This window comes from Enterococcus casseliflavus (genome assembly GCF_029215545.1).
GTDB lineage: Bacteria > Bacillota > Bacilli > Lactobacillales > Enterococcaceae > Enterococcus_D > Enterococcus_D casseliflavus.
The window spans coordinates 2535784-2593454 of the sequence record NZ_CP119393.1 but is presented as its reverse complement, the minus strand read 5'-3'; the positions used below and the strand labels follow the sequence as shown (position 1 = coordinate 2593454).

Below are 57671 nucleotides of genomic sequence, written 5' to 3'. Positions count from 1 at the left end.
CCTGCCCCATTTTGAGAGACTCTCTATAAATAAAGGGAAGGTTACATCTGTAAAATGACTGACCAAGAGATAACAAGCTTGACCTGAAACTTTATGAAAGACCTCAATTTCTTTGTATTGATTCACGAAGGCTTCAAAAGCTGTATAGCGATTTGAATCCATAAAAAACCGGATGTATTGCGTACTTGGGTAGTTTACTACAATACTAAATCGCTGAATGATTCCCTCATCTTGCAATTTCAAGATCCGATTGCCCACGGCTTGTCCCGTCAGGTGGACCATTTCGCCGATTTCTTTGTTCGATAATTTGCTGTTGTGTTTCAGGATAGCTAGGATTTGTTCATCGATGATGTCCATAAGGGTTCCTCCTTTCATAATGAAAGTGAATTGACTTTATCTTTTTCAAGAGACGCTTTGTTGTAAGGTCATATGTATTTATACTGGATTATAACAAATAAGAAAAGAAATGGTGATTCTATGAAAAAAGCTTTAGTAATTATTGATGTCCAAAATGACTATTTTAAAGAAGGAAGAATGGCCCTTCATTCCCCTGAACAGGCGCTTGCAAACATAAATAAACTAGAAGCGTCTTTTATCGAAAAGCAACTCCCGATCATCTATATCCAACACATCAACGATCAAGAAGCAGCTGATTTTTTTGAACGAGGAACCAAAGGTGTACTGCTGCATGAACAGTTAAAAACAACGCATTCTTCTATTATTATCGAAAAGCACTTTCCTAACTCCTTCATTGAAACAAATTTAAAAGAGACGTTAGACTCTTTAGGTGTTCAACAAGTTATCATCACTGGGATGATGACGCATATGTGCATCGACTCAACCACAAGAGCTAGTAAAGAACTCGGTTATCAGCCCATACTGATTTCTGATGCTACGGCAACGAAAGCATTAACATTTGAAGCGCACGAAATTCCTGCGGAAGCTGCTCAACGAGCGTTTTTATCGGCGTTGGAAACCTTCTCCACAGTGATGAAAACCGATGACTATTTAAACGGATTGTAGAAAAATTGCGTATTTACTAACAAAGGCAAAGGTTCATTTGCATTGAGTGGTTCTTGATCACTCTTTGAGATAGGCAATCCTATCTCATTCCGCTTCAATGTTTCTAAAAAAAATGAATGCCCAGTTGCGTACCCACCAATGATACTGAGCTGATCCCTCAGAGGATGCATAAGAATCAACCCATACAAAAGCCAAAAACGTTCGAGGATTTCTCTCGAACGTTTTTTGGGCATCAAATTGGGCGAATCGGCGAAACTATGGTACAGTGCAACCAAACAAGGAGCGAGAGTCGCTCCTTTATGAGGCAAAGGGGCAATGGTGATGAAGCAAACAACGATGGCGTGGCTGTCAGAAATCTATAATTTGATCTTGCATCCTGGCACGAGACAGTGGGAACGAGAACAACTGGTGCAAGCAAAAAATACACTGGAAACCCAGCTGGCGACCAAACAAAAAGCAGGCAAACACGAAAAGGAATCGTCAAATAGCCTTGAAGACCAACAGACCAAGCGGGTTTTGGAAAAACTAGAAGCGTCGTTGCGTCCTTTGGCACTGAGAAACAATCTGACCCCGAATGTCGCAGAGTTTTATCAAACAATCAGCCAGTCAGCACCGAAAAAGGCAAGGAATGAAGAAACAAGCAAAGTCCAACCAGTAGAAGTTTCCGTGGAGCCGAACGAAACAGGTGAAAAAGCACAAGAAGTGGCTATTTTTGCTGGCGGCTGCTTTTGGTGTATGGTAGAGCCTTTTGAAGACCAGCCGGGCATTCTTTCCGTCTTGTCGGGGTATACCGGGGGAACAGTCCCGAATCCGACGTATGATCAAGTACTAAGCGGAACAACAGGGCATGTCGAAGCGGTAGAGATCGTTTTTGATCCCGAAATCATCACCTATCAGGACTTGTTGCAGTTGTATTGGCAAGTGACAGACCCGACAGATGCTTTCGGACAATTTCAAGATCGCGGCAATTTTTATCGCCCAATCATTTTCTATACGACTGCTGAACAGGAAGTGCTTGCGCAACGAGCCAAAAAGGAACTAGCCCAATCTGGTTATTATCAGCAACCCATCGTGACCGAGATCCGCAAGGCCACGCAGTTTTGGCCAGCGGAAAACTACCATCAAGCATTTTACAAGAAACAGCCAAAGCGCTACCAGCGGATCAAGCGAGCGCGCAAACAACTGATGCTTTTTTATCGGTTGAAACGCTGGACAAACCGAGGAAAAAAACGATCATAAACAGAAGATCACTAAAAAAAGCGGGGCTCCAAGAAAAGGGGAAAAGAATCAAATTAAGGCTCTTTTCTCCACAAGCCGCGCTTTTTTCTGCGCGTTTAGCCAATTGGATAAAAAACGTAGATTTATTTTAGAATAATGTCCAAAGAAAGCGTTAACAACAAGAATTATAATAGAGAAAGAAAAAGTGGCGAAAAAGGTCGAAAAAGCAGGTGTCTTTTGCTTGATTCCTTTCTTCGAGGAAAGAAGGTGGGAAACACCAGAGAAAAATCAGCGGAAAAATCAATCGGCAACACCCCATAGCAACACAACATTTATTATATGAAGGTTCATATAAGTTAGGAGAAATGTGATGAAAAAAAAGGGAACGTTCGTCTCACTGTTTATGGCTCTCATTCTTTTTATCTTTTCAGAAAGAACAGTGTTTGCGGCAGAAGCGATCAATGAGATCGTCGCACCAACAGGAGTCAAAGCATTTCTAGTACTGATTCCATTAGTGTTAGTGCTGGTTTTGCTCTTTAAAAAAGTAGATATGATCATTGCTGGCTTGATTGCTGGGATATTGGCGATGATTATTGGCGGGATCAGTTTAGCTGAAGCCAATTCGCAACTGTTGGAAGCTATTCCGACGATGTTGAGTATTACGGTGCCAATCATCAATTCCGCTGTAGCGATGGCGGTCTTCAAAGCGGGCAGTTATACGGCAGCCTTAACCTTAGCCAAAAGAGGAACCAAAGGAAAAGTGGAATATGTGGCTGGTTTTATTGTCATCTTATTGGCAGCAGCGACTTATATGTCTGGAATCGGCGGCGGGAGTGCGATGGTGATCGCACCGTTAGCATTTGCGGCAGTTGGGGTGGTACCCGAATTGATCGCAGCGATGTCGTTAGCGGCAGCGGTCTCCTTTACGACTTCTCCTGCCTCTTTGGAATCTAGTATCGTGTCTGAACTAGGCGGTTTTAGTGTCGCTTCTTATGTCGATCAAATGCGCCCATTTTGGTTGTTATTCGTTGGTTTGGCGATTTTATTGGCATTCTTCGGGACCAAGCGTCGTCATCTGGGCTTCAAAGAATCAGCCAACCAAGAGTACGAAAACAAAAGCAATGGCGAGTTATTCAAAACGACACTGCCTGCGATCTTCTTGCTTTTTGCGGTCATCTTTGGCCCGTTGATCAATGACCTGATCGGCTTTGTCCTCTTTACACCGCTAGTTTATATGGTGGTCACGTTAGCGTTGATTTTTGTTTGTACCGACTTTTCCATGAATCAATCGGTGGAAGCGATGGTGGACGGATCCACGTATATTTTGACCCGCTTGTTCCAAGTGGGGATCTTTTTAGCCTTCATCAACGTGATCGCTGAAACTGGGACGTTTGCTGTTATAGCAGGTGCGGCACAAAATGCCCCCGCAGCGATCGTCGTTCCCGTGGCGATCTTGACGGGTGTCTTGATTGGGATTCCCGCAGGTGCCTATGTCGGCTCCGTTTTAACATTAGTGCTACCAGTTGCCGTTTCATTAGGCTTCCCAGTCTTAGCTCTTGGCTTTGTAACGATGGGGGTTGGCCTCGGCAGTCAAATGAGTTTTGTCAACATTACGATGCAAGCTTTATCTTCTGGTTTCCAAATTCCGATTCTGGATGTAGTCAAAGGAAACGTGAAGTGGTTGAGTTTAGCAGCCGTATTATTATTAGTCATCGGCTTAGTGTTTGGCTGATGGATAGGAGGAAAACATGGATTTATTGATCAAGCAAGCACGTCTTGAAGACGATGCAAAATTAGTAGACATTGCAATTTCAGAAGGAAAAATCACCGCAGTTGCACCCAACATTGAAGAATCAGCAGCAACAACGATTGAGGCGAAAGGCAAAGTGGTGATCCCTGGATTGATCGAAAGCCATATCCACTTAGACAAAGCCTTGATCGCCGATCGTGAGCCCAATAATTCAGGAACATTGCAAGAAGCGATCCAAGTTACGGCAAAGCTGAAACCGACCTTTACCGAAGAAGACATTTATGATCGGGCGAAACGCGCATTAGAAATGCTGATCCTGCACGGCACGACTGCTGTGCGCACCCATGCCGAATTTGATCCAGCACAAGGCTTCACTGGGTTTGACACCATCATGCGCTTAAAAGAAGAATACCGCGACTTGATCGATATTCAGGTCGTTGCCTTTCCGCAAGAAGGGATTTTTAAAGCCCCAGGGACGGATAAAATGATGATCGAAGCGATGGAAAAAGGCGCCGATGTCGTTGGCGGCATTCCTTACAATGATGCGCCAGCCAATGAACACATCGACTTGATCTTTGAGATCGCCAAACAATTTGACAAAGACATTGACTTGCATCAGGATTTTGCTGACGAAGCAGACGATACATCGATCGTCTACCTGTGTGAAAAAACCATCGCAGAAGGCTACCAAGGTCGGGTATCTGTAGGACATTTGACTGCACTGCACGCCATGGAACCGGATCAGCTGGCAGAAGTTATCGATTTGATGGTCAAAGCCCAAATCAATGTGATGCCGTTGCCTGCGACCGACTTGCATTTAGGTGCTAGAAACGATGCCTACAACGTTCGTCGTGCCGTGACACCGATTCGCAAATTACGTGATGCCGGTGTGAATATTTGCTTAGGCAGCAACAATATCCGAAACGCCTTTACGCCCTATGGCAATGGGGATTTGATCCAAATCGCTATGCTGGCTGTGCCAGTGGCACACTTAGGCGGCGCCGATGACTTGCCGACAGTCTTGCCAATGATTACGACCAATACCGCAAAAGCATTAAATATCAAAGACTATGGGATCGCTGTTGGCAACCGCGCAGATTTGATTCTTTTAGATACCCAGAGAAAAGCCGATGTGCTGATTGACATTCCTGAACGTTTGGTGGTCATCAAAAATGGCCGCATCACTGTGGAAGTCAAAAAAGAAGTGACGATCCACCGCTAAGCGATTTTTCACCCCTATGGGTGGTGTCACATAAAAAGTGAATCACTGAAAGAACACATCCGTCAAAGGCAGTCTGACTGCTTTTTGACGGATGTGTTTTCGTATAGGAGCAACCAGGTCGAACGGTATACGCTTTGTTTTTCTGAAACCGACAGTAGGACGTTTTCGATTCAATGAACCCTCCTGATCTAGAAGTTGGGAATGCCCCCATGCAAGGATTTCCTTGACTGATGAATATCCTGATTTTTGATCTGTGGAGCTGTCCCTTATACTTAAAGAGACAATCAAGGAGTGTAGGTTTTTCTCGGTAGGAAAAGAGGAGTAGGCACTTGTTTTTCACTTCTAAAATCAGATTTTTCAAAAGCGTTTAGGTTGGGATCTCTGGAAGCTGTACATAAGAAACGCATTGCTCAGTTTAAGAGAAGAAAAGAAGCAAAAACTGCATTGGCTTTGCATATTTCGTTGGCTGTTTTTCCTAGTTATTGTGAGCAGTATTTAACCAATCGTCACAATCATAGTACCTATACAAAGAAAGGAGGAGATCAACAAAATGAAAAAGAAGCCGCTAAAATTTCTGCTCCTAGTGATTGGGCTAGTGAGTATTCCGTTGAGTTTTCCCTTCTTACGTGATACTTTTATTGCGCCATTGTATGCGCTGCAGGAGCAAGAACGAGAAGAGGATGAACGTTCTCTAGTGGAAGAAAGGGCTGGTTTAAAAGACGTTGATTTTCAATTTTTAACGAGCAACAAGCAAGGATATTTAGGGGAGAAAATCCCCGTCGAAATCATGGCACATCAGCCAGTAACCGAAGTGGCGGTGGTTCTACCGCCAGAGACAGTGATTGAGTCCTCCTTGTTTCCTGAAGGAATGACGATTGAACAGGTGGAATCCGACCAGTGGCAGCTGCTTAGCGAAACACCTCAGAGCAATTGGCTTTTGCCCCTAGCCTTTGAAGAAGAAGGAACCTACGAAGTCATGGTAGGAGAAGAACGGTTGGCAGTAGAAATCCAAGGTTCACCAAAGGAAGGTGAGGATAGTCAGGAAGAAAGCAAAGTAAGCAATCGAGAGGAAGAAGAACCCGAGAATGAAGAGCAGCAAGAAATAACCGCCCCTGACCAAACAGAGCAAAAAGACGGAGCGCTTTCCTATGATACCGATGATCCGGGGAATCTTTACCTGCTAGAAGATTCGGAGGAGTCTAAGCGTGATGTCTCTAATTGGCAAGAGTTTATGCACGCTATTATTAATCCAAATATTAATCACATTAATTTGACAACTAGCTTTGAATCTTCTAATAACCCCTCCGAAGGATTAACTGGTATTGATGGTTTTAGTGCTACAACTAATCCCAATGGAGGGACGGCATATATTTGGATCAATGCTCCAAGAATTTCACGTACGCTAATTATCGAAGGAAACGGTCGTAAAATTGATTTTCGAGCAGTGGCTGTAGGATTTCACGATTCCACTGTTAATACTGAAACACCATGGGATATTACATTGCAAAATATTGAAATCTATCATGGGAATTGGTATGGACCTATAAATTTTACGAATTTAGATGGTTCTCATCAAGCTCAATCTAGAATTCGTTATCACAATGTAAATAGTGTAGGAAATCAGTTATTACATTCATTAAATACTACAGCCATTTTATCAGGCAAAGTTTTGTCTCATCAAGTGGCTTCTTATGATGCAGGCTTAGGGAGGGGAGAATGGGGAATTGATAATACTGCTCAAGCTAACTTTGAAATCAATAAGATGCTTGTTGAAGATGGAGCCACTGTTGAATTGTCAACGATAAATGCGGGAAATATCGATTTCTATAATCACAACTCAGTACTAACTATTGGAGACGATGTAACCATGACCTTGACTGCTAATGGAACTGGTGGGGAAGTGGATGGAGTAAATTTACATTTCCGGAACTCCATTGTCCCAGATATCATCAGTGTTGGAAAGAGATCAGCGCTGAATTTAAATCCTCGGGATAATGCTGCTGCTATCGCCATGCATAGTCATGATTCAGAAATAAATCTAATAGAAGATAGTACTATCAATGTCTATTCTGCAGGACGTACTGTTAATAATAATGATTTATTGGGAAATCAAAATTTGGTTTCTTTACGTGGAGGAACTAGCATAAATCTTGGAGAACGTAGTACTTTTAGAGTTGATGCGATAAATCAAGGCACTACAAATAATGATGTTATTCGCTTTTGGTTATCGAGAAATAGCAAAATTAATGTGGGGAAAGATGCCACCTTGGATATCCAATCTGATAGTACGAACGTTAATCAGAGATTAATTTACTTTAATAATAGTACATCAGAATTTAATATTAATGATGCTAAAAAGGTAAATTTACAAAGGACTAGGTCAATTACCTCAAGTACGGCACATTTGATTCAAAATGCAAGATTAAATGTAAGTAATCAGTCGATTAAGCAATGGATACCTGGAAATACAAACGAGGAACCTAGCTTTGATTGGAGGCCTATTTTGAGTTTAAATAGTAATATAGGCGCAACAGGAATACCAAGCAACGATACTTCGGTTAGCGCATTAGATCCCAATATAGCACAACATGCTAGAGCGAACTTTACGCCAAGAGCGCAACGTCTCTTATTTGAGAATATTCCTCCTGTCGAGATCGCGCTTGATCCTTTGACCAATGATCGTTCTCAACGCAATTCCTATACGATCACGGGAGAAACCAGTCCCGGCGCTTACGTTCGTTTCAGTAGGGATCTGAGTTTACCACAACCAACCTTAGATACTGTTGTAAATGCTGAGGGCGAAACAGAAAGTTTCCATGTCATTGCCGAAGAAGATGGCTTTTTTGAATTTGATCTCTCCCAATTTGACGACTTTGACTATTTCCGTGGGCAAGAAGTTGTAACGGCGACGGCATTTTTAAATGGACGACGAGATGAAACCTCCGTCATCGTTGAAGGTATCGATCCTCGAGATCCTCTGAACCCTGATGTAGATGTTGATCCGGATAATCGCCCGACTCTTCCTGAAAACCAAGGGTTGATCAGTATCGACTTTATCTCGCAATTTGATTTCGGGTATGTGCCGATTCGTTCGAGTCAAGCCTATTATCCAGCACTGCCGCAAAAGCTGCGGAATGCAGAGGATGATCCGGCAGGGGGAGAACGCCCAAATTATGTTCAAATCTCGGATCGGCGTGAGGAGTCCACCGGCTGGACAATGAGCGCACGGCTAGATGAAGCAGGGTTTGTCAGTGAGGAAGGCCATCAGCTGCGGGGAGTCCAGCTCTTACTCAATAACATTCGTATGGCAACTACAAGTTCGAATACCTCCAGTGCCCCAACCTACTGGGAAAGCCGTGAATTAAATGCAGGCAGACAAATCTTGGCAAAAGCAGAAGAGGGACAAGGCAGCGGGACATGGGTCCAACGCTTTGGTGATGGAGAAACAATGGATCAAAGCGTGATGCTGGAAGTTCCTATTAACGCTACGCCGCAAGCAACAAGCTATACTGGCATTATCCATTGGGAATTAAGCTTTGTCCCAGAGATGGACTGAGCCGCCCCAATGTTTCTCAGTAATCGGAAAAAGGAAGAAAATAGAGACAGCAGCTGCAGAGAAAATCTGCAGCTGTTTTTTTATCTGCAAGCAGCCATCGATGATGAAGCAACCGATAGCGCCCCTGTACTTTGGTGGATCTTCTTTGCTTAGAGAAATGAGGGGATCATTCATTCCGTATACTAGAGCAGATGCTGCTTTTTACCCCTTCACGTTGAAGGGCAAGAAGTAGATCGGAAAAATTCTGTCATGAGAGATGTAGTCGTTCACTAAATGTTTCCCCAAAAATAAGAAGATCATTTTCTAGTCATTTGTTCTTTTTTCATCTATGATAGAAAGAAAACCGCTATCACGGAGAGTTCGTTTAAGAAAATCCTGTCAAAACTGTTTGACAATGCCGTAATATCAATGGATTTGAGCAGAAACCACAGCAGGTCTGCGTTAAGGTAGAAGAAGGAGGCCAAGATGACGATTGGGGAAGCATTAAAGAACCATCGAGTCACACAGCAAATGAGCCAAGAAGAAGTAGCGACAAAAATTTTAGTGACCCGTACATCGATCTCAAATTGGGAAACCGGCAAGACGGTACCAGACAGTTTGAATTTATTGAAACTGAGTACCCTTTATGGGTGCAGTGTCGATGAGCTATTAAAAAAGGAGCGAGCAGGAATGAAAAAGAACTTTCGTACGATGACCTATGGTGCTGGATTGAAAGACGGAACGATGCGTTTGAAAATCGAGACTGATGCCAGCAAGTTTTTCCCACGAGGAGTTGAAGTCAAAGCATCTGTCGATTTAGAAACAGGAGAAGTGACCTTTTTTGTCGAGCAAGAGGATTTGAAAAAGCTAAAAGCAGCCACCGACGAAAAATAATTTTTTTATACAGGTTTTTGCTAAATTTTGCTTGGACAAGAGAAAAAAAGTGATGGATAAAAAAACACGAGCCTAGCTGCATCGTGTTTTTTTATGTGGGATGAAAGAGGGCTGAGGCAATCGATGAAAGCTGATTCTACTTTTTCTTTTCTGCTATTTTCAAGGTTTGTAACGTTTAAGAAAAAGCGAAAAGACGTTAACGGCTATATACAATATATGGTGAATATAACGGATTTTTTTAGAATGGAACACAATATGTAGTATTTACTTTTTTAAGAGATTGTGTAAAATAGCAGATGTAGTGAAGAAGGAGCTGTTGTTTTTGAGAGTAACTGTATGTTGCGGGACCCGTTTAGAAAATGAGAAAAAGTTGGCAAAGACCGCTCGTGCCATCGGCAACGCCTTGGCAAAAAATCACATCGAGTTGGTGTATTGCGGCCCTTTGGCTGGCTTGATGAGGGAGATCGTGAAAGGGGTCTTTGAAAAAGAAGGCGCAGTGACGGGGATCTATCCATCAGGTTCTTTTGCAGAAGATTTGCCGCCAATCGTCACTGGATCAAGCACCTATACTGAGTTCTATACGGATACGAGGGAGGAACAAACGCAACAATTGCTGGAAATGAGCGATGCCTACCTTGTATTACCTGGTGGATTTGGTACACTAGAGGAGTTGTCATCAGTATGCTCTTTTACGACTCTTGGGCCATTGTCAGGCAAGCCGATCGGTGTGTTGATGACCCAAGGCTTAAATGATGGGCTAAAGCCGCTGCTAAAAATGTTTGAAGCTTCCAGCTTTGCTTGGGCTGAACTGTCTGATACGCTCTTTTTCCTATCTGACGTTGAGTCGTTGATCCGACGATTGGCTGCGAAGGGGTCAGGAATGGAGTGCTTGGCAGGATGAAGCATGTCTATTTAGCGGGACCGTTTTTTTCAAACGAACAAGTCGACCGACTTAAACAAGTAGAACGCATTTTAGCTGAAAACCCGCAGCCCTTGGCGGTCTATTCGCCGCGTTTGTATCTAGAAGGTTCATCTGAACCCAATACACCAGAACGGGCAAGAGAAATTTTCGAAAAAGACATGCTAAAATTGACACGAGCCGACGTCGTCGTTGCCGTTTTGGATGACCATGAAGGGATCGCCGATCCGGGAACAGCCTTTGAAATCGGCGCAGCACACGTACGAAATAAACCAGTGATCGCTTTTCAGGAAAAAGCCGCGGCGGTCAATCTGATGTTGACGGAGTCGGTGCAAGCGTATTTGACTGATCTGGCGGCACGAACAGCGTATGATTTTGAAGCGATGGCGCACCGAGCCTTTGTCGGTGACTATATTTAATAAAGGATGATGAATGTGTTATTAATCGCAGGAACGATCGGGGCAGGAAAAAGCAGTTTGACTGATTTTTTATCGAAGGAAATGGCGTCGAAGCCTTTCTATGAAAACGTGGAGGACAACGATGTTCTGCCATTGTTTTATTCCAATCCAGAACGATACGCCTTTTTATTGCAGATTTTTTTCTTAAACAAAAGCTTTTTAGGGATGCGGGAAGCTTTGTCCAATGATGACAATGTCATTGACCGCTCCATCTATGAGGATAGTTTGATGTTTCATCTAAATGCGGATCTAGGTCGAATCGCACCGATGGAAGTCGAACAATACGATAACCTGTTGAACACGATGTTGCGGGAATTGGAAGAGTCAGCGCCATTGAAACATCCAGATCTAATGGTTCATATCAAGGTTTCCTTGGATACAATGATTGAACGGATCAACAAGCGTGGTCGTTCCTATGAACAAATTGCCAACGATCCGACATTGTACGACTATTACAAAGAGTTGAATCAGCGGTACGATGAATGGTATGAAAACTTTGACGTTTGTCCGAAAATGCAAATTGATGGGGATCAATTGGACTTTGTTGCCAATGAAGACAACCTCATGGTGATCCTCGAGATGATCCAAGAAAAACTGGCGGAAGTCCGTCAGACCCATGGCAAAGGCCACTATTGTACGGACAAAGCCATCGCAAAAGGTGATTTTTCTAAGAAAAACGCAGCATCTGTGACAAGCTGACCCAGCAGTTGAGGACGGCTTACGAAAAAAACAAGTGTCTTATCGACAATGGGAGGGAGCAAGGCGATGAATGTTGAACGATTTATTGAAGCGAGGAAACAGGCGGGCTTCTCGCAACAAGAACTTTCGGAAGGAATCTGTACGCAAGCCACTTTGAGTAAATTTGAAAACAACGGTCAGGCACCGTCCCTCAAAATTTTGATCAAATTGTGTAATCGGATCGGCTTGCCATTGGTCGACTTGTTTTCTTCCATGAATGTCGCAACGACCAAAATCAAAGAAGAATTGGCAAAAGCCGAATTCTACTTGATCACGAGCGAGTATGAACAGTTGGCTGCATTGTTAAGTCAAATCGAAGTGAAGCTGATCGATGAACCAGCATTAAAAGCGCAATATGATTATTTAAAAGGCTTTGAAATGATTTTTAATGAAGCTGCGATTACCGATGTCTTGTTTCAATTCGATCAGTTATTGATGAATGAAACGGCGGAGGAATTGTTTGATCTCTTAGCGTATACTGGGATCGGTTTGGTGTATGCCAGAGAAGAAGAATGGGCAAAGGCTGAGTTTTATGTGACGAAGGTCTTTGAGAAAATTTATACCTATCCGATCAAAACGATCGAAGACACGTGGCGGGTGTTGAACATCGTCTTCCATTGCGGCGTCTTTTATGCCAAAGTCGATGATTTGGAAACTAGTGATACCTTATTGAATTATGTGTTGGCGATTTGTTCCGACAATCACTTGACCTACTACTTGGCTCGCGCAGCAGCCCAACTGACCGAAAATGCCATTCACGAACAACAGCCGAAAGAAACAATTTTGGAAATGTTACACGATGCACGAGCATATGCCAAAATCAATAAAAACGTAAAATTACTGGCGCATTTAAAATCGATCGAGGAAACGATCAATTAAAAATATATTTTCGACAAAAAAGTTTTGTTGCTCAAATGCTTGATAACTAGCAGTCCTTTCGACGAAGGGACTGCTTTTTTGAATTCCTTTTATATAAAAAAATATATAATCGTGTTGACAAAAAAATATATCGGGAGTATTCTTTAATTGTGAAAAAACTAACATAATTTGAGATGCATCGTTTTGAGGAGAAGGGATTTTATGAAGGCAGCAGTGAGAGAAGCCACTCGCACGATTCAGCGGATGGGCACGTCCATTGAGTTAAAAGTCGCTCATACAAAACCAGAAAGTGTACTGGACGAGCTGGAGACCCAGCTGAAAGGATACGACCATCGCTTTAGTGCCAATGATCCGCGATCGGAATTGAATCAGCTGAATCAGTTGGCAGGACAAAAGGGGCTTGTGCTTGATCCAGAATTGTACCAGCTGATCGAAATCGGCAAACATCATAGCTGTGCTCCCCACAGTCAGCTGAATATTGCCATCGGACCACTGGTCCAAGCATGGCGCATCGGGTTTGAAGATGCCCGCATCGTATCAAAGACGCAGGTCAAAGAATTGCTTGCGCTAACAGACCCGCAACAGATCCAATTGGCAGCAGGCAAGGTTTTTTTGAAAAAAGCTGGAATGAGGATCGACCTCGGAGCATTAGCAAAAGGCTACATCGCTGATAAGTTACGCACCCTTTGCCAAGCCCGTGGAGCAGCGTATGGATTGATCAACTTAGGCGGAAATATTGTCTGTTTCGGCGCTGCACCAAATCATTCGGACGGGCATTGGCGGATCGGGATCCGAGATCCCAAAGGCGGTCGGGCAGACACCTTGGGCATTCTGCCAATCAAGGACCAAACCGTCGTCACTTCGGGGATCTATGAGCGGGTCTTGACCACCGCTGAAGGAACGTATCATCATTTGATTGATCCTCAGAGTGGCTTTCCCATCGAATGTGGGTATTTGAGCATCACGATCGTTGCAGCGACATCGTTACTGGGGGAAATCTGGACTTCGCGCTTGTTTGGCAAGCCCATTCCAGTTGTTTTACAAGAGATTCAGCAGCAGCCAGAAATCGAAGGGATCATCGTAACCAAAGAAAATGAAGTCATCGCCTCTAAAGGCATTCAGGCAAGACTTTTAAGATAGCCCAACCAGAAAGGAAGAGACAGGATGAAATTTATCGGATTCGTGGGAACCAATGCCACTCGTTCCACCAATCGCACGTTGTTGCAGTTTATGAAAAAAATGTTTGCCAATGAGGCAGAGATCGAACTAGTCGAGATCAAAGATCTTCCAATGTTCAACAAACCAGAATCAAAGGAGTTGCCCGTACAAGTAACCCAGCTTGCCGAAAAAATCACGGCAGCAGACGGTGTGATCATCAGCACACCAGAATACGATCATGCCGTACCCGCAGCGTTGATCAATGCCCTGAACTGGTTGTCCTATGGAATTTTCCCGTTTGTTGACAAGCCAGTGATGATCACTGGTGCTTCTTATGGGACGTTAGGTTCTTCTCGTGCCCAAGCCCATCTAAGACAGATTCTGGATTCTCCAGAGTTAAAAGCACGGATCATGCCTAGCTCTGAATTTCTCTTAGGTCATTCGCTGCAAGCGTTTGACGAGCAAGGCAACTTGATCGATGAAGAGCAGACCCAAAAACTGCAAGGACTGTTCAACGAATTTCTTTTATTTGTAAAAATTACCAGCCAGTTGCAGCACGCCCATGCCGCCAATCAAAAAGAAGCTACTGAATTTTCATGGGAAACCATCTAATCGCAAAAGATAGGAGCGTAAAGACAATGAAATTGATCGGAATCGTCGGATCAGCCGCTGAAGTCTCCACCAATCGTCAGCTGCTGAACTTTATCAAAAAGCAATACAAAAAGGAATTCACGTTAGAACTTGTAGAGATCAAAGACTTTCCTCTCTTTAATCAAGAGGAAGATCAAACCCAAAGCCCAGCCATCCAGCGTTTGAATCGGCAATTATTGATGGCAGACGGTGTGATCATTGCTACACCAGAGCACAACCATACCGTGACGGCAGGACTGAAAAGCTTGCTAGAATGGCTTTCATTCAAGATCCATCCTCTGGAAAACAAACCAGTAATGATCGTGGGTGCCTCTTACTATGATCAAGGAACTTCAAGGGCCCAGCTACATCTGCGCCAAATTTTGGACGCACCGGGAGTCAATGCTTTAGTGATGCCAGGGAATGAGTTTTTGTTGGGCAAAGCCAAAGAAGCTTTCGATGAAGCCGGTGATTTGATCGATGCCCGAACGGTTGCTTTTTTAGATGCGACGATCAACAGCTTCTTGCAATTTATCAAAGTCGTTTCTGCCTTAGCGGGTCCTAAACAATTGCCGCCCGAAGACCTCTACGCCACAGGGAAAATCGCAACCACCGTGGAAGGAGTGGATATGTATGATGATCAATGGCTGGAAAAAGCCGCTGAAGCAGTCGGTGCCGTTTCTGGCAATACCTACGTCAAACTAAATCGCGGCTTGCTGACAGTCGATCAGATCAATTACTTCTTAGATTCGATGCCGATGGAATTGACATTTGCCGATAGCAACAACCAATTCTTGTATTACAATCTGCGGGAAGAAGCTCAAAATATGCTGGCAGCACGTGTGCCAGGACAAGTCGGCAATCCATTAGCAAAATGCCATCCTGAAAAATCCTTCAAAAATGTTGAGTGGGTGATCCAACAGCTGCGCAGTGGAGCGACCGACGCGGTTCGGGTCCATGTGCCGAAACAGGTGCCAGAAAAATACATCGTCCACAATTATCAAGCGATGCACGATGAAAACGGCGAATATGTGGGAATCAACGAATACATCCTTGATTTCAAGCCAATCATCGAATGGTATTTGCAACAAACCGGACAAAAACTTGTCGGCAATGAAGATGCCATTTCCAGTGCTTCTGTGCACCAAGAACCGACCGATGCTGTCACTAGTGCCAGTACTCATGACGCACCTGCAGCAGATGCGGTCACCAGTGCTTCAGTGAAATAAGGGTTGTCTAAAGGGAGAAAAGGAATCGCTAGAAGCATTCGCTTGCAATCAGTTGCCAAGCGAATGCTTCTCTTTTTGCTGCTTTTTCATGAATGAACGGTTTTCTATGAGCGATTGAATTGATCAAGGACATCGTTGCGAGGATTTCACAAAGTTTCTGAAAAAAATTTGCATATTCATCTTTTGCTTCGTATACTAGTTTAGGACGTTGCTTATAAAACGGCTGTATCATCGTACATATTTTTTGATAGGAGGAATTGCATGAAAGACAAACGAAAAGTCTTGCGTCCGTTAGGATCAGGGTTTGCGATGGCGGTTCCTTTGTTTATAGGGATCCTCGTTCAGGACCCTTTGATAAGTTCTGTGGGGGCGATGGGGGCTTTTTCCTACTTGGCTTTTCAACATCGGTCTCTTTTTTATAATCTGCGCGCCATTTTGACCCACGGCGCTGCGCTGCTGCTGGCATTTATTTTAGGTGCTGGGACAGCACTGATTCCTTGGAGCGCGCCTTTTATCATCGGTGCGTTATCGTTTTCTGCGTTTTTGTTGTCAAAAGTGATGCGGATCCCCAAGCCCGATTATTTCTTCGTGTTGATGCTTTATGCCACCGGCTTTAATTTTCACGCAGCGCACCTTGGAGAGATTTTGCACCACAGTTCCTATTTGCTTTATGGCATCGCAGGCTCGCTGCTTGCTGGACTGGTGATTTCGTTGGCTGAACAGCTGCCGTTGAAAGAAGAAAAAACGGCCTTTCAACAACTGAGCTTGCACGAGAAATATTCGCTAGCATTATCTCAGCAACCAGAAATGGTCATCAAGGCGCTGCACTTTTCTTTGATATTGTTCATTGCGACCTACATTGCCTATCTGTTGCGGGACAGCAACGGCTATTGGATCTTGATTTCTGCTGCTGCCGTCTTGGCAGGAGAACATATGGAAAAAATCAAAAATCGCACGATCGGCAGGGTACTGGGAGGAATCGTGGGGCTGCTGCTGGGTTTCTTATTGATGTCCTTGCATATGCCTCTTGAAGCGATCGCAGTGGTCTTGATCATTCTAAACATATTGACGGAGTTTTTTATGCCAGTCAATTATACCGTTGCTAATTTTTTTACCAACCCGCAAGTTCTGCTGTTAATGACCATCGGTACTAGTTTTACGCCACTGAAATTGATCCCATTGCGTTTTTCAGGGGCATTGATCGGCAGCGTGCTGGCAATGCTGTTGATCTTTCTAATGGATTGGGCAGTAAAGCAAATGGAGCAAGCGCTGGGAAGTAAACCAGAAGACACGACGGATCAAACACAATAGAATGCACCATCATCGATAAGCAAGAGCAGCAGCTCTTGCTTTTTTTGCCTTTGATCCTCTATCTAAACGTTATCTCCATCGGATAGGAAAAATAAGGGAAATATGAAATAATCGAGCAAAGGTTCCTATTTTGAAATAGAAGCGTTTACATTTTTGCAAACTAAAGTGGCAGAAACATCTACTTTTTTTGTTGTAAGCGAAATCATATACTCAAATCAGAGAAGGAGAGAAAGTTGTGAAAAAACGAATCGTAGATGTTTTGCATCGCCTGTTGGTGACTGATTATCCACTATCCATCGAGCAACTGGCAGAAGAGACCGCAGCCAGTGGGCGGACGATCCGCAATGATTTGAATGAGATCAACTCGTTTCTTGCTGACTTACACATCGGACCGATCCAAACCCTTCGAGGAAAGGGCATCCTTTTGAAACTGACCTCGAAACAGCAAGCCATCGTTTGGCAGGCATTACACGCACAACAGTCGGAATATATGACCCGTGAAGAGCGTCGTTTTGATCTGCTGCTGCATCTGACATTTTCAAAAGAGATCCTGGTGTTGAATAAAAAAGAAGAAGCGTACCAGATATCAAAAAGCAGCATGGATGAAGACATGCGCCGTTTGCGGGCGGACATCAATAAATATGGCATTGAGATCATCAGCCTAGGAAAAAAAGGACTGCGGTTGAATGGATCGGAACGAGCGATTCGGACGATGATTTTTGACATCATCAATCAGCGGATCGGTAGGCTGCCACTTGATAAACAGACCCCAGATCTAGTCTTTACGAAATTGCTTTATCGCTATTTGCCGCAAAAAGAAATCAAACAGATCCAGCTAGTGATGCAAGCAGTGTTGCCGCCAAATCAAAATGAGTTGTACAGTAGCCAAATCTTATTGTTTACCGCCATTTGGCTGATGCGTATCAGAATGAAGGAATTTATCACTCGCATGAACTGGTCTACTTCCAGCAATCAGCTCCAAGGGTCAGCCTATATCCAGGCGATCGCTGAAACCTTTTCGATCCAGCCACCAGAAATCGAAGTCAACTATCTTTCTTTCATCATTGAGTCACTGAACTTTAAAGATTTGTCCAATTCCATCGAATGGGCGCATGCGCAACTTTTGTCGCTGCAGCTGATTCAATTTGTGGAATGCCAAACCAAGATCCCTTTTAGTAAAAAGGAAGAAGAGCTGTTAGAGGGATTGTATAAACATATGGCCGCGCTGATCGTTCGAGCCAAGAGCGGCATTCAAGTACCCAATCCGATCAAAGAGACTGTTCGCAAAAATTATGGACAAATCTACCAAGCCGTCAAGGGCTTCGCCCCCACGATCGAAGAGATCGTCGGGCAACCACTTTCAGAAGATGAACTGACATTTCTCGTGATCCATTTTTCTACAGCCCTAAGTTCATTGAACCACGAGCTCATTACGAGCTATAAGGCGGTCGTCGTCTGTAACCATGGAATGGCAACCGGCAATCTGCTGGCAGCCAGCCTCAAGGAGAAGTTTCCAGAAGTAGAAGTTGCGGCAGTCTTGAATTCACAAGAAGTCAATTTGATTACGAAATTCGATGTGGATCTGGTTTTTTCAACCTATGAGATCGATTATCGAGAAAAGCCGGTATTACTGATCCCACCGATCATCAATGAAGAAAATCACCAAGTGATCCGCCGTTTCTTAAACAACAATGAACAATTCAAGCGGATCGCCTTTGACCAAAAAAATGCCACGCTGTTCTTCAATCAGTTGCTTACAGTGATTGAAGAAAGCGGCGGGACAGTCGATGCTGCCGCCTATCGCAAATTGACACACTTGTTTGAACAAAATCAATTAGCCATTAATGCAAGGGAGATTCAGCCAATGTTAAAAGATGTTTTATCCGCTAATCATATTCAATTAAACGTTCCTGTTCAAAATTGGGAAGAAGCCATTGAACGCTCTGCGCAGCCGCTAGTAAAAGAACAGATCATCGAAAAACGCTATATCGAGGCAATGGTTGCGGCGGTGGAGGAATACGGTCCTTATATCGTCATTGGCAAACATTTGGCGCTGGCGCATGCACGACCAGAAGATGGCGCCCAGCAGTTGGGTGTGAGTGTCCTCACCTTGGCGCCACCAGTCGCATTTGGGAACCCAGAAATGGACCCCGTCAAAATCATTTTTTGCTTGGCTGCGGTGGACTCCTACTCTCATCTTGCCATCATGAAGGAATTGATCGAACTGATCAATGATGAAGAAAAAGTCACGCAGTTGCTGGCTTGCTCTACGATTGAAGCGTTTCAATCATTGCTATTTTCATAAAAAACAAGAAAAGGGGAAAAAATCATGAACAAATTATCGATCTTATTCGTATGCGGTGCAGGTCTTGGCAGCAGCTTTGCGGCTCAGATGTCAACAGAAGATGTCTTAACGAAATTAGGAGTGGAGGCGAAATTGGATCATGTCGATATCTCATCAGCGGTATCAATGAAACCAGACATCATCATTACAGCAGAGAATTTCCGAACGCAATTTGAAAAGTTTGCCTTGGACCCGACAACCGCAATCATTTATTTACGCAACATCGTTTCCAAACCAGAAATCGAAGAAAAAATCATCCCAGTATTAACGGAAAAAGGCGCACTGTAAGGAAGAGGTATGACGAAGGGAGTTTGAAAAAATGGGCATCATCAATTTTATCATTGATAATATTTTAACGCAGGCATCGATCACGATCGCTTTAATCGCGATGTTAGGGCTGCTGCTTCAGAAAAAGTCAGCAGGTCAAGTCATTTCAGGAAGTTTGAAGACGCTATTGGGCTTCCAGGTTTTAAGCGCTGGTTCTAGCATCATCGTCGGTAGTTTGACCTATTTCGGCGAGATTTTCACAGAAGGATTCGACATGCAAGGCATAATTCCTTCCATCGAAGCCATCAACGGGCAAGCGATGAATGAGTTGGGCTTGGGTCGGGACATAGCGCTGACATTTTTAGCCATCTTTGTTTTTAATATTTTATTGGCACGCTTTACAAAATGGAAATATATCTTCTTAACGGGTCAAGCCATTTTATGGATGGCGACCATGACGACGGTCTTTGGCTATTTCGCTGGTTTACGGGGCGTTGTCTTGATTCTTGTCGGTGGGTTGATTGGGGCGATCTTTGCCGTAGCGATGCCAGCGATGGCTCAGCCCATCATCCGCAAAGTCACTGGGTCAGACGACATTGCTCTCGGACATTTCTGTACGATCGGCTACCTCTTTGAAGCAGGCGTTGCCTATCTGTTTGGAGAAAGAGGCGAGAAGAAAAAATCGATCGAAGACATCAAACTGCCACGTTCTTTTGAATTTTTACAAGATACCTATCTTTCTGTCATGGTCGTGATGGTTCCACTGTATATCGTGACGGTCTTGTTTGCTGGAGAAACCTTTGCTTCTACGCTCTCTGGTGATCAAAACTATATCATGTATGCCTTCTTGCAAGCCATCCAATTCGTGGTTGGGGTCTATGTTTTGCTAGCTGGCGTTCGGTTGCTCTTAGGCGAGATCGTCCCTGCGTTTCGTGGGATCGCCATGAAATTGGTGCCTGATGCAAAACCAGCACTCGATTGCCCAGTGTTCTTCCCATATAGCCCCAATGCAGTTATTTTAGGCTTCATTACTACAACGATTGGGACAGTCATCGCCATGTTCGTTTTACCAGTCTTTGGCTTGGCGATGATCTTGCCAGGGATGCTGACGAACTTCTTTGCAGGCGGTACCGCTGGGATCTTCGGCAATGCGGTCGGTGGACGTCGAGGGGCGATCATCGGAGGAATCTTTCACGGCTTCTTCATTACGTTACTGCCAGCCCTACTTGTAACGATCTTCAATCAAATGGGCTTTGTTAACGCTACGGCAACTGATGTGGATACCGTCACGGCAGCCTTGCTATATGCTTGGATCATCAGTCCCTTATTGAAAAACTTTTAATCGCTAGGAGGAAGACCCATGTTCTCTTTTTTCAAAAAAGAAAAAAAGCCCACAGAAACACCAGCGGTTCCTTTGACCGCTGAAGAAAGCCAAGAGGCAGAGGCGCTTATTGCAACACTAGAAAGTCAGTTGCAAGCAGAACCCGACATCGACGAACAAGCAAAATTGTATGAAGCGTTAGGCTTAGCGCAGGCAAAACTTTCCCGCACAGAAGAAGCGATCGACGCATTGGAAAAAAGCTTGCAGGCGAAACAATCGATCGGGGACGGCTACAAAAAACTGATGTCCCTTTACAATGCTCAACGTGCCGCCGCCGCACGAAACGGCGACGATGCAAAGATCGACTATTACATGGACAAAATGGAAGAAATGCGGCAAATCGCCAAACAACTTACGATCAGCGGCAATTAAACTAGACGAGGTGGAATCAAGGATGTATACAACATTAAAAGAAGTAACGAAAACAGCAGAAGCATTGAATTTTACAGTGGGGGCTTTTAATACCCATAATTTAGAAATGCTGCCAAGTATGCTGCGGGCAGCCAAAGAAATGGGGGCACCCATCATCATTCAAACAAGTATCGATACAGCGAAATACATTGGTTATGATGTCTTGGTCAATGTCGTCAAAACGATTGCCGATCACGAGCTAGTAGATGCTGTCTTGCATTTGGACCATGCCAGAGATTTCGATGAGATCAAAGCGGCGATTGATAGCGGCTATAGCTCGGTGATGTATGATGGCTCGCATTTGCCCTTCAAAGAAAACATTTTGAAAACGCGCGCAGTCGTAGAATACGCTCATGCCCATGGGGTGTCCGTCGAAGGAGAACTAGGAACGATCGGCGGCACAGAAGAAGGCATTCATGTGGAAGAAGACGATAAAGTCTTCACACGCCCAGAAGATGCGGTAGAATTTGTCGCTGCTACTGGCGTCGATGCGCTAGCCATCGCTATCGGAACCAATCACGGTCAATTCCGCTCCAAAACCGAAGTGAATGTTGAGTTATTGAAGGAGATCCATGCAGTCGTCGACGTGCCGCTAGTCATTCATGGAGGAACTGGCGTCAAAGAAGAAGATTATCCTGAATTGATCAATAACGGCATTCGTAAGTTTAATGTAGGTACTGAATTGTTGGTGAACTGGACGAAGATTGCGAAAGAAAATTTTGGGGCAACGGAAGTCAACAAATCATTGCGTCACAACGTGATCCCATCCAATGAAGCCATCAAAGAAATCGTCAAGCACAAGATCGGCCTTTTCATGAATACGAAAGCGCCGACTGCGATCGGCAAATAGATGGTACGCAAAAAGATGCTTGTTTTATTGGCAGGCAGCCCTGGAACTGGAAAAAGTTATTTACTGAATCTGTTGAAGAAACGTTTTCCTGATCTTTTCGCTCTTACGCCAGATGAAATCAAAGAGTGCTATGCCGAATCCCTCGGCTTTGATTCATTGGCAGAAAAAGCCCAGATCGAAAAGCAGTATGTTTGGCCTTTTTACTATCAGGCATTGGGCTTGTACATGTCTTTAGGAAAACGCTTGGTGGTCTCGGAATACCCCTTTAGTGAAAAGCAGAAGCCCTTGCTAACTTTTCTCGCCCAAAGCTATGGCTATGTGTGTTTGACCATTCGCTTGACTGCTTCTTTTGAAACCTTATGGGAAAGACGTTACTTACGTGATCGAGCGGATGACCGCCATTTAAGTTTCATCATGGAACGGTACCATTACGGGGATGTGCTGAAAGATAGACAAGCTGCAACCAACCATATAACCAAAGAAGCGTTTCGGCAAATCATCATGGATCGCCGTTACGATGACTTTCAGTTAGGAGCGCTTATCGAAGTCAATGTGGAAGATTACGAGCAAGTGGATTATCGCCCGTTGATCGAGAGAATCGCTGAACAACTCAATGACTTAAATTGAAGAAAAACAGGCGCTACACCTGAAAAGGGCAGCACCTGTTTTTTTAGTCTAAGCCCAAAAATTTCGAAGTTCCTTGGTTTTGAACTTGGAGGATTTCGGCTAATACTTTGGCATCAAATTGCCCCTCTTTATTGGCAGAATAGACGTTGACCTTGAGCTGGTAGTCGGGCAAAGCATAGTTTTTAAGACTTGCTTCAAGCTGCGCGACCGCTTGTTTCGAGAGTGGTTCACCGACGAGTTTTAATTCAAGGGATTGTTTCTGCTCATTAAGTGTTTGCTCCAGCAAATAATGTTCCCCCAGTTTGGCTTCTACAAAACGCTTGGCATGGTATTCCGCGATGGTCGTTTGGATCGTCGTATAAACGAAGAAACTCCCAATGACCGTGATCGGTAAGGCAACCACGGCAAACTTCCACCATTTTTGGTGACGGAAATCTCCATACTGCAACAGCCAGATGGTAATGAACAAGGAAAAACAAATCAAAAAGGAATTGGTGAAGAAGAGTTGAGCAGACTCCCATGAAATCGAATAATCTTTGATCGACAGCCCATAACCCGTCACACAAAGCGGCAAAATCAGGGACGTCCCGATGGAGACACCGATAATGACATCGTTGTCGCGGCCTCTGACTTTGGCAAAAGCCAGTGCTGAACCACCGATCAATGCGATGCAAATATCCCAAATCGTCGCAGACGTCTGGGTCATGATTTCAGGGGTTGTATCTTTGACTGGCGTGAGTAAGAAAAAGGCAAATGAGATGATAAGTACGATGATGACTTGGATGCTAAAGACCAGCAGCCCTTTTTTGACTAAGCGCAAGTGGGAAAGACCTAAACCAAAGCCAATCCCGTTGATCCCATTTAAAAGTGGCGAAATCAACATTGCCCCGATAATCGAGGTAGTGGAATTGTAATTCAAACCAATCGAAGCAATCAGCGTTGCACAAACTAAAAGTGCATAGACGAGCATCGTTTGGTCCATATCTTTTTGAATTTTTCCAATCAATTGTTCTTTGGAAACTAAATCAGGCGTTAAGTTCACCTTCATCATCCTTTCTGAGAAAAATCGTTCTGCTCTTTTCATTGTCCCTTAAATCGGCTGATTTTACAAAAATCTGCGTTTATCAGGCGATGGCAGCAACGAGAATTCAATGATTGGGTTGCCAATCTTTTGCAAAACCGCCGAATTCCTCTAGAATAAGAAACATAACAGAGAAATGGAAAAGGCGGGGAATGGATGAAAGATTATTTTGCGCAATACAAACGCCTGTTATCGATCGCTGAAGCAGGTTTGTACTATGGCAAAGATGTGTACGATAAGGAACGTTACCAAGAGATCAAAGAGTTGGCATTGCATTTGATGAGTACCGTCGTGGATCAAGACGCAGCTGCGTTGACCCTTTTAACAGAAAAAAATGAGGGCTATCCTACGCCCAAAGTCGATGTACGAGCATTGATCCAAAAAGACGAAAAAATCTTACTGGTGGAAGCCAGCCTGACGAAAGAATGGTCACTGCCAGGAGGCTATGCAGAAATTGGCTTGACGCCACGGGAAAACATCAAAAAAGAAGTGCTGGAAGAAACTGGCTTACTCGTTGAGGTCAAGGAGCTGCGAGCAATTTTTGATACGAATCTAAGACCAGACATTCCGCAAGTGTTTCAATACTATAAGCTGGTCTTTGCCTGTGATGTTTTGGCAGGAGATTTTATCAAAAATAGTGAAACCTCTAACAGCGATTACTTTTCGTTGAAGGAGCTGCCGAAGCTTTCCATCAAGCGCACCACCAAGGAACAGTTGGAGCAATTGGTGAATGAGAAGTCGTTACACGTTGATTAGAAACAGCTAAGGGTAAGATGTTGGAAAAAGCGTTTTATTGGTTTTTTTAACTGGATAATATTTACTTGCAGATAAAGTTGGTTTATGATTGATTTCGTCGTTTTCATTATAAAAAATCAAGCAATGGCGACACCTTTGCTTGATTGCTGGAGGAGTAAAAATGAAGAATCAAATCAATTCCTTTTTTGGGCTGGATGCCTTACAAACAACGGTCAAACGAGAAATCTTAGCTGGTTTTACCACCTTTATCTCGATGGCCTATATTTTATTCGTCAATCCAACGGTCCTTGGGGCATCTGGGATGGACGAAGGTGCCGTCTTTACAGCAACGGCGCTAGCCAGTGCATTGGGCTGTATCTTGATGGGGGTTTTAGCAAAATACCCGATCGCTACGGCACCCGCATTAGGGATCAACGCCTTCTTTTCTTATTCAGTCTGTATTGGAATGGGGGTTCCATGGCAAACAGCATTAGCGGGTGTGTTTGTGGCATCACTGATTTTCATCGTGATCACGATCTTCAAATTACGGGAGCTGATCATTGATGCGATTCCTGCTGATTTAAAATATGCCATCTCTGGTGGGATCGGTCTGTTCATCGCCTTTTTGGGATTGAGCGAAGGCGGGATCATCGTTTCCGACGATTCGACCCTTGTGGCACTAGGCTCATTGAGTGTCGGTACGACGTGGCTGACGATTTTTGGTTTAGTGATCACTGCCGTCTTGATGGTTCGCAGAGTTCCTGGTGGAATTTTTATCGGGATGGCCGCAACAACTGTTTTAGGTCTTTTGACTGGCTTGATCCAAGCACCATCCAGTATCGTTTCTGCTGCACCGAGTATTTCTTCCACATTCTTAGTGGCGCTAAACCATGTAGGAGACATCAACTCCCTGCAAATGTGGGTCGTAGTACTGACTTTCTTACTCGTCACTTTCTTTGATACTGCAGGCACCTTGGTAGGACTTGCCAATCAAGCGGGCTTTATGAAAGACAACAAAATGCCGCGGGTCGGCAAAGCACTTGCTTCTGACTCCACCGCCATGCTCGCTGGTTCTTTATTAGGGACCTCACCAGTAGGCGCATATGTGGAATCCTCCGCTGGGATCGCCGTGGGCGGTCGTTCTGGCTTGACTGCCGTGACGACTGGAATTTTCTTCTTGTTCGGCCTGTTCTTTTCACCATTGCTATCCGTTGTTACTTCCCAAGTGACGGCACCAGCACTGATCGTCGTTGGCGTGCTGATGGCACAATCGCTGCGAGAAATCAAATGGCACGAAATGGAAATCGCAATCCCAGCCTTCTTGATTCTACTAGGCATGCCGTTGACCTACAGCATCTCCGATGGGATCGCCTTAGGCTTCATCTTTTACCCAATCACCATGTTAGCAGCCAAACGCGGCAAAGAAGTCTCACCAATCATGTACGGCTTGTTCTTTGTCTTTCTTGGGTTTATGTGGATTTTGAATGTGTGATAGAGACGTTTTGTGATTAAGAACTTTATCAATTATAAAAAGAAAGAACAGTTAAGCTTGCGGCTTAGCTGTTTTTTTGTATTGATAATAAGAGTTGATAAATACAAACTGAAAAAGTAAAAACAGTGTTTATTAAAGCGATGGATGCTGAATAGTAGTTTTTTTCATTTTTTACAAATACGAGGAGTGGTTAAGGCAATCTATTTTTACCTAACATTCATATGATTTTATTCTGATTTAAAAAAACGAATCATTGATTCTAACTTATAATTTTCTTCAATCAAATGATAGCACATGCAAAAGGAAAAGGTTTGGCGTAGCTGATTTTGTATAGGTTTTCTTACTTCAATTGTTCTTTGTTTAGATTAGATAAATAACGCCTTCTTTTCAGCAGTAATTGTTTTGATATTTTTTGACTAGAGTCTTTGATCAATAGCAAAAAAATATTCATTTACAAGTGACGTTCACATCATTGAGAAAATGTAGTAAGTTAGAAAAGGAATGAAAAAATTATTATGGGTTAAAAATACATGGTATGATTTTCTATAAAGTTGGGAGGTGTTAGGATGAAAGATCTGCAGTTAAAGTTTATTGTTGATCCAACAACTATTCGCTGGTTTCGTATATTGAATCTTTTTGAGCGGACACAAAAAGCGACTAAGGGTCAATTAGCTAAACTAAATGAGGTTTCAGAACGGACGATTTTAACTGATATAAATAAGCTAAAGGAGTATTTTTCTGATAGTGCGCATATTGTTTCAACGAACAATGGGTACCTTTTCGAAAAAAAGAACTTCCTTCGATTTATTGAACAAAAAGAAAAACTATTGCAAAATGAAATTTTGTTTGAATTATTGGGAAACGTTTTCTATGGAGAGCTAGAGGACGTAGCGGAATTAATTGACCGATTTCACATATCAGAAACGTCATTTCGACGCTATTTGAGACAAATTGAGCCGGTTCTTAAAGAATACGGATTAAAACTATCACTCACTCCCATTGATTTAAAAGGCGATGAAGCAAACATCCGAAAGTTTTTCAAAGATTTTTACTATGAAGGGGAAATGACCCCTCATACGTTGGTTCCTCCAAAAGAGATTCATGAATTGATCTATCAAACTTTTTTATCTAAAATCAAGGAAATTACGATTGGTACAGGTACTTCTCCAAATGAATTTTACTATAATTTATATATTGCTATCGAGCGAGTACGCCAGGGAAAGAGGATCAATGTACCAACAAATCTTTACAAGAGTGTTAGGAATAACAAGGATTTTCTTAATTTATTCTTGATTCAGCAAAGAATTCAAAAGATCTATCAAGTGGAATTATGTGCAGATGAGCTCTGTTGGCTATTTTTAGTAACGATTGCCAAACGGCCTTTTGATCAAATAGACCAAGATAAGGTATTCTGTACGCAATTGCAGCGCATTGATTCTTTTGCTCATTTAACTGAAAACTATCTCAAGAATTGCTCGCCTGAGTTGTATACATCAGAACTTTTATGGATCTATCGTGCGTTCTTCCTTTCTAGGTACGTGAATCATCTTATTTCACCAGTTCAAAATAGAATAATGTCAGAAATCATAGAGAAAACAAAACATGAATGCAAAGAATCATACATCAACAATCATCATTTTTTGCGCTCCTTTTTCGCTGAATCAGGAATAACAGAAGACTTTTTGGAAGATATTACGGCGAGCTTAACTTTGCTGGGAGAAAGATTGAAAGAACAGTATTTGTACAAAAGCAAGAGAATTGTTTTTTTATTAGAAGGCGATCTGTATGTCTGTCAATTGATAAGATCGCGAGTATATCAATACTTTGGTGATCGTCATCAAATCTTTTTTATTACGATTCCAGCTTTGACGGAAGAATTCTTAAACCAAGAAGATATTGATTTAATTGTGACAAACTACAGTGAATACTTGTCAGAGTATAAGGTGAGCACCAACTGCCTATTATTGAAAACAGTTCCAGATAAACAAGATTGGGAACTCTTATTTAAAACGATCGAACCAAAAATGTTCGAACTTATAAAATAATTAAAATAATAACCCTATTTTTTACCTATTCAGAAGGAAAGAAAGCCTTTTGCATAGGTTTTTTTATACTTAATTTCCCCCTAGGGTGAAAAACATGATTTTTTTATTAAAAAACATCCTTATATACTTTTGTTTAGAACTTCCAAGCTCGTGATAGATTATTCTACCAATTCGGCAGTGTCTGCATGAATAATTATTTTTCATGTTTCAAGAAGTTTACGTTAAAAAGAAAAGGAGTGTTAGGGAAGTGATACGCAAGTTAGGTTACATAATGTTGGTCATTGCAATGACTCTAGGACAGCCGCTCACTGTATTTGCTAATACAGTAAAGGATGGCTCTCAAAACGACAGCTTAGAAAATAATTTGGAAATGACGGATGTTCCTGTTGCTGAAGGGTTTCTAAGTGAATTGGCGGATGGAAATGCAGATCGTTATGAAGAAAGGCAATTGATAGAAGACGATCAACCGTCGACAGTAACTGAAGAAAACATAAGTACCAATGGATCTGGGGAACATACCGAAACAGACAGTGGTATAGAGGCAGATTCATCTGAAAGCTCTTCTGAGGAAAGCTCCAGTGAAGCTATATTAGATAGTAGTACAGAAGACAGTCATGAAGAATCAGTAGATAGTAGTGCAGAAGACAGTAGTAAGGAAGACAGTCATGAAGAGTCAGATGAAAATGTGGAAGGCGTATGGGGAACTGTTCCGTGGACGTGGGATGAAGAAACGAAAACAATTGTGTTAGAAGAAGGGGCAGCCGGCACGTCAGCCACAGCACCTTGGAAAACCTACACGAATGTTGTTCAAATTTCTGTTAATGGCAAGGTTATTTTTCCAGAAGACGTTTCATGGTTGTTTGGATCACCGCAAGCGCAAGCAGCAGAACGTCTAACAGATTTGCTGACGATTGAGCATGCAGGAAATATCGATGTGTCAAATGTGACAAACATGGATCGCATGTTTCATGGCGTTACTACACTAAAAAATATTGATGTATCAAATTGGAATGTATCGAATGTGACGGACATGAATGGAATGTTTGGACAAACCAGATCTTTAGCAAGCTTAGATGTGTCAAATTGGGATGTATCAAATGTACAAAATATGGGAGGAATGTTTAATTCAGCAGAGTCTTTAACGAGTTTGGATGTTGCAAGTTGGGACGTATCAAGCGTGACGAATATGCGTAGCATGTTTGGTCTAGCCAGATCCCTATCCGACTTAGACCTTTCAAACTGGGATGTTTCCAGTGTAACTGATATGGGCTTGATGTTTAATGCGGTTAACTCTCTCACAAGCTTGGATCTTTCACGTTGGGATGTTTCGAGTGTAACAAACATGTCGAATATGTTTGGAGTAGCGACTTCATTAGTTACTATTGACGTGTCAAACTGGGACGTGTCGAATGTCACATCGATGCTGAGTATGTTCAGTTCGGCTAGATCTTTAACGAGTCTTGATCTTTCGAGCTGGGATGTAACGAATGTTACAAATACGAATAATATGTTTGACATGACCCAATCGTTACGTGAACTGACCTTAGGTGAGAAATCTATTTTTGCTTCAAACGTAAGATTGCCAAGAATCAACGCAGGTCTACCCTACTCTGGAAGATGGATAGAGCGTATCAATGATGGGGGGGATAACGGTTCAACTCCAGTAATTTATGCTTCATCTGATGAGTTTATGAATCAGTATGATGGCAGTAACCCAGGGACATATGTTTGGGAAAGGTTAATCTCAGCACCAGTGACTATACGGTATGAAGATACTGAAGGAAATGAATTATCCGAACCAGACATATTAAATGGGGAGGTGGGAGAACGTTACACAAGTGAACCGAAAGAAATTCCCGGTTGGTCTGTTATAGAAACACCAGTTAATGCATCAGGTAGATTTACAGAAGAAGAACAGGAAGTCATTTATGTTTATGAGCGATCAGATTCATTAGTCAGAGGAACGTGGGGAACCGTTCCGTGGACATGGGATGAAGAAACTCGAACAGTTGTGCTAGAAGAAGGAACAGCCGGCGCACCACACACATCCCCTTGGCGAACAAGCTATAGAAATGTTGCTCGAATTGTTGTAAATGGTACGGTCGTTTTTCCAGCCAACTCAGCATACATGTTTTCTGGGCATACTTTAGATACACCATTAACAAGTTTGGAGACAATCGAGAATGCAGAGAAAATCGATGTCTCGAATGTAACAAACTTTGGTTACATGTTTCATAGAGCTAGCGCTTTACGTTCCCTAAATGTCTCAAATTGGGATACTTCTAATGGAACAATCATGAACTATATGTTTAATGGAAACAGCAGCTTAACTGAATTGGACGTTTCAAATTGGGATACATCTAATGTCACAAGTATGTTCTTTATGTTTCAAAATGCGAGTCAATTAACCGAGCTGGATGTCTCCAATTGGAAAACAGGCAATGTCACGAATATAAACAACATGTTTAATGGTGTTAGAAGAGTGACCAAGTTGGATGTCTCAAATTGGGATACCTCTAAAGTAGAAGGGATGCAGGGGGTCTTTCAAAATACTGCTAGCTTAACAGAAATCGATGTCTCGAATTGGGATACCTCTAAAGTAAAACGAACAGATTATATGTTTTACAACAATTTGACCGGTGACTGGGTCAGTAAATTGACTACGATTGATGTCTCAAATTGGGATACTTCTAATATTGAAGATATGTCGTCTATGTTTGGAGGAGCTAGAAACTTAGTTCATTTGGATGTCTCAAATTGGGACACCTCAAGTGTTAGTAGTATGCGTAATTTATTTGAAGTAACACCGAAAATAGAAGAATTAGACTTATCAAATTGGAACACAAGTAATATGGATTCTTCTACTTCTACAAACGCTAATGCTGGAGGGATGTTTAGAGGAATGAACGGCCTCAAAAGATTACATTTAGGAGAGAAGACGTCCTTTTTAAATCTTGCTGAAAATCGTCGGCCTACTTTACCGGAGAATGTGATGCCTGCCGACTTGTATACAGGTAATTGGATCTTTGAAAAAGACCTTGAGGGAAATCTTTCAACCGAACATTTAACCCTGACACCAACTAACTTTTTTCATGAATATGACGGAAGCAAGACTGGTACTTATGTGTGGGAAAAAAAGGAAGCACAACCAGTTACAGTTCGATATGAGGATGTCGATGGGAATCCATTGTCAACTGAGACAATTTTAAACGGTACGATAGGCCTTCCTTATGAAACTGAAGCAAAGGAAATACCAGGCTGGTCCTTGACAGAAACACCGAGTAACGCTTTTGGAACATTTACCGCAGAACCGCAAGAAGTGATCTATGTTTACGACCGCTCCGATGCGGAACCAGTGACAGTCAAGTATGAGGATACTGAAGGAAAACAACTTTCGGAGCCAACGATATTAAGAGGGAAAGTCGGGTTGCCATACGAGAGCGAACCAAAAGAAATTCCAGGGTGGTATGTGCCAGAGACACCAAGCAATGCTCATGGAATTTTTAGCGAAGACCCACAGGAAGTGCTCTATGTTTACGATCGATCGGATGCAGCACCTGTAACCGTCAAGTATGAGGATGCCGAAGGAAATCAACTTTCGGAACCAACGATATTAAGCGGAAAAGTTGGGTTGCCATACGAGAGCGAACCAAAAGAAATTCCAGGGTGGTATGTGCCAGAGACACCAAGCAATGCTCATGGAATTTTTAACGAAGAGCCACAGGAAGTGCTCTATGTTTACGATCGCTCCGATGCGGCACCAGTGACGGTCAAGTATGAAGATGGCGAAGGAAACCAACTGTCGGAACCAACGATATTAAGCGGAAAAGTTGGCTTACCATACGAAAGCGAACCAAAAGAAATTCCAGGTTGGTATGTGCCAGAAACACCGACTAATGCTCATGGAATTTTTAGCGAAGAGTCACAGGAAGTAATCTATGTTTACAATCGCTCCGATGCGGCACCTGTAACAGTCAATTATGAAGACACCGAAGGAAATCAACTATCAGAACCTACGATTTTAAGCGGAAAAGTTGGTCTGCCATACGAGAGCGAACCCAAAGAAATTCCAGGTTGGTATGTGCCAGAAATGCCAAGCAATGCTCATGGAACGTTTACTGAAGAAGCGCAAGAAGTAATCTATATCTATGACCGTTCGGATGCAGCCCCCGTAACAGTCAAATATGAAGACACCGAAGGAAATCAACTATCAGAACCAACGATTTTAAGCGGAAAAGTTGGTCTGCCGTACGAGAGCGAACCGAAAGAAATTCCAGGCTGGTATGTGCCAGAGACACCAAGCAATGCTCGTGGGATTTTCGGAAAGGAAGCGCAAGAAGTGGTCTATGTCTATGACCGCTCCGATGCAGCACCTGTAACCGTCAAGTATGAAGATGGCGAAGGAAATCAGCTTTCGGAACCAACGATTCTAAGCGGGAAAATTGGCTTACCATATGAAAGCGAACCGAAAGAAATTCCAGGTTGGTATGTGCCAAAGTCACCAAGCAATGCCCGTGGAATTTTTGGAAAAGAGTCACAGGAAGTGATCTACGTTTATGCTCGTTCGGATGCAGCCCCCGTAACAGTTAAGTATGAAGATACCGAAGGAAATCAACTTTCGGAGCCAACGATATTAAGCGGAAAAGTTGGCTTGCCATATGAAAGCGAACCGAAAGAAATTCCAGGTTGGTATGTGCCAGAAACACCGACTAATGCTCATGGAATTTTCGGAAAAGAAGCGCAAGAAGTAATCTATATCTATGATCGTTCGGATGCGGCACCAGTGACGGTCAAGTATGAAGACACCGAAGGAAACCAACTGTCGGAACCAACGATTCTAAGCGGAAAAGTTGGTCTGCCATATGAAAGCGAACCGAAAGATATTCCAGGGTGGTATGTGCCAGAAATGCCAAGCAATGTGTCTGGAACGTTTACTGAAGAAGCGCAAAAAGTAATCTATATCTATGACCGTTCAGATGCGGCACCTGTAACAGTCAAATATGAAGACACCGAAGGGAATCAACTGTCGGAACCAACGATATTAAGCGGAAAAGTTGGGTTGCCATACGAAAGCGAACCAAAAGAAATTCCAGGGTGGTATGTGCCAGAAATGCCAAGCAATACTCGTGGAATTTTTAGCGAAGACCCACAGGAAGTGATCTATGTTTACGACCGCTCGGATGCGGCACCTGTAACAGTTAAGCATGAGGATACCGAAGGGAATCAATTGTCAGAACCAACGATTCTAAGCGGAAAAGTTGGTCTGCCATATGAAAGCGAACCGGAAGAAATTCCAGGGTGGTATGTGCCAGAGACACCAAGCAATGCTCGTGGAATTTTCGGAAAAGAAGCGCAAGAAGTGGTCTATGTCTATGACCGCTCCGATGCGGCACCTGTAACAGTCAAATATGAAGACACCGAAGGAAATCAACTGTCGGAACCAACGATTCTAAGCGGAAAAGTTGGTCTGCCATACGAGAGTAAGCCAAAAGAAATTTCTGGTTGGACCGTGAAGGAAATACCAGATAACGCATCTGGAACGTTTACGAATGACGTGCAAGAAGTGATTTATGTCTATCATAAAGAAGAAAATAACGGTGGGCAAAATACACCTGAAAAAAAGAATCCAGAAAATGAGAAGGAAGATTCTAACGATCCAAAACTTCCCAATACTGGGGAAGCGATGGTTGGACAACGAATCATGATCATTTTTGGATCGCTGCTACTGTTATTTGCCATTTTCATTATCTTTGACAAGAAGAAAAAAACAAGATAATTAGTTTTTAGAATAGTCAATATAAAAAGAAAGCAGCAAAGCCCGTGGAGGTTTTGCTGCTTTCTCAAATCTAAAAAAACTTCAGAAAAATCATTCACTAAATGAAGAGGATCACGGTTTACTTTTATAGTAGATGGTAATAATCAGTAAAAAGTGGAAAGGAGTTCAATTGAATTGATGTTTTCGACGAAAAAAGAATATAACGAATATTTTCTAGAAGAGATTAGATCTCTGCCAAGAGAGAAAAACATGCTGGAAGACTACTTAGAAAAACAACTGGAACGGTTAAATCAATTGATAGATGAAATTTCGAAAGAAACGTTTTGGAAGGTTTTTCCTAAAATTCTTGGGATTGATGCGAAACTGAGTCTATTAGCTGATTTATCAAAGTATGAGGATTTTTCAGAAGCCGACATTATAAGAATTATTGAAAGTGATTATCAAAATTATTTTAAAGAATTGTGTGGGTACGATCTTAGTATGCAAACGAAGTACTCAATAGTATTTAATGTCTGCTGAAAAATAGCAACTTATCGAAAAAGCATCGGGGTTAAGATGGACCGTGGGTAGAGGTGATTTAAAGTAAAGTTAAAGTACGATTTCTACTAATGAAAAAACCAGTTAAGCGCAGCTTAGCTGGTTTTTTTATTATATGCCGCTTGCTATAAAAATGATCAGAATCGAATAACGGTTAAATATCTAAGCCAGGACGTCTTTTTTTTGAATTTCCTTTCCAGCCGAAGGGGCAAAGTCGATCCAAGCGATAGTCGCTTTTTGGAAATGTATGTTTGAACATTAGTTACTAAAAAATCATTTTCCCTTCAGATGAAAGGTCTTCCCACGCATCTTTTTCATAAAACTCTGATTCCACTCCACCATTAAAAGGATCTTCAATTTTAGGAACAAGAATGATCGTCCCATCCTCTGCGTAGACAACAATATATTCTTGGTTTTCAGGAGGATTTTTTCCGTTATCAGAAGGAAGCGTAACGACGATGGAATTGCCTTGTAGACTTGATTTAGTAATAAGCATAGTATCACCTCTTAGAGATAGTATACCTTGCAATACTATGGAAGGAGAAGACAACAGTGAGATTTAATGTATTTTGAACACATCAAAAGTTCAAAACGCACTTTACATAAGATAGATAAGAAACCGCAATGAAATATTGTTTGAAAAGATGGATGAACATCTCAGAAAAATAGATGTTAGATTTTAAGCAGAATTACGAAGTTTTTTAGATGGATCATTTATGGCATACCAAGGACCAGGGGATTAAAGCAACGAAAAAGTGAAGCTTCATTCCAAAACCGCCCATCCCAACAATTTTCACGCAAAACCTGCGCTTTTCTTTCAGTTATTGTTATAATAAAAGAAAACGCAAAGGTGGGAAATCATGACAACGATCAAGGACATTGCTGAAAAGGCGGGAGTAGCGAAAAGTACGGTTTCCCGCTATCTGAACAATGGTTATATCAGTGAAGAAAAGCGCAAAAAAATTGATCAGATCATTGCTGAAACTGGCTATCGCCCCAATACATTTGCTCGTTCGCTGAAAGCCCAAGACACGAAATTGCTGGGCGTGATCATTCCTCGACTGAATTCACCATCGACAAATGATGTGTTGAAAGGGATCGATACGACGGCACGGGAAAACGGCTATCAAATGCTGATCACCAACTCTGATCAAAGCGATGAACGGGAATTAGAAAATATCGAAATGCTAGTCAAACAAAAAGTAGCAGGGATGATCCTGTTTGCGCGCAAAATCACGCCGCAGCTACAAGCGGTGCTGGCAGAGGTTCCTATGCCGGTTTTATTGTTAGGTCAACAGTTAGCTGGCATTCATTCCATCGTCCATGAAGATTATCAAGCTGGCAAAACCATGGCAGAATATGCAGTCAGCGCTGGCCACCGACGTTATTTATTTGTTGGTGTCAGCGAAAATGATTATGCGGTAGGTGTCTTGCGGAAAAAAGGATTTCTTGATGTCTTAACACAAACGCCCAACGTCAAAGTCGACTTTATCGAAACCTCCTTTTCAAGAAGAGAAACGTACCAAAAAGCCCTTGTGTTCTTGAAAGATCAATCGGCAACGTACATCGCCTGTGCTACCGACAATATTGCTGTTGCTGTATTGAAAGCCGCCCATGAACTAGGGTACCAAGTGCCGCAAGACTTTTCCTTGAACGGATTTGGCGGCTATGATTCGACGGATTATGTCTATCCGACCATCACAACGACCCAATATCCCTATGTCCAATTAGGCATCGATGCCGTCTTAACGATCCAAAAACTGACGCAAGGGGAAGAGGTTCCTGAGGTGATCGAATTACCGAATCGATTAGTGGTCAAACAGTCGACTGCCAAGCGTGAAAAGCAGGAGAAATAAAGCAAATATTTTTAGAGAAAGCAGGACGACCAGTTGCGGCGTTCTGTTTTTTTATTTTCTTTGCTTGCAATTGCAAACGGTTTCTGTTAATCTACAAATGTAGAACCGGTTCCACAAATGGACCGACGATCAAAGGAGTGGGAAAAATGAAGGAACAAAAAACAATCGACCAAGTGTTAGAAGCTGTTGGCGGCAAAGAAAATGTCAAAAACTTTGAACACTGTGCCACACGTTTGCGCTTGATTTTGAAAGACGATCAGTTAGTAGATAAAGACAAAGCGGAAGCAGTTGAGGGCAGCAAGGGGTATTTTTTCAACACGGGACAGCATCAGTTCATTTTTGGAACAGGAAAAGTCAATGAAGTTTATCAAGCCTTCGCAGCAGAAATGGGCAATGACGCCTCCGCTGATAAAGCTGGCTTCAAAGATGATGTGTATTCGAATCTGTCACCCGTCCAAAAAGTTGTCCGCACGTTGTCAGATGTCTTGGTGCCATTGATTCCAGCTTTGGTAACGACGGGGCTTTTGATGGGGATTCGGGGATTATTGACCGAGTTGGGGGTCACTTATAGTGCTGACTGGTTAGCTATGTTTGAAATGTTAACGGATACAGCGTTTGCCTTTTTACCTGTTTTGATCGCCTATAGTGCGACGAAAAAATTCGGCGGTAATCCGATCATCGGGATCGTGGTAGGATTGATGATGGTGGCACCGCAATTGCCGAACGCTTGGGCAGTTGCCAGCGGAGATGCGGAGCCATTGCACTTATTCGGTTTATCGATCTCTGGGTATCAAGGGTCGATTTTTCCAGCAATTATTGTCGGGATCTTAGTTTCTAAGCTAGAAAAATGGTTCCGTAAATTTGTTCCGCAAATGATGGACTTGATCGTGACACCATTCTTAACGATTGTCATTACTTTAGGTTTGATTTTGTTTGCGTTAGGACCAATCTTGCAAGTAGCTGAAAGAGCAGTCATCAACAGTATCGTCTACTTGGTGCAAGCACCATTGGGCATCGGTTATATCATTTACGGAGGGGTTCAGCAAGTGATCGTAATCACTGGATTGCACCATTCGTTAAGTATTATTGAGTTAGGGTTATTGAATACGACAGGCGAAAACGTCCTACAAGTCTTAGGTACAGCAAGTATGGCGGGACAATTTGGGGCTGCGATTGCTGCGGCATTTATTTATAAAAACAAAGTCAAACGCTCAAATGCCATCAGTGCGGCGGTTCCAACCTTATTTGGGATCACTGAACCTTTACTATTTGGGGTCAACTTACGCTCGATGCGGATTTTTGGCGCAGGCATGCTGGGAGGCGCAGTCGGCGGGTTTGCGACGTATGTCTTCCAATTAGCTGCCACTGGGATGGGCATCACTTTTATTCCAGGACTGTTGTTGTATACTGGAGATTTCGGTGCCATGCTGAAATACGTTGTCGTGATTTTGCTTGCCTTTGGTGTCGGTTTTGCTGGTGTCCAATTGCAGCGCAAGCCGCTAGCCAAAGAGTTGAACCAATAAATAATCCCTTGTTGTTCATCGGCAAGAGAAAAGAGGTACCACATTGTTAACGAAGGAATACTGGGCACAACTTGCCCAAACCCAAAACGATTTAGCAGAAAAAATCAGTGCTGATGCGTGGCGCTTGAACTACCATTTGATGCCAGAAACAGGATGGATGAACGACCCGAATGGTCTTTGCCAATTCAAAGGCGTGGTTCATTTTTACCATCAATATGTACCGCAAACGCCCCATGGCGGGGAACCACCTCACTGGGGACACAAAACGTCGACGGATTATGTCACGTTTCAAGAAGAAGCGCTGTTTCTTTCTCCCGAACACGACTATGACAAAGACGGGGTCTACTCGGGCTCTGCCTTTATCGAGAATGACGCGATCCATTTCTTCTATACTGGGAATGTCAAACATCCTGGTGATCATGACTATACCTTTAGTGGACGAGAACAAAACACGGTCCATGTAATCAGCAAAGACGGCTATACCGTCGAAAAGCAAGAAGTCGTGATTCCTCATGAGGACTACCCTGAAGGATTTACCGATCATATTCGTGACCCAAAGGTTTTTGCCCACGAAGACACCTACTATATGCTGCTAGGCGCGCGTACGTTGGAAAACGAAGGCAAAATTTTGATTTATGAATCGACGGATTTAAATGAATGGACCTATCGAGGAATCTTTTTCGGTGAGGACTATGCTCTAGGCTACATGTGGGAATGCCCAGACTACTTCCATTTAGATGGCAAAGATGTGTTGGTCTTCTCACCGCAAGGCTTGGCAGCCAAAGAACATGCCTACCAAAATATTCATCAATCAGGGTATCTGATCGGTGAGGTGGATTGGGAAACCCTGACGTTTAAAGAAACTTCTGCGTTTCGTGAACTTGATTATGGGTTTGACTTCTATGCCCCGCAAACCTTTGAAGATGAGCAGAAACGTCGGATCTTGTGGGGCTGGATGGGGCTAGGGGATACCAGTCCTGAATACAGCAATCCTACGATCCCTCGCGGCTGGCAGCATGCCGCAACGCTGCCAAGACAGCTTTCGGTCAAAAATGACCAGTTGTATCAAGAACCTTTGCCAGAATTCCAAAAATTGCGAGACAAGCAAGTCAGCCAAAAAATTGTGCTTTCAGAGAAACCGCAGCACTTGTCTTTCGATGAATTGGCATATGAGTTGCAAGTTACGGCGGAAGTCCCATTGCAGAAGTTCCAGCTGGGGCTTTTGCAAGATACGACTTTGGCTTATGAAGCTGGTGTCTTCACGATCCATCATGGCGTTTCTGGCTACGGTCGTAAACAGCGCAGTGTCAAGGTCGATGAACTGACGCAGCTGCAGATTTTTGTCGATACGTCTTCGATTGAGATCTTCCTAAATGGCGGGCAATATTGTTTGACCTCTCGCGTGTATCCCAAACGGACCGAGGCGATCGCTCTCAGCGGAACCGGCACGGTTTGTGTCAATGCTTGGGCATTGGCGAAAAAATAAAGCAACGATCCGAAAACGACAGCAAACAGTTGGTTTTTCTTGTTGCACCCCCAAGAGTCAGCTTTTTCTCTGGCTTTTAGGGGGGCATCATACCAACTATTTTGCTGTCGTTATTTGCTTGTTACTGCTTTTGTTGGTTTTGGATAAAGGTCTGCAACGCAGGCGCATCGATCCGATAGCCGTCTGCAGTTTTTGTGACTAGTTTTTGCGTTTTGAAATCTTTTAAGGTATACGTTAAATGGCGATAGCTCACGCCTAAGTATTCTGCGGTCTCCGTTAATTTTTCTTGAAAAAGATCATCGATCGAAGCTTCCAACAGTAGATGGGCAAGGCGCCAAGCTAAGGGGTAGGTTTGATTGACGGAAAAATGATCCATACGCAGCAGCAATTTTTCACCGATAGTTTTGCCTAGTGTTTGTACAAAAGCCAGGTCTTGCATGAGCCCGTGGGCTGCTGCTTGCATCGGAATGCCCAGACATGTTGTTTCACCGATCGCAACCACGGTTTTCGGTACTGTTTCGGCGCCAATCAACGTGAGATCGCCAATGCAATCACCAGGATGGAGAAACTGCAGCAAGGCACGTTTGCCGTTTTCTTGCGTTTGAATGATCTTGGCTTTGCCAGTCAATAGGACGAAAAAGACCGACATCGGCACCGTTTCTTTTTGGATCGCTTCTCGATGATCAAAGGTCCAGAGGGCACTTTGTTGTAAAATCTCCTCAGGAATCGGCAAGGGGCAGCTTTCTTTGATTGGTACCTGCTTTATTGCCAAGGCATAAGCGGTTTTTTTCACTTTTTTCCTCCGAACTAGGAGAAATCTCCTATTTGTTTTTAGTCAGTATAGCACATACTTAGAAAAGCAAAAAAGAAAGTGTGGGAGAAAAAATGAATAAGAAGCAATGGATAGGATCAGGGATTTTTTATGGGTTGAGTGCATTCGGGATCAGCTTGACCATTAAGGCAAGCGTTGGGGTCAGTAGTTTTAATGCATTGAATGTTACGCTGGCAACGATGTCAGGAATCAAAGTCGGCACCATCACAACAGCCATCAATTTGAGCTTTTTAGCTGCCTGTTGGCTATTGGATCGGCGGCAGACGTCCCTCAAACAAAAAGGCAGTGAGTACTTGATTATGTTTTTTGCTTTGCTGGCATTCGGCTATTTGATCAATGGCTTTGTTTACTACTTCTTGGCATCACTGCACTTGACGAATTATTGGAGCCAACTAGCTGCTTTGATCGGTGGGATCTTGATTTCTGGAACGGCGACGGGGCAAGTCCTACGGTTGCAGGTCTTGAAATTTCCAATCGAGCACTGGTGTCATTTGCTGGCGCAACGCAGTCGTTGGACATTTAAGCAGTACCGTTATGGCGTTGATGCAGTCTGTATTTCGGGGGCACTCTTGCTAGCGATCAGTTTGGGCTTACCGTTAGCGGTGAGGGAAGGGACGGTCATTAGTTTCTTTTTGCTGTCAGGTGCCATCGCTTGGTCGAAGGAACGTGATTTGGCAGCGGCTTTACCCATTTGGCAAAGAAACAGTTAGCCAGTAGTATTCTTGGAATTGGGAGGGCGTCGAGTGTTCTAAAAATGCAGAAAGCGTTTTTTATGCTACTCTTATTAAAAAAGCGAGATATTTAGTAGGAGGAGACAGGATGAATCGGTTGATTGAAGGGTTTCAGGAAAATTTTGCACCAAAATTGGTTAGGATCAGTGAAAATCGGTTTTTAGTTGCCGTGCGCAACGGAGTCGCCGTCACGATGCCGCTGACGATAATCGGCAGTCTCTTTTTGATTTTAGCCAATCTGCCTTTTCCTGGCTGGACTGAGTTTGTCGGGGAATTTGGCGTCAAACTAGGCGCCGCCAGCAATTTTACATTTGGAATTTTGGGACTGGCCGCTTGTATCGGGATCGCCTACTATTTGGCGGCTTCGTATGAGATCGATCGGATCGGTTCTGTCGTGTTGGCAGTCTGCGCGTTTTTGCTGCTGCAGGCGGGGGAAGAATGGACGATCGATCCAGCTTCTTTGGGGGCGTCTGGTCTGTTTACAGGAATCGTCACAGCGATTGCGACAGTAGTGATCCATCGCTTTTTTCTCAAGCACCGCTTAGTGATTCGGATGCCAGCAGAAGTGCCGCCCGCAGTTGCCAAGAGTTTTTCGGTCTTGCTTCCTGGAGCTGCCATCATCACTGGTGCCTGGGTGATTCGGGTCTTGTTGGAATTTAATGTCAATCAATTCGTGCAAGCCATCTTTTCACCGCTGGCAGTTGGTCTAAACACATTGCCTGGGATGCTGTTGTATACCTTTTTGATTTTGTTGCTTTGGTGTTTAGGGATTCATGGCAGCAATGTGATGGGGAGTATCGGCGATCCGATTTTTCTAGCTTTATTAGCAGCCAATACCGAAGCCTACACTGCAGGCGAACCGTTACCGAACATTTTTGCAGGCGGGTTTTATATCATGTTTTTGTGCTATGGAGGCACTGGTTCAACACTGGGGCTGATCATCAACATGTTAGTTTCAAAGAAAAAAGCCTATCGTTCCCTAGGGAAGATGGCTTTGCCCTCTGCTATTTTTTGTATCAATGAGCCAATCATTTTTGGGTTTCCGATCGTGATGAACCCTATTATGATGATTCCTTTCATCCTGACACCCCTTGTATTATGTGTCGGAACGTATTTCTTGTCGGTCACCAATGTCATTGGGCGAATCATGTTCAATCCACCGTGGACCACACCGCCCTTTATCAATACTTACCTTGCAACCGGCGGCAATATCCCTGCTGTTCTTTGGAGTATCGCTTCCTTACTGATTAGTGTGGCGATCTACTATCCATTCTTTAAAATCAGCGAACGAAGTTTAACAGAAGAAGAAAAAGGCGTTACCGACGCAGTTGCCGCGAAGGGGGAGAACTAAACGCTTATGATTGGCTCGTGGTGCGTTGTTTTGTCTGGCAAAGAAAACAGTGGCTGCTACTCATCAAATTGCACAGTGATCCCAGATTTCGTCAATTGTTCCCATTCACGGATCGTTGGCAAGCGGCCTTGGCAAAATAGCTGATCGTCGACATACACGAGTGGCAGACAGCTGCGGCCATTGCTTGCTAATTGCTGCCTGACGGCTTGATTCGTATGAAAAGGGGCAGGATCTTCTGCAAAAAAATATTCGTCGATCGTTAAAGGTTCGTTATGAAATGTTTGATGAGCCTGGGTCCTTTCTTCATTTATTTTTAACTGGTGAGTCAAGTGTGCTTCCCAAGTATCTTCTTTCTGGTCGGCATAAACAGCGATCGTTGGCATTGCATCAAATCCTTTCATGGCAGCTGATTTGTCAAAAGTATACCTGAATTTCTTGCCACGAGCAAAAAAGAGTATCAAAAAGAAGCGAAACAACAAAAAAAGACGCAAATGCGTCTTTTTTGTTGTTTCTTATTCGTCAGCGGGTAAAAAATCGAAATTGGTCAACTCGTTGTAAGAATACGCTTGGTCGATTTGACCCTTGTCTTTCGTCCAAGCAATGATTGCGTCGAATTGCTCTTGCGGCACTGCCTGGGCATACGGATAGTCTTCCTGGCTGTCTAAGTAAGTACTCATAGCATCGGGAAATTGATAGTCTGCCAAGATGTCGGCATAGTCTTTTGCTGAATGAGCATTCATGTAATCGATGGCTTCGTTGTAAGCACTGTAGAATGCTTTTAGGTCTTGCGGGCGATTTTGGATAACTTCGTCCATAAATTGTAGTGTGCCGCCTTTGATGCCAGCATCTTTAGAGCTGCCTAAAACAATCGCCCCTTGGGCAGCCAACATGCTGGCTTGCGGTTCCGTATAAACAGCGCCATCGACTTGGTCATTGAGCAATGCTTCGGAACGGGCAGAAAAAGAAGCGATATCCACGATGTCATAGGTAAAATCATTTTCCTGTGCAAATTGGTCCATGATGTATTCTAAAATGAAATTCGGTACAAGGGTGATTTTTTTATCCGCTAACCCTTTCATCTCAGTGATCCCTGAATTCGGTGAAGCGAGAATCTTGAAGTTTTCCAAAATATCAGAAGTGATCGTCATATCAATGCCGTTTTGCTTAAAGGTCGCTTCTGTCATGACATCGCTGATGGTACCATCCAGCTCGCCTGCCTGCACCGCCACATTGCGGTCATTCGGGGAAGTGAAGGATTTGAGTTCCACAGTCAATCCTTGCTTTTCGAAAAAGCTTTCTTCTTTTGCTAGAATGATCGGAATCGCTGATTCTGCTGGTAACACCCCGATCGTCAATGTTTGATCTGTGACCGCAGCTTCTGTACTGCTAGTGCTGGAATTGCTGGTACTTGCTGTTTCGCCAGTGTTACCGCATGCGGCAGCGCCAACAGCGAATAGTGCTAGGATACTTGCTAAAATCGTTTTTTTCATTGGTTCATTTCCTCGTTTCTAAATCGTTGTTCAAAAGCAGCCATTGGTAGTGAGAACGGGATGACTGCCCGATGGAGTTCCATTGGCTTGGTTTGTGCCGTGTTGATACCTGGTTTGGTGGTAAATGCTAGAACGAAGCCTTCCTTTTCCAAGGTAGCGATCGTCTGCGGATCATAAAAACCAAAGGGATAGGCAAAAACATCCTTGATGGCCACGTGCTGATTGCAGCTTCGTAAGTCTTGCGCAAAGGCTGCTGGTGTTTCCCACATTGAACGCCCTTGCTGGTCCTTGCGTTCGTGAAAATGATCGGTATGGTTGGCATATTCGAAGACATCGCTCATTTCGGCTAATTCGCCGCTGCTCAATGTCCGCGAAACTTCTGGCTCGTAAGGCTGAGGGGCATCAAAAAGCCAGCCAGTCACGACAAAGGCTGTTGCCTTGAAACCAGCTTCTTTCAACAGTGGGTAGGCATATTCTTTCATCGATTGATAGCAGTCGTCAAAGGTCAGCAACACGGATTTTTCTGGTAGCGGCTGCTGCCGGAAATAAAAATCTTTGACTTCTGCAAGGGTCAACGTATGGTAATTTTCTGCTTTCAAAAAGTCGATTTGTTGTTTAAAATGAGAAGTGCTATTGAATAAGGGCAGAGGCAAGGCATCTTGATACCCGTCTGCGACTTTGATCGGGCGAACCTGATCATAAAGTTCTGCTTCGGGACGTATTTCATGAAATACGAGGGTCTGAAACATCATAAACCATCCTTTCTTGTCAATCACGCAAAAAATAGTATAGCATAAAATGTGAAAACCAACACAAATAATTTGAAGAAAGAAGTTTATTCTCTGATGAGTATTCTATTCGATTTCGTTTCCTTTACCTATGGAGATACCGCCATTTTTAAAAACCTTTCGTTTTGTTTTGAACAAGGCTTGACCTATGTGCTGCTGGGAGAATCGGGCATTGGCAAAAGCACGCTTTTATCCTTGGTCAAAGGGTTGCAGCGACCGCAATCGGGCACGATCACTTACCAAGGCTGTTCCCCTGACAACATCGAGGTCGTTTTCCAAGAATTGCATTTGTTTCCTTGGCAAACAGTCTACCAAGCACTGGAAATGCCGCTGATTATCAATCAAACGCCCAGTGAGCGCCGTAAAAAACGGGTCGCCAGCTGTTTGGCTGAGTTGGGATTGACGCAGGTGCAGGACCGCTATCCGCATCAGCTTAGCGGCGGTCAAAAACAGCGGACCGCCATGGGGCGGGGACTGATCACACAGCCCGATGTTTTATTATTGGATGAGCCGACTGCTTCGCTGGACCAAGAAACCAAAGCAAATGCACAAGCCATGATCGCTGCTCAACAGCAGCGCAGACAAAACAGCTTGATCGTGGTGACCCACGATCCAGAAGAGGCAGTGTTTTTGGGGCAGACGATTTTGCTGCTAAAAGATCAGGGCGTTACGCCGATCAGTAATCCATTTTACGGCAGCCAGCAGGAACGAGACTCGTTGGCTTTTTATGAAGTCGTCTTGCAGTTGAAAGAACAAATGAGGGAGGCGAGGCAATGAAACCCATCAAATCTTTTGCTTGGGGCTTCTGTTCGTTTGTCGTGGTTTGGTGGGGCGTAAGCTGGGTGACCAACACTCGCTCACTGCCTAATCCTTTAGAAACGGCCGAACGTTTTTGGGCACTGCGAGAGGTCTTACTGATCCATGCAGGTGCCAGTTTGCTGCGGGTATTTGCGGCGTTGAGTGGGGCGTTGCTAGTCGGGGTGCCGTTAGGAATCTTGATTGGGCGATCCCAAAGAGTGGATCGGCTGCTTGGTCCACTACTTTACTTTTTATATCCGATTCCTAAAGTTGCGTTTTTACCCGTCTTTATGATTTTCTTTGGCTTAGGCAATCTCTCAAAAATTCTCTTGATTTTTGCGGTGATCGTCATTCAAGTGATCGTCTCGATTCGTGATGCAGTCACGAAGATCCCACCAGCGTATTTTCAGGTCATGAAAAATTATACCAATCAATGGCGCCATGTCTTGCGCTTCGTTATTTTGCCCGCGCTCATGCCAGCACTTTTTGCCAGTGTGCGGGTCAGTATCGGGATCGCGTTGGCTTCCCTCTTTTTTGCCGAAAACTATAACACGACGTATGGTGTCGGCTATCTGATCTTAAGTGCGTGGTCAAAAATGGACTACCCACAAATGCTTTCGGGTATCCTCCTGATTGCTTTGATGGGCTATCTGCTTTTTGCCAGTATCGATTGGTTGGAAAAAGTGGTGTGCCGTTACCGACAATCTTAAAAAAAATGATCGATTGATAAATGTTTGCGGCAGTTCGTGTATTTTTGAACAAAATGATTTATACTAAGGATATCTTATTGAGAATCATTCTCACTGAAAGGAAGACCTTACTATGAAAGAAATCGATCTGTCAAAAACGCTCTATGAACTTGTGGCACAATATCCTGAAATACAAGAAATCATGAGTCAACTAGGGTTTACGGCGATCAATCAACCAGGGATGCTGCAAACTGCTGGACGTTATATGACGATACCCAAAGGTGCTCAGATGAAGAAGATCCCCTTTGAAACGGTTTGTCTCGCTTTCGAAAAACAAGGGTTTCTTGTGAAAGGAGCGACGAAATGAAAACTAACAGTCAAAGACAAGAACGGATCGTCGAAATACTGAGTTTGCTTCACCAAGGCGGTTCCTTTGAAGAAGCTAAACGCTTGTTTAACGAAGAATTTGATGGTGTGGATGTGACGGAGATCACTGCTGCTGAAAAAGCTTTGATCCAAACGGGGTTGGACCCTTCTGAGATTCAGCGTTTGTGCAATATTCATGCTGCTGTTTTTAAAGGATCGATCAATGAGATCCATCACTCCAATGAAGAATATGGGCAACAAGGCCATCCTGTGCATACCCTGAGATTGGAGAACCAAGTCCTGCAATCCCTGTTGACCGATGAGATCGACAGTCTCTTAGCCAAAATCAAAACCGGTGATTGGACGCCTAAAAAGCGTCTACAAGCTGCCTGCAATGATTTAATGCAGATCGACAAACACTATGCGCGAAAAGAAACGTTGATTTTTTCTTACATGGAGAAGTACGGCATCACTGCGCCGCCAAAAGTGATGTGGGGTGTTGATGATGATATTCGGGTTATGATCAAAGCGCTCAATGAGCTTTTGGCATCCGAAAAAGCTGCCTATAATCCAATCGCTGTCCAATGGGAAGCAGTCAAAAACGAGATCGAAGAGATGATTTTCAAAGAAGAAGAAATCATGGTGCCAATGACGCTGGATGTCTTCAGTCTTAAAGATTGGGAACAAATTGCGGCTGACAGCTTTGACATCGGCTTTGCCTTTATCCCAGAACCGCTTCCTTGGAAACCGAGCCAAGAAGCCCTTGAAAAGGAACAGGCGGCAGAACCCGCACGGCAAGCGGCGATCAAACAAGCCCAAGAAACAACCGCTGGCATCGCAGCCGGTTTAGGATTCAATGACTTTCAAGTCACAGAATCGGAAGATTCGCCGCAAATTGCTGAACAGCCGACCGTTTCATTGCCTACTGGTAATCTGCAATTTGAGCAATTGGTGGCCATTTTTCAAACGCTGCCAGTGGACTTGACCTTTGTAGATAGTGAAGAGCGGGTGCGCTTTTATTCAGAAGGCAAGAGGCGCGTCTTTCCACGAACGAATTCGGTTTTAGGTCGTGAAGTCGTCAACTGCCATCCACCGAAAAGCATGCATCTCGTGCAACAGATTTTGGATGATTTTCGAGCGGGTACAAGGGAGACAGCTGAATTTTGGATCGATATGCGGGGCCGTAAAATCTATATTCGCTACTTTGCATTAAAAAATGAAGCAGGCATCTATTTAGGTTGTCTAGAAGTCACGCAAGACATTACGGAGATCCAAAAAATCGAAGGGCAAAGCCGTTTGCTGGACCAGTGAGCAGTTTGGAGAAAGGCTGATCCGTGTCTATTTGAAACGAAGCAAAAAAAGAAAAATCAATAAAACGCTTGCAACGTTTCTAGAAAAATAGTATAGTAAAGGCAATCAAATGGGTAGTTACTGATAATGCAGGCTATACCTTTTTACGTGTGTATGGATCCTACACATGTATTAAGGTATCGCCTTTTTTCATTTTAAGGAGGTGAGAAGCGTCTTGAAGATCAAAAAAATCCTAAACAACAATGCAGTTTTGGTCGGACAAGATGGCAAAGATTTTATCTGGATCGGTACCGGCCTTGGCTTCAAAATGAAACCAGGACAAACCGCCGATGAATCAAAAATTGAAAAAGTGTTTGTGCTTCATAAGAATAAAGTTTCCGAGCGGTTTTTAAGTTTATTGTCATCCATACCAACAAACTATGTGTCTTTAGCGGATGATATTATCTCACTTGCAAAAGCGGAAATAAAACAGGAGTTAAGCGAGACGCTGTATGTATCACTTACCGATCATCTGTATAACCTGTTCAAACTGCATGAACAAGGAATCACAGTTACGAACCGATTATCATGGGAAATAAAAAAGTTTTATCCGCAGGAATTTGAAGTTGGTAAAAAAGCATTGGAAATGATCGGACAAGAAACAGGGGTCGTCTTTGAGGAAGAAGAAGCAGGAAATATAGCAATGCATTTGATCAATGCACAAGTAACAGATGAGGTTGATCAGCCAAAAGATGTCCAATCGATTGCAAAAAAGATTCGCGATATTATTTCACTTATACGATTTTCAAACAAGATACAAATTGATGAAAACTCTTTGGCATTCGATCGATTTATCACCCATTTGCGCTTTTTTTTCCAACGATTGAAGGCTCGACCAGATGTGGTAAAAGCAAATCCACTATTGGGACACGTGAGTGGACAGTATGCAGACGCTTATAAGACGATGCTTTTGATTGAAAAGTATTTAGATGTTCCCTTGAACGATGATGAAAAGCTGTACTTAACATTACACATTCAAAAGTTAATAGAGAACGAATAAAGGTTGTTACTGATAATGCAGGCAAGACTGATAATTATTCCATCAAGGAATAGTTATTTGTCTTGCTTTTTATTTTTACATTGAAAGGATGAGAACGATGGCATATCAAGAATTGGTCGATGAAATTTTAAAAGGAGTCGGCGGAAAAGAAAATATCAATGGGGTGACCCACTGCATCACAAGACTGCGTTTTGATTTAAAACATGAGGAGCAAGCAGACACTGAAACACTGAAAAAGACGAAAGGGATCGTGACAGTCGTTCAAAGCGGCGGTCAATACCAAGTCGTGATCGGCAATCATGTGCCAGAGGTGTACCAAGAATTTGTTCAACATGCAGGATTGGCAGGAAATGATGCGGCACCTTCGGGAGAGAAGAAAGGACCGCTGGATGCTTTTATCGATGTGATCTCCAGTATCTTTACACCTGTATTGGGTCTTCTAGCTGCCACAGGAATGATCAAAGGATTAAATGCGCTATTTGTTTCTTTGGGATGGATTGAGAATACGTCAGGAACCTATGCGATTTTGCAAGCAGCAGGCGATTGTTTCTTCTACTTCTTTCCAATCTTTTTAGGATATACCGCAGCGAAAAAATTTGGTTTAAAGCAATTTGTCGGTATGGCGATCGGTGCTGCCCTTGTTTATCCAGCCTTGTCTGGCTTGACGGCAAATGCCGAACCGTTGTATACCTTGTTTGCAGGAACTGTTTTTGAATCGCCTGTTTATGTCACTTTTTTAGGAATACCAGTCATTCTAATGAGTTATAGTTCCAGCGTTATTCCAATCGTCATTGCTACCTATTTTGGTGCCAAATTAGAAAAAGGCATTACAAAAATCATTCCTAGTATTGTACGGAGTTTCTTAGTTCCTTTTCTAACCGTCTTGATCATGGTTCCGCTGACTTTCATTGTCATTGGTCCGATCGCGACGTGGATCGGCAATTTGTTGGGTGCGGCTGTGTTGGCGATCTATAACTTCAGCCCAATTATTGCAGGAATTGCAGTTGGTGCTGTTTGGCAAGTGTTGGTCATGTTTGGTCTTCATTGGGGAATCATTCCGATCGCAATCAACAATATTGGTGTTCTTGGTTACGACCCAGTGATGGTCTTAGGACAAGCGACTCCATTTGCGACCGCAGGAGCTGTGCTGGCAGTTATTATTAAGTCTAGAAATAATTCTATTCGGGCAATCGGGATTCCCGCATTTATTTCCAGTCTGTTTGGGGTATCGGAGCCATCCTTGTACGGTATCACGTTGCCTAGAAAAAAACCATTTATTGCGACCTTGATTTCAGCCTCGATCGGCGGATTGATCATGGGTTCCATGGGAACAAAATCTTTTATTATAGGTGGGATGGGTATCTTTAGTTTACCCAACTACATTGATCCGACAGAAGGCATCGGAAGCGGCTTTTATGGGTATGTATTAGCGATCACTGTAGCATTCGTCTTATCATTCATTTTAACGATTACCTTCTTGTATGATCCGCAAGAGGATCGGCAAGAAGCAACAGCTAGTGATAATGAAGCCTCACCTTTGATCCCATCAGAAAGAGCAGCGAAAGAAATCACTTTTTCGCTACCATTAACAGGCATCGTTTTGCCTTTGTCGGCAGTAGAAGATCAAGCATTTGCAAATGGACTATTAGGAAAAGGCTTAGCAGTTTCACCAGATGAAGGACTGGTTCGAGCACCTTTTGACGGAGTAGTTGAAACACTGTTTCCAACGAAGCATGCGATTGGCTTGAAGTCGGACGATGGCGTGGAAGTGTTGATTCACATCGGCATGGATACAGTGAACTTAGATGGTCGTTTTTTCGAAACAAAAGTCAAGCAAGGGGATCAGGTCAAGCAAGGAGAGGTATTGCTTACATTTGATAAAGAAGAAATTGAAGAGGCGGGATACTCGTTAGTGACGCCGATCGTCGTTACGAATACTTCCGCATACTTAGATGTGATCGCTGATGATAATCGAGGGGCGATAACGATAGTCAAGTAGTCGCAATGACCAAGAAAAGGAAAGAAAAGAAAGAAGGAAAGAATGCTATGCGAGCAATTATGCTGATGTTTGATACTCTGGCTAGAGATTTTTTATCAAACTACGGAAACGATTGGATCAACACGCCAAACTTTGAACGGCTAAGAGAAAAAACGGTTACGTTTGACAACTTTTATGGTGGCAGCATGCCTTGTATGCCAGCAAGAAGAGAACTTCATACAGGTCGTTACAATTTTATGCATCGTTCGTGGGGTCAATTAGAACCGTTTGATTCGTCAATTTTTGATACGCTGCAGCAAAATGGTGTCTATTGTCATTTGGTAACCGACCATTCCCATTACTTTGAAGATGGCGGTGCCACTTATCATAACCGTTATTCCACATGGGAAGGATTTAGAGGACAAGAAGGTGACCGATGGGTTCCAAGAAAACAGGCAGAGAATCATCCACCGCTGAATCCGTTAAATAAGAGTGGTATTTCTGTGGAACAGCATTTTGCGAATCAAACACGGCAAGCAGTAGAAGAAGACCTGTCCACGGTTCAAACGATCCAAGCCGGCTTGGATTTTTTGGAACAGTACAAAAATGAAGATCAATGGTTTTTGCAAGTCGAATGTTTTGACCCCCATGAACCATTTTATGTGCCAGAAACCTATCGCAAATTGTACCAGGAGACACCAAATGAATCACCTTACTTTTGGCCAAAATATGGTCGTGTAACAGAAGACGTTGGCGAGCAGGATTTGATTGAGCTGCAAAAAGAATACGCAGCGTTGATCAGTATGTGTGACCATCACTTAGGACGAGTGCTGGACTTTATAGAAAAAAATAATATGTGGGAGGATACCTTGATCATTGTGAATACCGACCATGGCTTTTTGTTAGGGGAACATGACTGGTTAGGAAAAAACGTCGCACCGATGTATGAAGAAATCATTCATCTGCCCTTTTTCATCAGTTACCCACAGGCTGAATCGGGAACCCATACCCAAGTATTGAGTCAAACCATCGACATTCCAGCAACTTTATTGGATTATTTTGAAATTGAGAACACCTTAGATATGGATGGCAAATCTTTGCTGCCTGTGTTGAAAAAACAGCATTCGCAACCGCTCCATCAAGAAATTATTTTTGGTACAAACGGCGGTCATGTCAATATCTACGATGGTCGTTATGTGTATATGCGTGCATCGGTTCACCCTTCGAATGGACCAATCACCATGCAGACGCTTAGTTATGCTTCATTGCGTGGTTTTTTGAATAAAGAGGTCTTAGACAGCATGGTCTTGAAAGAGGGCAATCGATTTACAAATCATTTTCCTTACACAGAAGTTGAAGTTTCCACCTATATCGATTCTTATTCAGTAGGCCACTTGCTGTTTGATCTAAAGAATGATCCAAAGCAGTTAACACCGCTTCATGACCCACTGATTGAACAAGAAATGATTCAGAAATTGATTAAAGTAATGGATCAGATTGAAGCCCCTGAAAGCGAGTATCAGCGCTTAGGTTTAAGCAATAGTCAGAGGCAGACAATTGCACAAAAGAATTAAAAAAGCGAGGAACAATACATGAAACACATCTCCGTATTGATCAAGCCAGCATCCTCTATTTGCAATCTGCGCTGCACCTATTGCTTTTATGCCAACGTCAGTTCCTTGCGTGAAGTGCGTTCCTTTGGCAAAATGAAAGAGGATGTAATGGAAAAGATGATTGCAAACATTTATGCAGACTTAGAAGCTGGCGATCATTTGACGTTGGCATTTCAAGGCGGAGAGCCGACGATGGCGGGGCTGAGTTATTTTAGAAAACTAACGGCTTATGTTGCGGCGCAAAAAAAGCAAGTGACAGTACACTATGCGATCCAGACCAACGGCATGGTGATCAATGACAAGTGGTGTCGTTTTTTGAAAGAGCATCGCTTTTTAGTCGGGCTGTCGATCGATGGGCATCCGCTTGCGCACGATCGGCATCGATTAGACGCCAAAGGGCGGGGAACCTTTGCGCGGGTTTTACAGACCAAGCGGTTATTGGATGCCTATCAGATCGAGTACAATGTCTTGTGCGTGTTGACAAATCCGTTAGCAAAGGAAGCCCAGCGTGTGTTTGACTTTCTCAAGGAAGAGCAGATTGCCTTTGCGCAATTCATTCCTTGTTTGGCTGATTTGGATGCCACATCAACCAACGACTATGCCTTGACACCAAGAAGCTTTGCTGGCTTTTATCAGCAGCTGTTGGCGTTTTGGCTGCAGGAATTGAAGCAAGGGCGCTACCTAAGTATCAAGCTGTTCGATGATTTACTGAATCTATTGGTGCGGCAGCAAGTAACTGCCTGCGGAATTCTAGGCAATTGCCAAGTGCAGTATGTGATCGAAGCCGACGGCAGTGTCTATCCTTGTGACTTTTATGTATTAGATGAGTTTCGCATGGGCTATATCCAAGAGCAAACGTTGCGGGAATTGTTTTCTCAAGACTGTTCGCAGCAGTTTTTGTGCCAGAAAAAAGACATGCCTTCGAAGTGTACGCAATGTCCTTTCCAAAAAATGTGCCGAGGAGGCTGTAAACGAATGAAAGATGCAATGTACGTGGATAGTGAGGGTTTTTGCGGTTATCAGGAGCTGTTAAAAGACTTCACACCTAGAATCAATGAGATACTGAGGCTTTTGCAAGGGGTGAGACAATGATCGGACTGATTTATTTTCTCGTGATCGTCTTAGCAAATGCCGTAGGGGCAGTTTCGGGCATGGGAGGCGGCGTACTGATCAAACCGATTTTCGATTTTATCGGCGCCCATTCTGTTGCTGCGATCTCTTTTTACTCGGCGACAGCGGTCTTCACGATGTCCATCGTTTCGACAGCTAGACAATTAGCCAGTGGACGGAAAATCAATTGGTCGATTGCCTTGTGGGTTTCTGGCGGCGCTGTGTTAGGCGGTGTTTTAGGCAATGTTGCCTTTGAACGGTTATTGCTGGTCTTTCGAGACGACAAGATGGTTCAGCTGATCCAAATCCTTGTGACCGTGCTAACACTATTGTTTGCTTTTTTGTATACAAAATATAACTGGCGTGGGTTTGCGCTGGAAAAAGTCGGCTGGTATGCAGCTTGTGGCTTGATTCTCGGCTTTCTAGCCAGTTTGCTGGGGATCGGCGGCGGACCCATCAATGTTTCTTTATTGATGCTGCTGTTTGCCATGCCGATCAAAGAGGCGACGATTTATTCAATTTGTACGATTTTTTTCTCACAGCTGGCAAAAATTTTGACGATCGCTTTTTCGACAGGTTTTGGTGCGTATGATCTGCAAATTTTGTGGTATGTTATTCCAGCCGCGATCGTGGGAGGGCTATTAGGCGCCAAGGCCAGCAACGTCCTGTCACCGCAGCGAGTGACACTGGTATTTCAAACTGTGATCGTGCTGGTGTTACTGATTAATCTGTACAATGGCTATCAATTATTGTAAAAAGGAGGCAAACAGATGCCCACGATTCCAGCAGGAACTTATCGAATCGGCACGAATACGATGGACGGCTTTGCCGAGGATCTTGAGGGACCGCAAATCAGCCTCAACAGCCCAGCATTTGCCATTGATGCCACGACGGTGACGAACCAAGCTTTCCAAGTTTTTGTGGGAGCAACAGGATATGTCACAGAAGCCGAGCGCTTTGGCTGGTCGTTCGTTTTTCACTATTTTTTAAGTGAGCAAACGAAACACCGCAGTCAAAAGATACCGAATATGGCTTGGTGGTACGCAGTTAGTGGCGCAGATTGGCGTCATCCTGAAGGACCTGATTCAACGATTGCCCAGCGGATGGATCACCCAGTGGTTCAGGTGTCTCGCAACGATGCGATCGCCTATTGCCAATGGGCAAAAAAACGCCTCCCGACAGAAGCAGAGTGGGAGATCGCTGCAAAAGGCGGGACAAGTTTTGAAAAATATCCTTGGGGAAGGGAATTTTTGGCAGAAAACACCTATCATTGCAATATTTGGCAAGGAGAGTTTCCAAAAAGCAACACGCAAGCAGACGGCTTTGCCAATACAGCGCCTGCGAAATGGTACGAGCCCAACGGTTTTGGTCTGTATCAAATGATCGGCAATGTCTGGGAATGGTGCGTCAATCCTGCCCGCATCCCGCTGACGCAGTTTCAACAACAGACGGGACAAACCTTTTGGGCAAGGAATCAAACACAAGATGATCAACTGTATGCGACTCGCGGCGGTTCGTTTTTGTGCCATGAATCCTATTGCAAACGATACCGAATTGCCGCTAGAAATGGTAATTCTGGGATGTCGGCAGCCAATAATTTAGGGTTTCGGTGTGTCAAAGACTTGGATCAGTAAACCGATAAAAGCAAAAGCGGCACCTATCCACGAAGATAGGTGCCGCTTGTTTTATTGCCATTCGGATTGATAATTTCCTTTGAGATCATAGACATAATTGATCTCGGTGCGATTACGAATCCCATTTAAACCAACGGTCCAAGTCCATTCACCTTGGAAGCCGTTTAAAATGACGATGCTGACGCCAGGAACATAGTGATCCAGCTGAGCTGCTCGCGCCTCAGAATCCTTGATGATCTTGGGAATGACGCCCCAGTCGATGGCATCAAAGGCAATGGTATCTTCCATCGAAAGCTCGATCGTATCGTCGTCTTTTTTCCATTTGGTCAACAGATTTTCTGGATAATACCAATACTCGTCTTGCAGGCCTGTGTTTGGATTGATCACCCGCGCAACTGCATAAATGCCGCTTTTCAGCGGGACATTGCGGATGTGAAAACTATAGCTTACCAGTTGCAGCTCTTTGTCCTTGAATGAGGATTGATTCGGCAGCGCAGCCATAATTTCTTTGGCACTGGCTTCTTCTCGAAAGAGTTGGCGGTCTACAGGTAAAAAGGTGGAAACTACGCCAATACAAAAGAGAATCACTGGCAGCAAGAGCAATGAGAATAACCAATAGAATGGCGATTTTTTCCGTTTCTTGATGCCGATGACCAAACCAATCAAAAAGACCAGCAGGATCCCTGCTACCCAAAAGTAGGGGAACAAACGAATGATCTGATGCCTGGTTTCAACGACTTGGTATTCATTCAGACCAAACCAATTTTCCGCGATGGTGAGGTTATTTAAAACAATGATTCCGCCAATAATACTTAGAATAAATAAGAAAATCAATAGCAAAAGTATCCGGCCGAGTATCCGACGTATCAGCGAGGGTCTAGTAGGTGGGGTCATGAGTCACGTCCTTTTTGTTTTTTCGAAAATAGTAGGTTAAATACAAGAGTAGTACAACTGGTGTTTTTTTTCAATGATTGTAGACAAAAAAACTGCATCCACAGATGCAACCTCAAAAAGTTAGACCAAAAATCTAACTTTTTAGGGTCAGGACACCGCAGATGCAGGTTTTATTTTCAATTAGTCGAGTGTTTGTTGGCGGGCGATAGCTGGAAAGAATTTCAGGCTATACAATGCGCTGATCCCAACTAGAATATAAATGACGCGGGCAATGATCGACGTGCTGCCGCCGGTGATCGCTGCGACAAGGTCAAACTCGAAGGCGCCGACCAGCAGCCAATTGATACCGCCGATGATCAATAAGGTCAGTGCGATCCCATCAAATGTTTTTAACATAGGAAACTCCTCTCTAGTTGTCGTCCCATCAACTTTCATCGTCGGTGATGGTGACATCTTTTTCTTTCTCGCCTTGTTGATTGCGCTCATTATAGATATAGACATGGCGAACGATTTTAATCAGCGGGCGAATGGTCAAAAAGACTCCGCCGATCAAATAAGCAATCGTTCCGTAAATCGCAGGCAAGCTAGTTAATGAAACGATACTTCCGAAAATATAAAACAAGCCCGTCAAAATATCATTCGTAAGTGAGATCAACATGTAGCGATTTTGAAAGTAGATGCGAAAGCGGCTTGCCTTGATGATCACATCTTCTTCTTTTCCCGGATCGAATTGATGTTCACTCCGTTTGATTTTTGGCATAGGTGCTATCACTGCTCCTTTGTTTGTGCTAAGGTTTCAAGACAACTTTGATGTTCTTGTCTTCTTTTTTGTCAAAAATCTCATACGCTTTGGCAGCATCTGCTAAAGGCATCGTGTGGGTGATGATCTGTGACGGGTCAAACAAACCGTCCGCAATCATGTCATAAATTTTTGGCATCAAATGGATCACAGGTGCTTGCCCGTGTTTGACATCGATGTTGCGCATAAAGAATTCTTGCAATGGATAAGAAGAAGCTGGTGTCATGTAAACACCAGTGATTTGGACGGTACCAAATTTTTTGACTGCTTTGGCGGCCATCTGGATCGGTGAGATCGTGCCACTTTGTAAGCTGACTAGGTTTTTGGCTTTTTCTTTGACGGGTTCTAAACCATCCATCCCAACACAGTCGATGATCACATCAGCGCCACCTTTGGTCAGCTCATACAGTTCATCAGCACTAGTAGCCAAATCATCCAATTGGAATGTTTCGACTTGATTGTAGCTGCTGGCTTTTTCTAAGCGATGAGCAACAGGATCCACGGCAATCACCCGCTTAGCGCCTGCCATCACGGCAAATTTTTGGGCAAACAACCCAACTGGGCCTGATCCTAAGACGATCACGGTATCATCCTTTTTGACGCCAGCGTTTTGGACGCTCCAATACGCTGTAGGTAAGATGTCAGATAAAAACAATACTTTTTCATCAGGGATCGTTGATTCAGGTACGATAAACGAGGTGAAATCTGCGAAAGGTACGCGCAAGAATTCGGCTTGACCGCCCCAGTGGTTACCGTTCATTTTTCCGAAACCGAATAAGCCACCATACAATGTATCTTCTGAAGAATTGTCGCATTGACTTTCCATTTCATTTTGACAAAAGTGGCAATGGCCGCAACCGATATTGAAAGGGA

General features: G+C 43.5%; 52 protein-coding genes (2 of these 52 only partly in view). 41 read left to right on the top strand and 11 right to left on the bottom strand.

Annotation, left to right across the window (positions count from 1 at the left end; all coding sequences use genetic code 11):
* Positions 1 to 357, bottom strand: the 5' portion of a protein-coding gene (locus P0G38_RS12450; protein ID WP_370447890.1) for an Lrp/AsnC family transcriptional regulator. 51 nt of this gene lie to the left of the window's left edge; 357 of the gene's 408 nt are visible here — the first part of the coding sequence; its start codon is at positions 355 to 357; its stop codon lies off the left edge, out of view.
* Positions 358 to 477: 120 nt separating this feature from the next.
* Here P0G38_RS12450 and P0G38_RS12445 point away from each other — a divergent pair, with 120 nt between their 5' ends.
* The 21 genes from P0G38_RS12445 (at position 478) to P0G38_RS12345 (ending at position 22844) form a co-directional block, all read left to right on the top strand.
* On the top strand, positions 478 to 1023 hold the full coding sequence (locus P0G38_RS12445; RefSeq protein ID WP_275851524.1) for a cysteine hydrolase family protein: 546 nt from the start codon (positions 478 to 480) through the stop codon (positions 1021 to 1023).
* Between the two features lie 315 nt (positions 1024 to 1338).
* Entirely contained in the window at positions 1339 to 2262 is a 924-nt protein-coding gene (gene msrA / locus P0G38_RS12440) for a peptide-methionine (S)-S-oxide reductase MsrA (RefSeq protein ID WP_275851521.1), read from the top strand.
* Between the two features lie 349 nt (positions 2263 to 2611).
* Positions 2612 to 3973, top strand: a complete 1362-nt coding sequence (locus P0G38_RS12435) for a hypothetical protein (RefSeq protein WP_005225442.1) — start codon at positions 2612 to 2614, stop codon at positions 3971 to 3973.
* 16 nt (positions 3974 to 3989) lie between these two features.
* On the top strand, positions 3990 to 5213 hold the full coding sequence (locus tag P0G38_RS12430; protein ID WP_275851514.1) for an amidohydrolase family protein: 1224 nt from the start codon (positions 3990 to 3992) through the stop codon (positions 5211 to 5213).
* 550 nt (positions 5214 to 5763) lie between these two features.
* A complete protein-coding gene (locus tag P0G38_RS12425) occupies positions 5764 to 8769 on the top strand; it encodes a WxL domain-containing protein (RefSeq protein ID WP_275851511.1) in 3006 nt (1001 codons plus the stop codon).
* A 9-nt stretch (positions 8770 to 8778) separates the two neighbouring features.
* Complete coding sequence (locus P0G38_RS12420; RefSeq protein ID WP_275851508.1) at positions 8779 to 8922, top strand: hypothetical protein; 144 nt, start codon at positions 8779 to 8781, stop codon at positions 8920 to 8922.
* A gap of 312 nt (positions 8923 to 9234) precedes the next feature.
* A complete protein-coding gene (locus tag P0G38_RS12415) occupies positions 9235 to 9642 on the top strand; it encodes a helix-turn-helix domain-containing protein (RefSeq protein WP_115232065.1) in 408 nt (135 codons plus the stop codon).
* Positions 9643 to 9964: 322 nt separating this feature from the next.
* A complete protein-coding gene (locus P0G38_RS12410; RefSeq protein ID WP_074534964.1) occupies positions 9965 to 10543 on the top strand; it encodes an LOG family protein in 579 nt (192 codons plus the stop codon).
* Positions 10540 to 10980, top strand: coding sequence for a nucleoside 2-deoxyribosyltransferase (locus P0G38_RS12405; RefSeq protein ID WP_074534965.1), 441 nt, complete (start codon positions 10540 to 10542; stop codon positions 10978 to 10980). Before P0G38_RS12410 ends, P0G38_RS12405 begins: the two co-directional genes overlap by 4 nt.
* Positions 10981 to 10995: 15 nt before the next feature.
* Complete coding sequence (locus P0G38_RS12400) at positions 10996 to 11718, top strand: deoxynucleoside kinase (protein ID WP_005225447.1); 723 nt, start codon at positions 10996 to 10998, stop codon at positions 11716 to 11718.
* 66 nt (positions 11719 to 11784) lie between these two features.
* Positions 11785 to 12636: a helix-turn-helix domain-containing protein gene (locus P0G38_RS12395; RefSeq protein ID WP_275851498.1), complete on the top strand. Its 852-nt coding sequence runs from the start codon at positions 11785 to 11787 to the stop codon at positions 12634 to 12636.
* Between the two features lie 201 nt (positions 12637 to 12837).
* Positions 12838 to 13776: an FAD:protein FMN transferase gene (locus tag P0G38_RS12390; RefSeq protein WP_086291990.1), complete on the top strand. Its 939-nt coding sequence runs from the start codon at positions 12838 to 12840 to the stop codon at positions 13774 to 13776.
* 24 nt (positions 13777 to 13800) lie between these two features.
* Positions 13801 to 14406 (top strand): NADPH-dependent FMN reductase, encoded by a 606-nt coding sequence (locus P0G38_RS12385; RefSeq protein WP_275851493.1) that lies wholly within the window; start codon positions 13801 to 13803, stop codon positions 14404 to 14406.
* Between the two features lie 26 nt (positions 14407 to 14432).
* Positions 14433 to 15653: an NAD(P)H-dependent oxidoreductase gene (locus tag P0G38_RS12380; RefSeq protein WP_275851490.1), complete on the top strand. Its 1221-nt coding sequence runs from the start codon at positions 14433 to 14435 to the stop codon at positions 15651 to 15653.
* A gap of 261 nt (positions 15654 to 15914) precedes the next feature.
* On the top strand, positions 15915 to 16964 hold the full coding sequence (locus P0G38_RS12375) for an FUSC family protein (protein WP_275851487.1): 1050 nt from the start codon (positions 15915 to 15917) through the stop codon (positions 16962 to 16964).
* A 235-nt stretch (positions 16965 to 17199) separates the two neighbouring features.
* Positions 17200 to 19269 (top strand): BglG family transcription antiterminator, encoded by a 2070-nt coding sequence (locus P0G38_RS12370; protein WP_275851484.1) that lies wholly within the window; start codon positions 17200 to 17202, stop codon positions 19267 to 19269.
* Between the two features lie 24 nt (positions 19270 to 19293).
* Complete coding sequence (locus P0G38_RS12365) at positions 19294 to 19596, top strand: PTS sugar transporter subunit IIB (protein ID WP_015509266.1); 303 nt, start codon at positions 19294 to 19296, stop codon at positions 19594 to 19596.
* A gap of 31 nt (positions 19597 to 19627) precedes the next feature.
* The gene (locus P0G38_RS12360; RefSeq protein ID WP_008379073.1) at positions 19628 to 20917 is read left to right on the top strand and encodes a PTS sugar transporter subunit IIC; all 1290 of its coding nucleotides are present in this window, start codon (positions 19628 to 19630) and stop codon (positions 20915 to 20917) included.
* A gap of 18 nt (positions 20918 to 20935) precedes the next feature.
* The gene (locus P0G38_RS12355) at positions 20936 to 21328 is read left to right on the top strand and encodes a tetratricopeptide repeat protein (RefSeq protein ID WP_275851477.1); all 393 of its coding nucleotides are present in this window, start codon (positions 20936 to 20938) and stop codon (positions 21326 to 21328) included.
* Positions 21329 to 21350: 22 nt separating this feature from the next.
* Complete coding sequence (locus P0G38_RS12350; protein WP_010747730.1) at positions 21351 to 22217, top strand: class II fructose-bisphosphate aldolase; 867 nt, start codon at positions 21351 to 21353, stop codon at positions 22215 to 22217.
* Positions 22218 to 22844 (top strand): P-loop nucleotide/nucleoside kinase family protein, encoded by a 627-nt coding sequence (locus P0G38_RS12345; protein ID WP_275851468.1) that lies wholly within the window; start codon positions 22218 to 22220, stop codon positions 22842 to 22844.
* 43 nt (positions 22845 to 22887) lie between these two features.
* Here the strand turns inward: P0G38_RS12345 and P0G38_RS12340 are convergent, their stop codons facing one another.
* On the bottom strand, positions 22888 to 23892 hold the full coding sequence (locus P0G38_RS12340) for a DUF389 domain-containing protein (protein ID WP_275851464.1): 1005 nt from the start codon (positions 23890 to 23892) through the stop codon (positions 22888 to 22890).
* A gap of 189 nt (positions 23893 to 24081) precedes the next feature.
* Here P0G38_RS12340 and P0G38_RS12335 point away from each other — a divergent pair, with 189 nt between their 5' ends.
* From P0G38_RS12335 to P0G38_RS12315, 5 genes are all read left to right on the top strand, one after another.
* Entirely contained in the window at positions 24082 to 24681 is a 600-nt protein-coding gene (locus P0G38_RS12335; protein ID WP_275851461.1) for an NUDIX hydrolase N-terminal domain-containing protein, read from the top strand.
* 160 nt (positions 24682 to 24841) lie between these two features.
* The gene (locus tag P0G38_RS12330) at positions 24842 to 26152 is read left to right on the top strand and encodes an NCS2 family permease (RefSeq protein WP_081116571.1); all 1311 of its coding nucleotides are present in this window, start codon (positions 24842 to 24844) and stop codon (positions 26150 to 26152) included.
* Positions 26153 to 26718: 566 nt separating this feature from the next.
* Complete coding sequence (locus tag P0G38_RS12325; RefSeq protein ID WP_275851456.1) at positions 26719 to 28197, top strand: AcpB/EbpR/MafR family transcriptional regulator; 1479 nt, start codon at positions 26719 to 26721, stop codon at positions 28195 to 28197.
* A gap of 247 nt (positions 28198 to 28444) precedes the next feature.
* Complete coding sequence (locus tag P0G38_RS12320) at positions 28445 to 33973, top strand: MucBP domain-containing protein (RefSeq protein ID WP_275851453.1); 5529 nt, start codon at positions 28445 to 28447, stop codon at positions 33971 to 33973.
* A 177-nt stretch (positions 33974 to 34150) separates the two neighbouring features.
* Positions 34151 to 34492 carry a DUF7006 family protein gene (locus P0G38_RS12315; RefSeq protein ID WP_275851450.1) on the top strand — a complete coding sequence of 114 codons (342 nt, stop codon included), beginning with the start codon at positions 34151 to 34153 and terminating at the stop codon, positions 34490 to 34492.
* Between the two features lie 283 nt (positions 34493 to 34775).
* Here P0G38_RS12315 and mazE read toward each other — a convergent pair whose 3' ends face one another.
* Positions 34776 to 35006 (bottom strand): type II toxin-antitoxin system PemI/MazE family antitoxin, encoded by a 231-nt coding sequence (mazE, locus tag P0G38_RS12310; protein ID WP_074534981.1) that lies wholly within the window; start codon positions 35004 to 35006, stop codon positions 34776 to 34778.
* Positions 35007 to 35370: 364 nt separating this feature from the next.
* Between mazE and P0G38_RS12305 the strand changes: the two genes are divergently transcribed.
* The 3 genes from P0G38_RS12305 to P0G38_RS12295 all read left to right on the top strand — a co-directional run bounded on the left by P0G38_RS12305 (position 35371) and on the right by P0G38_RS12295 (position 39375).
* Positions 35371 to 36366: a LacI family DNA-binding transcriptional regulator gene (locus P0G38_RS12305; protein ID WP_275851448.1), complete on the top strand. Its 996-nt coding sequence runs from the start codon at positions 35371 to 35373 to the stop codon at positions 36364 to 36366.
* A 146-nt stretch (positions 36367 to 36512) separates the two neighbouring features.
* On the top strand, positions 36513 to 37889 hold the full coding sequence (locus P0G38_RS12300) for a PTS transporter subunit EIIC (RefSeq protein ID WP_275851445.1): 1377 nt from the start codon (positions 36513 to 36515) through the stop codon (positions 37887 to 37889).
* Positions 37890 to 37932: 43 nt separating this feature from the next.
* Positions 37933 to 39375 (top strand): glycoside hydrolase family 32 protein, encoded by a 1443-nt coding sequence (locus tag P0G38_RS12295; RefSeq protein ID WP_275851442.1) that lies wholly within the window; start codon positions 37933 to 37935, stop codon positions 39373 to 39375.
* Between the two features lie 121 nt (positions 39376 to 39496).
* Here the strand turns inward: P0G38_RS12295 and P0G38_RS12290 are convergent, their stop codons facing one another.
* On the bottom strand, positions 39497 to 40168 hold the full coding sequence (locus tag P0G38_RS12290) for a cyclic nucleotide-binding domain-containing protein (RefSeq protein ID WP_005225467.1): 672 nt from the start codon (positions 40166 to 40168) through the stop codon (positions 39497 to 39499).
* Between the two features lie 92 nt (positions 40169 to 40260).
* On the opposite strand from P0G38_RS12290, the gene P0G38_RS12285 reads away from it, so the two are divergent.
* Entirely contained in the window at positions 40261 to 40917 is a 657-nt protein-coding gene (locus tag P0G38_RS12285) for a YczE/YyaS/YitT family protein (RefSeq protein WP_142973753.1), read from the top strand.
* A 109-nt stretch (positions 40918 to 41026) separates the two neighbouring features.
* Complete coding sequence (locus P0G38_RS12280; protein WP_010747740.1) at positions 41027 to 42289, top strand: PTS sugar transporter subunit IIC; 1263 nt, start codon at positions 41027 to 41029, stop codon at positions 42287 to 42289.
* A 56-nt stretch (positions 42290 to 42345) separates the two neighbouring features.
* Here P0G38_RS12280 and P0G38_RS12275 read toward each other — a convergent pair whose 3' ends face one another.
* Genes P0G38_RS12275 through P0G38_RS12265 form a run of 3 tightly spaced genes read right to left on the bottom strand, consistent with a single transcriptional unit; the run spans position 42346 to position 44528 of the window.
* Positions 42346 to 42750 carry an arsenic metallochaperone ArsD family protein gene (locus P0G38_RS12275; protein ID WP_325845294.1) on the bottom strand — a complete coding sequence of 135 codons (405 nt, stop codon included), beginning with the start codon at positions 42748 to 42750 and terminating at the stop codon, positions 42346 to 42348.
* A 51-nt stretch (positions 42751 to 42801) separates the two neighbouring features.
* On the bottom strand, positions 42802 to 43779 hold the full coding sequence (locus P0G38_RS12270; protein WP_275851426.1) for an ABC transporter substrate-binding protein: 978 nt from the start codon (positions 43777 to 43779) through the stop codon (positions 42802 to 42804).
* Positions 43776 to 44528, bottom strand: a complete 753-nt coding sequence (locus tag P0G38_RS12265; protein WP_275851423.1) for a polysaccharide deacetylase family protein — start codon at positions 44526 to 44528, stop codon at positions 43776 to 43778. The genes P0G38_RS12270 and P0G38_RS12265 overlap by 4 nt, the downstream gene beginning before the upstream one ends.
* Positions 44529 to 44624: 96 nt before the next feature.
* On the opposite strand from P0G38_RS12265, the gene P0G38_RS12260 reads away from it, so the two are divergent.
* The 10 genes from P0G38_RS12260 to P0G38_RS12215 all read left to right on the top strand — a co-directional run bounded on the left by P0G38_RS12260 (position 44625) and on the right by P0G38_RS12215 (position 55105).
* Positions 44625 to 45344, top strand: a complete 720-nt coding sequence (locus P0G38_RS12260) for an ABC transporter ATP-binding protein (RefSeq protein ID WP_275851419.1) — start codon at positions 44625 to 44627, stop codon at positions 45342 to 45344.
* The gene (locus P0G38_RS12255; protein WP_213355242.1) at positions 45341 to 46075 is read left to right on the top strand and encodes an ABC transporter permease; all 735 of its coding nucleotides are present in this window, start codon (positions 45341 to 45343) and stop codon (positions 46073 to 46075) included. Before P0G38_RS12260 ends, P0G38_RS12255 begins: the two co-directional genes overlap by 4 nt.
* Positions 46076 to 46187: 112 nt before the next feature.
* Complete coding sequence (locus P0G38_RS12250; RefSeq protein ID WP_275851411.1) at positions 46188 to 46421, top strand: DUF1858 domain-containing protein; 234 nt, start codon at positions 46188 to 46190, stop codon at positions 46419 to 46421.
* The gene (locus tag P0G38_RS12245) at positions 46418 to 47731 is read left to right on the top strand and encodes a DUF438 domain-containing protein (protein WP_275851408.1); all 1314 of its coding nucleotides are present in this window, start codon (positions 46418 to 46420) and stop codon (positions 47729 to 47731) included. Before P0G38_RS12250 ends, P0G38_RS12245 begins: the two co-directional genes overlap by 4 nt.
* Before the next feature lie 214 nt (positions 47732 to 47945).
* Positions 47946 to 48770: a PRD domain-containing protein gene (locus P0G38_RS12240; RefSeq protein WP_205820711.1), complete on the top strand. Its 825-nt coding sequence runs from the start codon at positions 47946 to 47948 to the stop codon at positions 48768 to 48770.
* A 97-nt stretch (positions 48771 to 48867) separates the two neighbouring features.
* Positions 48868 to 50769: a beta-glucoside-specific PTS transporter subunit IIABC gene (locus P0G38_RS12235; protein WP_275851402.1), complete on the top strand. Its 1902-nt coding sequence runs from the start codon at positions 48868 to 48870 to the stop codon at positions 50767 to 50769.
* 47 nt (positions 50770 to 50816) lie between these two features.
* Positions 50817 to 52322, top strand: a complete 1506-nt coding sequence (locus tag P0G38_RS12230) for a sulfatase family protein (protein ID WP_275851399.1) — start codon at positions 50817 to 50819, stop codon at positions 52320 to 52322.
* An 18-nt stretch (positions 52323 to 52340) separates the two neighbouring features.
* Entirely contained in the window at positions 52341 to 53453 is a 1113-nt protein-coding gene (locus P0G38_RS12225) for a radical SAM/SPASM domain-containing protein (protein WP_275851396.1), read from the top strand.
* Positions 53450 to 54226: a sulfite exporter TauE/SafE family protein gene (locus P0G38_RS12220; protein WP_275851393.1), complete on the top strand. Its 777-nt coding sequence runs from the start codon at positions 53450 to 53452 to the stop codon at positions 54224 to 54226. Before P0G38_RS12225 ends, P0G38_RS12220 begins: the two co-directional genes overlap by 4 nt.
* Before the next feature lie 15 nt (positions 54227 to 54241).
* A complete protein-coding gene (locus tag P0G38_RS12215; protein ID WP_275851390.1) occupies positions 54242 to 55105 on the top strand; it encodes a formylglycine-generating enzyme family protein in 864 nt (287 codons plus the stop codon).
* Positions 55106 to 55156: 51 nt separating this feature from the next.
* On the opposite strand, the gene P0G38_RS12210 is transcribed toward P0G38_RS12215, so the two are convergent.
* The 4 genes from P0G38_RS12210 to P0G38_RS12195 form a co-directional block, all read right to left on the bottom strand.
* Complete coding sequence (locus tag P0G38_RS12210; RefSeq protein ID WP_086338497.1) at positions 55157 to 55999, bottom strand: hypothetical protein; 843 nt, start codon at positions 55997 to 55999, stop codon at positions 55157 to 55159.
* Between the two features lie 180 nt (positions 56000 to 56179).
* The gene (locus P0G38_RS12205) at positions 56180 to 56395 is read right to left on the bottom strand and encodes a DUF378 domain-containing protein (RefSeq protein WP_008379021.1); all 216 of its coding nucleotides are present in this window, start codon (positions 56393 to 56395) and stop codon (positions 56180 to 56182) included.
* 28 nt (positions 56396 to 56423) lie between these two features.
* Entirely contained in the window at positions 56424 to 56759 is a 336-nt protein-coding gene (locus P0G38_RS12200; RefSeq protein ID WP_275851385.1) for a YrhK family protein, read from the bottom strand.
* Between the two features lie 28 nt (positions 56760 to 56787).
* Positions 56788 to 57671, bottom strand: the 3' portion of a protein-coding gene (locus P0G38_RS12195) for an alcohol dehydrogenase catalytic domain-containing protein (protein WP_074534994.1). Its footprint extends 250 nt past the window's final position; 884 of the gene's 1134 nt are visible here — the last part of the coding sequence; its start codon lies beyond the right edge, outside the window; it ends in the stop codon at positions 56788 to 56790.

Excerpts from the sequence above, each read along its gene's own strand:
- mazE (WP_074534981.1), bottom strand. The coding sequence starts at position 35,006 with ATGCTTATTACTAAATCAAGTCTACAAGGCAATTCCATCGTCGTTACG.
- P0G38_RS12235 (WP_275851402.1), top strand. The coding sequence starts at position 48,868 with ATGGCATATCAAGAATTGGTCGATGAAATTTTAAAAGGAGTCGGCGGA.
- P0G38_RS12330 (WP_081116571.1), top strand. The coding sequence starts at position 24,842 with ATGAAGAATCAAATCAATTCCTTTTTTGGGCTGGATGCCTTACAAACA.
- P0G38_RS12265 (WP_275851423.1), bottom strand. The coding sequence starts at position 44,528 with ATGTTTCAGACCCTCGTATTTCATGAAATACGTCCCGAAGCAGAACTT.
- P0G38_RS12425 (WP_275851511.1), top strand. The coding sequence starts at position 5,764 with ATGAAAAAGAAGCCGCTAAAATTTCTGCTCCTAGTGATTGGGCTAGTG.
- P0G38_RS12335 (WP_275851461.1), top strand. The coding sequence starts at position 24,082 with ATGAAAGATTATTTTGCGCAATACAAACGCCTGTTATCGATCGCTGAA.
- P0G38_RS12300 (WP_275851445.1), top strand. The coding sequence starts at position 36,513 with ATGAAGGAACAAAAAACAATCGACCAAGTGTTAGAAGCTGTTGGCGGC.
- P0G38_RS12430 (WP_275851514.1), top strand. The coding sequence starts at position 3,990 with ATGGATTTATTGATCAAGCAAGCACGTCTTGAAGACGATGCAAAATTA.
- P0G38_RS12250 (WP_275851411.1), top strand. The coding sequence starts at position 46,188 with ATGAAAGAAATCGATCTGTCAAAAACGCTCTATGAACTTGTGGCACAA.
- P0G38_RS12255 (WP_213355242.1), top strand. The coding sequence starts at position 45,341 with ATGAAACCCATCAAATCTTTTGCTTGGGGCTTCTGTTCGTTTGTCGTG.
- P0G38_RS12215 (WP_275851390.1), top strand. The coding sequence starts at position 54,242 with ATGCCCACGATTCCAGCAGGAACTTATCGAATCGGCACGAATACGATG.
- P0G38_RS12315 (WP_275851450.1), top strand. The coding sequence starts at position 34,151 with ATGTTTTCGACGAAAAAAGAATATAACGAATATTTTCTAGAAGAGATT.
- P0G38_RS12445 (WP_275851524.1), top strand. The coding sequence starts at position 478 with ATGAAAAAAGCTTTAGTAATTATTGATGTCCAAAATGACTATTTTAAA.
- P0G38_RS12350 (WP_010747730.1), top strand. The coding sequence starts at position 21,351 with ATGTATACAACATTAAAAGAAGTAACGAAAACAGCAGAAGCATTGAAT.
- P0G38_RS12390 (WP_086291990.1), top strand. The coding sequence starts at position 12,838 with ATGAAGGCAGCAGTGAGAGAAGCCACTCGCACGATTCAGCGGATGGGC.
- P0G38_RS12325 (WP_275851456.1), top strand. The coding sequence starts at position 26,719 with ATGAAAGATCTGCAGTTAAAGTTTATTGTTGATCCAACAACTATTCGC.
- P0G38_RS12220 (WP_275851393.1), top strand. The coding sequence starts at position 53,450 with ATGATCGGACTGATTTATTTTCTCGTGATCGTCTTAGCAAATGCCGTA.
- P0G38_RS12405 (WP_074534965.1), top strand. The coding sequence starts at position 10,540 with ATGAAGCATGTCTATTTAGCGGGACCGTTTTTTTCAAACGAACAAGTC.
- P0G38_RS12205 (WP_008379021.1), bottom strand. The coding sequence starts at position 56,395 with ATGTTAAAAACATTTGATGGGATCGCACTGACCTTATTGATCATCGGC.
- P0G38_RS12230 (WP_275851399.1), top strand. The coding sequence starts at position 50,817 with ATGCGAGCAATTATGCTGATGTTTGATACTCTGGCTAGAGATTTTTTA.
- P0G38_RS12415 (WP_115232065.1), top strand. The coding sequence starts at position 9,235 with ATGACGATTGGGGAAGCATTAAAGAACCATCGAGTCACACAGCAAATG.
- P0G38_RS12395 (WP_275851498.1), top strand. The coding sequence starts at position 11,785 with ATGAATGTTGAACGATTTATTGAAGCGAGGAAACAGGCGGGCTTCTCG.
- P0G38_RS12200 (WP_275851385.1), bottom strand. The coding sequence starts at position 56,759 with ATGCCAAAAATCAAACGGAGTGAACATCAATTCGATCCGGGAAAAGAA.
- P0G38_RS12375 (WP_275851487.1), top strand. The coding sequence starts at position 15,915 with ATGAAAGACAAACGAAAAGTCTTGCGTCCGTTAGGATCAGGGTTTGCG.
- P0G38_RS12280 (WP_010747740.1), top strand. The coding sequence starts at position 41,027 with ATGAATCGGTTGATTGAAGGGTTTCAGGAAAATTTTGCACCAAAATTG.
- P0G38_RS12380 (WP_275851490.1), top strand. The coding sequence starts at position 14,433 with ATGAAATTGATCGGAATCGTCGGATCAGCCGCTGAAGTCTCCACCAAT.
- P0G38_RS12225 (WP_275851396.1), top strand. The coding sequence starts at position 52,341 with ATGAAACACATCTCCGTATTGATCAAGCCAGCATCCTCTATTTGCAAT.
- P0G38_RS12285 (WP_142973753.1), top strand. The coding sequence starts at position 40,261 with ATGAATAAGAAGCAATGGATAGGATCAGGGATTTTTTATGGGTTGAGT.
- P0G38_RS12385 (WP_275851493.1), top strand. The coding sequence starts at position 13,801 with ATGAAATTTATCGGATTCGTGGGAACCAATGCCACTCGTTCCACCAAT.
- P0G38_RS12360 (WP_008379073.1), top strand. The coding sequence starts at position 19,628 with ATGGGCATCATCAATTTTATCATTGATAATATTTTAACGCAGGCATCG.
- P0G38_RS12435 (WP_005225442.1), top strand. The coding sequence starts at position 2,612 with ATGAAAAAAAAGGGAACGTTCGTCTCACTGTTTATGGCTCTCATTCTT.
- P0G38_RS12365 (WP_015509266.1), top strand. The coding sequence starts at position 19,294 with ATGAACAAATTATCGATCTTATTCGTATGCGGTGCAGGTCTTGGCAGC.
- P0G38_RS12305 (WP_275851448.1), top strand. The coding sequence starts at position 35,371 with ATGACAACGATCAAGGACATTGCTGAAAAGGCGGGAGTAGCGAAAAGT.
- P0G38_RS12245 (WP_275851408.1), top strand. The coding sequence starts at position 46,418 with ATGAAAACTAACAGTCAAAGACAAGAACGGATCGTCGAAATACTGAGT.
- P0G38_RS12260 (WP_275851419.1), top strand. The coding sequence starts at position 44,625 with ATGAGTATTCTATTCGATTTCGTTTCCTTTACCTATGGAGATACCGCC.
- P0G38_RS12210 (WP_086338497.1), bottom strand. The coding sequence starts at position 55,999 with ATGACCCCACCTACTAGACCCTCGCTGATACGTCGGATACTCGGCCGG.
- P0G38_RS12340 (WP_275851464.1), bottom strand. The coding sequence starts at position 23,892 with ATGAAGGTGAACTTAACGCCTGATTTAGTTTCCAAAGAACAATTGATT.
- msrA (WP_275851521.1), top strand. The coding sequence starts at position 1,339 with ATGGTGATGAAGCAAACAACGATGGCGTGGCTGTCAGAAATCTATAAT.
- P0G38_RS12355 (WP_275851477.1), top strand. The coding sequence starts at position 20,936 with ATGTTCTCTTTTTTCAAAAAAGAAAAAAAGCCCACAGAAACACCAGCG.
- P0G38_RS12420 (WP_275851508.1), top strand. The coding sequence starts at position 8,779 with ATGTTTCTCAGTAATCGGAAAAAGGAAGAAAATAGAGACAGCAGCTGC.
- P0G38_RS12270 (WP_275851426.1), bottom strand. The coding sequence starts at position 43,779 with ATGAAAAAAACGATTTTAGCAAGTATCCTAGCACTATTCGCTGTTGGC.
- P0G38_RS12345 (WP_275851468.1), top strand. The coding sequence starts at position 22,218 with ATGGTACGCAAAAAGATGCTTGTTTTATTGGCAGGCAGCCCTGGAACT.